Here is a 56847-nt window from a genome sequence, read left to right as displayed (position 1 = left end):
TCATCGAAGAGTACAATCGCGGCGACATGGTCAAGGCGCAGGTGCTCGACGTCGACATCGACAAGGAGCGCATCTCGCTCGGCATCAAGCAGCTGGCCAAGGATACGGTCGGCGAAGCGGCCAACAGCGGCGAACTGCGCAAGAATGCGGTCGTCACCTGCGAAGTCATCGGCGTCAAGGATGGCGGTCTGGAAGTGCGGCTTGTCGAAAGCGGCATCGAGACCTTCATCAAGCGTTCCGACCTCAGCCGCGACCGCGACGAGCAGCGCCCCGAGCGCTTCACCGTCGGCCAGAAGGTCGATGCCCGCGTCATCGCCTTCGACAAGAAGACCCGCAAGCTGCAGGTCTCGATCAAGGCGCTGGAAATCGCCGAAGAGAAGGAAGCCGTCGCTCAGTACGGCTCGACCGACTCCGGCGCTTCGCTGGGCGACATCCTGGGTGCCGCGCTGAAGAAGCAGGGCAACTAAGGCGTCAGCTATCGACGGCACGCCTCGCGTGCGACCTTACAAAAAGACCCGCCGGAGCGATCCGGCGGGTCTTTTCTTTACGGGAACATAAACTTCGTCGCGTATTTGCCAGTGGTCCAAGGGAATACCTTCCATGAGCAATGGCGCCAACAATGCCGCCGCGCCACCTTCCTGGTTGCTGCGTCTTTACACCAACGCGCCTGTCCTGTTCTGCTTTTGCGCAATGGCGGTCCTGATGACCGCCCTTTGGTGCCTGGGCTTCAGGCTCAACAATGACGCGGACGATCTGCTCAAGCTCCACGAAATCCGTACCTTGCTTGAGACGGGCAATATCTTCGACCGGACGCTGCCCGGTATCGTCCAGCCCGAGCCCTATGTCTCGCACTGGCCATGGATCGTTGACCTGCCCTATGCCGCCTTCGCGCGGCTGTTCGCCCCTTTCGCCGGCTTCGAGCCGGCTCTGATGCTGGCAAGCTTCGCCGTCCCGCTGCTGCTGCTCGCGCCGGCGCTCTATTTCTACAACCGGCTGGTGATCGCCACCGGCTTTGCTTATCCGGCCATTGCATTCCCGTTGGCGTTGATCTTTGCCGCGCGCACCTTTTTCGAATTCGCCCCGGGACGGATCGACTATCACAATCTGCAAATCCTGCTGCTTCTGGCAGCGCTGGTGTTGATGATATCGCGAAATCGCTTTTCCGCCTTCGTCAACGGGCTGCTGACGGCCTTGTCAATCGCCGTCAGCGCCGAGTTCGCGCCGTTCTATGCGCTGGTGATCGCGGTCTACGCCTTCGACTGGATTTTTGACCGCGAGGGCGGTGAAAGCCGGATCGTCGGTTTCGGCCTCGCCTTGGCTGCCGGGGCGATCGGCCTGTTCGCGGCGATCGTGCCGCCCTCCGCCTATACCGCGGTCAGATGCGACAGCTATTCAACGCCGCACGTGACGGCGCTGGTCGCGGCCGGGCTTTCATTTGCCGTCGTGCCCTGGCTTGCCGGCCGGCGTGGAGGATGGCCCATGCGCACGGCAATCCTGCTGGTTTTCGCGGCGGCAAGTGCCGCGGCGCTGGCCGTGTTGTTTCCGCAATGCCTGGCCAGTCCCTATGCTTCGCTCGACGCCTATGTTCGCGACAACATGATCAACAGAATTCTTCAGGAAATGAGCCTGTTCCGGCGCCCTGATGTCGTCCTGTCGACAGGCTTTCCCAGCATGGCGCTGCTGTTTATCGGCGCGCTTGCGCCAGCCGTCATCTGCGCCGGGCGGCACGGTCGAAGCCGGCCTCTCGTGATATTGGCCCTGTTCTCGCTGCTCGCGCTGGTGCTGGCGGTCGGTTATGTCCGCTACTACCGCTACCTTCCGATCTTTGCCGGCATAGGCCTCGTTTTCGTCCTGGCGAGCCTGCTGTCGCCGGATGCGAGGTTGGGACGCTATTTGAAATCTCCGGTGCCGACGGCATCGCGCAAATATACGTTGATCCTGCCGGGTCTCGTTTTGTCCGTCGCAATGGCGCTGTACAACCTGTCGGTAAAACCGTCCGAAGCGGCGGTTCCTGCGGGCGAGCTCGCCGATAACTGCTATTCCAGCCCTTTTGAGCCTGAACAGGGTTGGCCGGCAGGCGCCATTGTCCTTTCCCCACCGCTGGTCGGCTCGCGTTTCGTTGCCCTTGCCGACGGTCCCAAGGTGGTGACGATCGCCAATCACCCGTCGGCCAAGGGAATCGAACGAAGCTACCGTTTTCTTGATCCGGCGACCGCCGACCCACGCGCGATACTCGATGCCACCAGGGCAACGCATGTCGCGATTTGCGCCTGGCGAGGCCCGCCTTTGCCGGCGCTGGAAGCCGCCTATCCATTCGCGGCGGGGCTGATTGAAGGCCGGCCGCCGGCATGGTTGCGCGAGTGCCCCACGGCCGCTTCATCGCCGCTGCGGATCTACAGCTATCGCAATGCCGATGGAACGGATGCCGTGTGCCCGGCTTCGACGCTCGCGATTCAGGCCCGGCCGTAGAGCGGCACCAGAGTTCCGCTCATCGCCTGATTGGCGGGTGAGGCCAGGTAGGCGATGGCCTCGGCCGCGGCTTCGAGGCTGACCCATCTGGTGAAATCGGCGTCCGGCATATCGGCACGGTTCGCCGGCGTGTCGAGCGTCGACGGCGCCACGGCATTGACCAGGATACCCTCGGCCTTGAGTTCCTCCGCCATCGCCACCGTCATCGCCGCGACGGCTGCCTTGCTGGCCGCGTAGGCAACCATGCCGGCACCGCGCCTGAGGTCGAGCCCGGCGCGCGCGGTGACATTGACGATGCGGCCGGCAGTGCCTGACTCCAGCATCGAGCGGATGGCCGCGCGGCTGCACAGGAAGGTGGTGCGGGCATTGGTGTCCATCATCTCGGCAAAGGATGCCGATTCGATCTTTTCCACCGGCGCCGCGGCAAAGCCGCCGGCCAGATGGACGGACCCCCACAAGGCGGGAACCTGAGCATAGAAGGCCTCGACCTTGGCGGAGTCCGACAGGTCGACATTGTGCGCCAGCTTGACGTTCTCGTGCGCGGCGAAAGGAAAATGCTGGGGTGCGGCGGCGTGCGCGTTCGGGACGTGGCAGATCGCGCCCTGCTCCAGCAGCCTGCCGACCACCGCGCCACCGAGCGCTCCGGTTCCGCCGGTCACAACGATATGCCTGCCCTTGAGTGTTTCCGTCATCCTGGACCGCTCCTGTCGTTTTTTATGATTTTGTCGCTTGTTGCCGCCCGACGCGAAGCGTCGCGCCTTTCGGGCGATCACTCAATTGATATCTCGACATGGCAGCCGTCACGTCTTTGCATGCGTCAGGCAGCCGTGCGACAGGCAGAGCCGCGGGCGCGCTGCTCATGCCCGCGCAAAAGCCAAGCCGGCGAAGGATACGATGCTGGATGGAAAATCAACGCTGTCCTGAAGGCCTCAATCGATCGTGATTTCGATGACGCACGGCAGTCCCGTCGCCCGGGCGCGTTTCAGGGCCCGCGGCAAGGCGCCGATATCGGCCAGCCGTTCGGCGCCGATGCCATAGGCCTCGGCCAGCTTGCAGAAATCCGGCGGCGCCGGCGATACGCCGACAGGTTCCACGCCGACATCGAGCATCGAGGTTTCGATCTCGCGATAGCCGCGATTGTTCCAGACGACGAAGATGACGGGAGCCGCGGCATCGAGCGCCGCGCCGAGCTCCGGCAACGTGAACTGGAACCCGCCGTCGCCGGTCAGGCAGACGACCGGGGCGCCGGGCATGGCAAGTGCTGCGCCGATCGCCGCCGGCGGGCCGTAGCCGAGCGCGCCGAAGCCGGTGGAGGCGTTGAACCAGCCGCCTGGCCGGTCGTGATCATAGTAGAGGTTGGCGGCGTAGATCGGCTGTGTCGAATCACCAACGATAATCGCGCCCGGCAAGGTGTCGCGTATCATTTCCACCGCATGCACCTGTGCCACATAGGCCGGGCTCAGCTCGGCAAAGCCGGCCTTGCGTGCAGCGGCGGCGCGTACCTGGCCGTCCGGCGCGGCCGGGTGAGCGGCGCCGATCGCGGCAAGCAGGGCCTCGATCGCCTCGGTGCAATCGGCCTGGATGGCGACTGTCATCGGACGTCGCGCAAGCTGGTCGGCGCCGATGTCGATGCGGATCAGATTGGAAGGCAGGACGAAGCCGCCGTCGCCATAGCCGTCATAGTCGGTCGGCCCGAATTCCGTGCCGGCGGCAATCACCAGATCGGCGTCCGCCATCAGGGCGCGAACCGCCTTCAGGCTCGGACTTGCCGGAACGCAGAGCGGATGGCGGTGCAGCAGGCCGCGCGCATTGGTGGTTTCGACGACCGGTGCGCCCATTGTCTCGGCCAGGCGACGCAGCGCCATGTCGGCACGCTTGGCGCCGCCGCCGGCAAGGATCAACGGACGGCGCGCGGCGGCGATGAGTTTGGCCGCGTCCGCAATTGCCGCGCCGTCGGGCGCCGGCGGTGCGACGTTGCTCAACAAGGCAGCGATGCCGTCGGCCGGCTTGACCATGACATCGGTCGGGATCTCGATATGCACCGGACCGGGGCGGGAAGACGAAAACAGTGCGAAGGCCCGTGCCAGCGCGCCGGGCAATTCATCGGCTTCGGTAATGCGTTGCGAAAACAGGGCCACCGTTTCCATCATGCCGCGCTGATCCGGCAGCTCATGCAGGAAGCCCAGCCCCTTGCCCAGGGTCGGCATGGCGTTGACGCCCGAGATGACCAGCATCGGCACCGAATCGGCGCGCGCCTGGCCCATGGCGGTGATGGTGTTGGTCAGCCCCGGTCCGGTGATGACGAAAGCGACGCCCGGCCTGCCGCTGGCGCGGGCATAACCGTCGGCCATGAAGCCGGCACCCTGCTCATGGCGCGGCGTGACGTGACGGATCTTCGAGCGCGCCAGGCCACGGTAAAGCTCGACCGTGTGGACGCCTGGAATGCCGAAGACGGTATCGACGCCATGCGCTTCAAGCAGCGTGATGAGGGCCTCGCCGAGTGTCGTCATTGGTTTTTCTTCCCTTCCGGCGCGAGGCCTAGTTCGGCCTCGACGGTCTTGATGCCAATCGCCGCCAGTTCGCCGGGCGAGAACATCTCGCCGGCCAGGCAGCCTTCGATCCAGAGTCCGTCGATGATCGCATTGATCGCGATGGCATGGTGGCGCAATTGGCTTGTGTCCGGATTGCGCCGCTCGGCGGCGAGCACCTCGGCCACGACCGCTTCCACCTCATTGCGAAAACCAAGGTAGCCTTCGCGGTGGGCATGGGCCAGGGTCGGATCCGCGCTGGCGCGGCCGATGAAGGTTGCCCAGAGCGAAAACACCCGCGCGTCGATGATCGGCGCATCGAGGTTGGCGGTGATGAAAGCCGCAAGACGCTGACGAGGCGAGGCGTCTTCCATGACCAACGCCGCTTTCGCCTGCTCGGTCATGCGGCCCATCAGCGCCGCGTAGGCTTCCTGCAGCAATTCTTCCTTGCTGGGAAAATAGTGCCGGATCAGCCCGGCGGTGACGCCGGCACGCAATGCGATGGTGCGCAAGGTGGCGCCCTGCAGGCCATGTTCCGCCACGCTGTCCAGGGTGGCTTCGATCAGATCCTGCCGCCGCCGCTCCTCGCCCTCGCGACGGAAGCTGCGGCGGGACGGCGTATTCATTGGCGCAGGATCGGCCGCGTCAGGCATGTCGGCCCGCCCTCGCAGGCAACGCAGAGCGCATCCGCTTCGAAGATTTCGACCGTGCAGCCGGCAGCTTCCATCGCGGCTTTGGTCCTTGGGAAGCCGGCAACGGCAATGACCTTGAGTGGGCTGGTCGGCAACACGTTCAGGCTAAGGCCATTGGAAGCCGCGAACTCTTCGGCGTCGCCTTCGACCAGCCGGATGTTGCGCGCCTTCAGCATCTGATAGAACGGGGCCGGCAAAAGCGGTGAATAGACCAGTGCGAGGTCGTCGGCCAGCGGGCTGATCACCGACATCAGATGCAGGCACGCCTCCTCGCCCTGCCACAGCGGCAGGTCAAAGCCGTAGACGGAAACGCCGAGCGGCGTCAGCAGGTTGGAAACCTGCTGGATGCCTTCCTGGTTGGAGCGGACACCGCGCCCGATCACCAGCGTGCGGGCATCAAGCCATACACAATCACCGCCTTCGACCTGGCCGGGAGCCTCGACCCGGCCGAGGATTGGAATGCCCAGCCTTCGGTAGGTTTCCTCATGCAGCGAAGGTTCCCTGGCGCGCAAGGGCTTGCCCATGGACAGGATCAACGCGCCGCGGTCGGTCATCAGCGACGGGTCGTGCGTGAACACCGAGTCCGAAAGTCCATCCGCGGTGTCCTCGATCCATTCGATCTCGGCACCGGAAGCCGTCACCAGTTCAGCAAGGAGCGCGTGCTGCGATGCCGCTTTCGCCGGATTGAAACCCGGGCCATAGTGCCAGGCATCCCTGTCGGCATTGCGCATGGCGTTGGCCGCCGACCGCATCAGCACGCGTCGCAGCGGCGCCGCCATGGACTGTGATCCGAAAGCGCTCATAGAGGCCCTTTTTCTGCTGAAAAAAATCGAAAAAATTTCATGGAAGGCTATTTATACACTTGCACAACAAGCTCGCAAGTGCCGTAATGAGCAGGATTGACGGGCTCTCGCCGTTGGGTCCATGCTGAAGTCTGGAGTGGGCAGTACAGCGTATATGTTGATTAGCCGGATGGACGTTCGACGAACCGCCGACCCTACAGAGGTCGCCCAGTGACCGTGGTGGAAGCTGCCACAGTCCAATCCGGCAAGGTGCAGGACGGCGCCGCCGAAGCCATCCACGTCGAGAACCTGCACAAGAAATTCGGCGAACTGCACGTGCTGAAGGGCGTGTCGCTGTCGGCGCGCGACGGCGAGGTGATCGCCATTATCGGCGGCTCGGGCTCGGGCAAATCGACACTGCTGCGCTGCATCAACTGCCTGGAAAACCCGACCAGCGGCATCATCCGCGTCAACGGCGAGGAGATCAAGCTCAGGGCCGACAGCTATGGCCACACCGTTCCGGCGGACCGCAAGCAGATCGAGCGCATCCGCTCCAAGCTCGGCATGGTGTTCCAGAATTTCAACCTGTGGAGCCACATGACGCTGATCGAGAACGTCATCGAGGTTCCGGTGCATGTGCTCGGCGTCAAGCGCGACGAGGCTATCGCCCAGGCCGAGAAATTGCTGGCGCGCGTCGGGCTTGCCGAAAAGCGCGATGTCTATCCGGCCTATCTTTCAGGCGGCCAGCAGCAGCGCGCCGCGATCGCTCGCGCGCTTGCCATCAATCCGCGCGTCATGCTGTTCGACGAGCCGACCTCGGCGCTCGACCCAGAACTGGTCGGCGAAGTGCTGAAGGTGATCGGCGACCTGGCGCGCGAAGGCCGCACCATGGTGCTGGTCACCCACGAGATGAAGTTCGCCCGCGAGGTCGCGACCCACGTCGTCTATCTCTACAACGGGCTGGTCGAGGAGGAAGGGCCGCCGGAGCAGATCTTCGGCGCACCGAAATCCGAAAGGCTCAAGCAGTTCATCCGCAACATCGGCTAGGGACAGGCCGGGACGGAAGAAAACCGGGAACCAACAACAAACTGGGAGTTTGAAATGAAGACTGTTCTGAAGACATTCGCCGCGGCGCTGCTGCTCGGCGTCGCCGCCATGGGCGTCGCCAAGGCCGATCCGGTCAAGATCGGCGTCGCCGCCGAGCCCTATCCGCCCTTCACCTCGCCGGACGCCTCGGGCAAATGGGTCGGCTGGGAGATCGAGTTCATCGACGCCGTATGCGCCGAGGAGAAGCTCGACTGCGTCATCACGCCTGTTGCCTGGGACGGCATCATCCCGGCGCTGACCACCAAGAAGATCGACCTCATCGTCTCTTCGATGTCGATCACCGCGGAGCGCGAGAAGACGATCGATTTCTCGGACAAGTATTACAACACGCCGACGGCGATCATCGGACCGAAGGACCAGAAATTCGGCTCCACGCCTGAAGACCTCAAGGGCAAGGTCGTCGGCGTCCAGGTGTCGACCGTACATGCCGTCTACGCCAAGAAGCACTTCGGCGCCACGGCTTCCGAGATCAAGGAGTACCAGACCCAGGACGAAGCCAACAACGATCTCGCCGCCGGCCGGCTGGACGCGGTGCAGGCCGATTCCATCGCGCTCGGCGAATTCCTGAAATCGGACCAGGGCAAGGCCTGCTGCGACCTGAAGGGCATGGTGGCTCCGGACGACGAAGTGCTCGGACCGGGCGTCGGCGCCGGCGTGCGCAAGGAAGACACCGACCTGAAGGAAAAGATCAACGCCGGTATCAAGGCGATCCGCGCCAACGGCAAGTATGACGAGATCTCGAAGAAATACTTCGATTTCGACATTTACGGCGGCGGCGGCGCTCAGTCGAACTGATTGGCAAGCCTGGCTTGTGGCCGCGCGGCGCATCGTGCGCCGTGCGGTTTTTGCCTGAACCTGTCCACGCACGCTTTCGCTGACGAAAATGGCCAGCGGCTGACGCCAGCAATCCGGGGGCAAAGCTGATCGACGCATTTCTTTCGGCCTCGGCGGCCGGCATCATCGAGCTTCTCTCGCCCAACCCACCAGGCTGGGGCGGAACGCTTCTGCTCGGACTTCTGCATTCGATCGAGATCGCGCTCGGGGCCACCTGCCTCGGCCTTTTGATCGGCACTGGCGGCGCCTTCGGCAAGCTTTATGGCGGGCCGGTGGTGCGTGATCTGCTGGCGGTTTACACCACCGTCGTGCGCGCGGTGCCCGAACTGGTGCTGATCCTACTGCTTTATTATGCCGGAACCGACCTGATCAACCAGGCGCTGACGGCAATGGGCTACCAGCGCGTCGACATCAGTGGCCTTGCCGCCGGCATCGCCGTGCTCGGCTTCGTCCAGGGCGCCTATTCGACGGAGGTGATACGCGGAGCGATCCTGGCTATTCCGCAGGGCCAGATCGAAGCCGCCCGTGCCTACGGAATGTCTCCCGGCCTGATGCTGCGGCGCATAACCCTGCCGGCCATGCTGCCGTTTGCCATACCGGGCCTCGCCAACCTCTGGCTGATCGCCACCAAGGACACCGCCCTGCTGGCGGTCGTCGGGTTCTACGAACTGGCGCTGGCAACGCGGCAGGCCGCAGGCGTCACCAAAGCCTATTTCACCTTCTTTTTCGCCGCAGCCGTTCTCTACCTGCTGCTGTCGCTGATTTCCAATTTCCTTATCGGCCGCGTCGAGGCATGGTCGCGGCGCGGCATGCCTTCGCTCAAGGAAGCACGCTGATGGCGAACGAAGCGGCCGTCATCAACGTTGTCGCGCGAACGTCGCTATGGCTGCAGCCGCACCGCATCGTGCTGATCCTGGTCGCGCTGGGGCTGGTTCTGGGTGCCATATTCTTCATGCGCTGGGACTGGCTGCCGCAGTATTACGAGATGGGCCTGCTCGGCATCTGGCGTTCACTATGGATCCTGGCCGTTACCTGCGTGCTCGGCTTCCTGCTCGCCGTGCCGCTCGGGCTGGCGCAGGCCACCGGCTCGTTCTGGTTCGCGGCACCCGCCAAGGCCTTCTGTACGGTGATCCGGGGAACGCCGCTGCTGATCCAGCTGTGGCTGCTCTATTACGGCCTCGGTTCGCTGTTTCCGCAATATCCGTGGATTCGCGAATCCTGGATGTGGCCGTATCTGCGGCAAGCCTGGCCTTATGGCGTGCTGGCACTGACCCTGTCGTTCGCCGGTTACGAGGGCGAGGTGATGCGCGGTGCCTTTGCCGGCGTACCCAAGGGACAATTGGAGGCGGCTCGCGCCTTTGGCATGAGCCGCTGGAAAATCTTTCGGCGCATCTGGCTGCCGCAGGCCTTCTACAGGGCGCTGCCGACACTGACCGGCGAGACCGTGCTGCAATTGAAATCGACGCCGCTGGTGGCGACGATCAGCGTCATCGATATCTTCGCGGTTTCGTCCAAGGTGCGGCAGGACACCTATCTCACCTACGAACCCTTGCTGCTGCTGGCGCTGATCTACATGACGATCACCGGCATCCTGGTGTTCGCCTTCGGCAGGATAGAGGCGCGCATCCCGAACAAGATCGGCTAGAGCATTTCACCGTTTCACGGAAACGGCGAACCGCTCTATCTCTTTGTTTTTACGCAATTCCGGACGGAAAACCGTGTTACACTTTTCCTGGAATTGCTCTCGTGAGGAGTGAGTAGCGAATAGTGAGTGGAAGCGGCTCGCCGCATCCTCTATTCACTACCCACCACTCCCTACCCACTTGAAGGCAGCTACGATGCAACTCAGTCTCGACCAGGCAAGAGGACTGTGCCGGATGGCGGCACTCGGCGCCGGCGCCAATGAAGAAGCGGCGCAATCGCTCACCGCCTCGATCATATCGGCCGAGGCAGAAGGGCTTTCGAGCGTGGGGCTCACGCATTTCATCGATTATCTCGAAGCGCTCGAGGCCGGCCGCATCGACGGCAACGCCGATCCGGTGATCACGAGGCCGGCGCTGGCGGTCTATCTCTCCGACGCGCGCGGCGGGCTGGCGCATACCGGCTTCGACCGCACCATCGACGACCTCGCCAAGGCGGCAAGGCTGTTCGGCGTCGCCATCTTCTCGCAGAAGAATGCCTATACATGCGGCGCGCTCGGCTACTTCACCGGCCGGCTGGCGGCGCAAGGGCTGGTGTCGTTCGCCGCCACCAATGGCCCGGCCGTTCTGGCTGGTTCCGGCTCGGTCAAGCCGGTCTATTGCACCAACCCGATGTCGTTCGCCGCCCCTGCCGCCGACGGCGCGCCGCTGGTCATCGACCAGTCGTCGAGCGCCACCGCTTTCGTCAACATCCGCAAGGCGGCCGAGGACGGCAAGAAAATTCCCGAAGGCTGGGCGCTGGACGAGAGCGGCAACCCGACCACCGATCCGGCGGCCGCCATGAAGGGCGCCATGCTTGCCTTCGGCGGCCAGCGCGGCGCCAACATCGCGCTGATGGTCGAAGTGCTGGCAGCCGGCCTGTCGGGCGCCAACTGGTCGCTCGACGCGCCATGGTTCAGCGGCGGCCCGGACAGCCCCGGAACCGGCCTGTTCGTGCTTGCCGTCGAACCCAAGCTGCTCGATCCGGATTTCGAGCAGCGCATGAAGGACCAGCTCGACCGGCTGCGCCGCCGCTACGGCGTCCATGTGCCGGGGCGCGCCCGGGCAGAGGCAGCCGAGAAGGCGCAGGCACGCGGCATCACCGCGCCGAAGGCGGTCGTGCAGCGCATTTCCGAATTCGCCGAGCGCTATTCAGCCTGAATAGTCCATTATTTCAGACAGTTACCTGAAGACTGCCGGCGCAGGGCGCGGCGCGGTGCGTTTTTTTCTGCGCGCCGCTGAACCTTTTTGCGCTTTGCAAACACCCAGCTTTGTCCAGGGCAAGGCGAGCTTGCCCGATCCACGCCGGGGGAAACAGCAAACCGAAAGCGAAAGCCTGCTTCACGCGGAGGATGTCCCTTTGCGCCTCGGAAAACCCAACCGGAATCAAAAGGAAAATTGCCATGACCAACACCAAGATCACCATGCTCACCGCGGTCCTTCTTCTCGGCTCGTTCATGGGCGCCACCCAGGCAGCCACGTTGAAGGCCGCTCCGGTGAAACCGTCCACGCCCGGCGTCATCACCGCCCCGAGCGGCGGCGCCACCGAGGACCATTACTGCAAGAACGGCCACGCCAAATTCGCCAATTGCAGCGCCGATTTCGTCGCGGCCTGCAAGAAGGTCGGTGGCACCATGTCGGATGTTCAGGGCTGGGGTGGGCGTACTTGCTTCACGCCCTCCTGATACCGTCTCAGGTCAGGCCGCTCCGTCGGCCCCTGGCTTCGCATGGATGTCATCCGGAAAACCCCGCTTCGGCGGGGTTTTCTGCGTCGACGCACGCATCGGCAAGGCGTTCTGAGGTGTTTTTGTCCTGACGCAATTCCCAAGGAAGAACCGCCTTGCACTTTTCCTGGAATTGCGCGGAGACAAGGGGGACAGCGACGTCGCGTCACCCTTTGCCTTTGGCGCAAAACGGACTATGAAACGGCTTCAGCCAAGCCATCTGGAACGTGCGCCGGAGCCCGCCATGACCGAAATCTTGCAGACCCCGAAGCTCGTCGTCGTGTTTGGCGGGTCCGGCTTTGTCGGCCGCCATGTCGTGCGCGCGCTGGCCAAGCGCGGCTATCGCATCCGGGTCGCCTGCCGGCGGCCTGACCTTGCAGGCCATTTGCAGCCGCTCGGCAATGTCGGCCAGATCCAGCCGGTACAGGCCAATGTGCGGGTGCGCTGGTCGGTCGACCGCGCCGTCCAAGGTGCCGATCATGTCATCAACCTAGTCGCCGTCCTGCATGAGAGCGGCCGGCAGAAATTCTCCGCCGTGCACGAGTTCGGCGCCCGCGCGGTCGCCGAGGCGGCGCGCTCTGTCGGCGCCGGCCTCACCCATATTTCAGCGCTCGGCGCCGATCTGGGCTCTGGCTCGGACTACGCACGCACCAAGGCGCTTGGCGAACAGGCCGTCCTGGAGACGATCAAGGATGCCGTGATCTTCCGGCCGTCGATCAATTTCGGGCCTGAGGATTCCTTCTTCAACCGCTTCGCCAACATGGCGCGCTATTCACCGGTGCTGCCGCTGATCGGCGGCGGTCACAACAAGCTCCAGCCGGTCTATGTCGGCGATGTCGCCGAGGCGGTGGCGCGCTCGGTCGAGGGCAAGGTCGATGGCGGCCAGATCTACGAGCTTGGCGGCCCCAAGGTGCTCACCTTCAGGGAATGCATGGAAGAGCTGCTCGAGGTGATCGAGCGCAAGCGCCTGCTGGTGCCGGTGCCGTGGTGGGTGGCCAACATCCAGGCCTCTATCCTCGGACTGTTGCCCAATCCGCTGCTGACCAAGGACCAGGTGATGCAGCTGCGTGAGCACAACATCGTTTCCGACGCGGCAACCAAGGCCAACCGGACACTCACCGGGCTGGGCATCCAGCCGCAATCGATCGCGACGGTCCTGCCCAGCTACCTCTGGCGCTTTCGCGCCGCCGGTCAATTCCAGCAGCGCAAGCCCGCGGCATAAACTGCCGCAACCGTCCAAAGGTCAGGCCGGCATCACCTGACTATCGGCCCGCCTAGAGCATTTCACCGTTTCACGGAAACGGCGAACCGCTCTATCTCTTTGTTTTTACGCAATTCCGGACGGAAAACCGTGTCACACTTTTCCTGGAATTGCTCTAGCGAGGTGTGACCTGCATGGGTAAACCACCATGCGGCTGCGTGGTCAGTTTCTGCACCGGCCAGGGCTTCGTTTCAGCGGTCACATCGAAGCGGAAGCGCGATAGCAGGATGGCGAGCGCGATGATCGCCTCCTGCATGGCGAAGCTGGCGCCGATGCAGACGCGCGGCCCCGCGCCGAACGGCAGATACTGGAAGCGGTCGATCTTTTCGCGGTTTCCCGGGTGAAAGCGCTCCGGCAGGAAGGCATCGGGCCTGTCCCAAAGCTTCCGGTGGCGATGAACGACCCATGGCATGACCAGCACGGCTGCATGCTTGGGGATATAGAGATCCTTCCACATCTCCGGCACGATCGGCTCGCGGTTGATCGACGGCGCCGGCGGGTAGAGCCTGAGCGCCTCCTCGAAGGCGGCGCGCGTCAACGGCATGGCGTCCAGCCACTTCGTCGGATCGGCTTCGCGCGCCAGCACCTGGTCGATCTCCTGTTCGAGCCTGTTGCGCTCCCATGGCGATTCGGCCAGGCAATAAAGCGTCCAGCCGAGTGCGCGCGCCGTGGTCTCATGGCCGGCGCCGATGAAGGTGATGATGTTGTCCTCGACCTCGGCCCGTGTCAGCCCCTCCGGGCCTTCGGCCTTGAGCAGGAGCGTCAGGAAATCCTGCGGCACGGCATCGGGATCGCGCCTGACCTTCTCTTCGCGCATCTTGACCGTGTCGGTGACGATCTTGCGGAAATAGGCCATGGTCTTGCGGCCGCGGATGCGGGTGAGCCGCGGCAGCCAGTCGGGCGCGCGCAACAGGTCGAGCGGATCGACACGGCCCATGGTCTCGAACAGGCGATCGATCTCATTGGCGAAACTGCCCTGCTCGCCAGCGATCTCGCCGGAAAACAGCGTCTCGGCCAGGATGTCGTAGGTGAGCAGCGTCATGTCATGGGCGATATCGGACGTGCCGCCCGCCTCGTAGCGGGCGGCGAACTCGCGCGTGCGCTTCAGCATGGGCTGGGCGAAGCCAAAAATGTGGCGCGGGGTGAACACCGGCGCCATCGCCTTGCGCGACCGCTTCCAGACCTCGCCCTCGGCGGTCAGCAGGCCGTCGCGCAGGATCGGTCGCAGGATCTTCTGGCGCACCGTCGCCATTTTGTAGTTCTTGGCATTGTCGACCAGCACATGGCGGATAAGGCCGGGGTCGTTGGCGATGACCAGCGGCCCGCCCGCGCCGTTGGCCGAAATCCAGGGTTCGTTGTAGGTCGGCTCACCCCACAGTTCGAGCGGGTTACGGTAGACGATGCGGATCATCTCCAGCGTCGAAGGCGGCGATGTGCGCGGCTTCGGCGCGGGCGGAACGAATGGGGCGGGCTGCGTGTCCATGAAGTGCTCCGCTGTTCGCCCTCAATGTAGTGACTGGCGATGCGGGCGTCCATGTGGCCGAACGGCAGGACGAACCAGGCCAGCGCGAGACGCGAAAGCAGACGGGTTCGTTCATCCGATCGTGACCGCCATGCGCAGGCTCCCGCCTTGTCCGTCGTTGCGCTCTGCCGTAGGGACCGTCAGCAACGGATACCGCCAATCGAAGGAGCCCGCCTTGAAGCACCAGTTGAACATCATCATCGGCAGCACGCGGCCCGGCCGCGCCGGCCCGGTTTTTGCCGAGTGGCTGGAGGCGTTCGCGCGCGAGCATGGAAAATTCGAGCCGGTGCTGACCGATATCGCCGCGTTCGACCTGCCGGTGCTGGACGAGCCGCATCATCCGAGACTTGGCAACTACCAGAACGACCACACCAAGGCCTGATCGAAGGCGACCGACGCCGCCGACGCGTTTGTGTTCGTGGCGCCGGAGTACAATTATTTCGTCGCGCCGGCGATCGTCAACGCGGTCGACTACCTCGCGCGGGAATGGAAATACAAACCCGCCGCCATTTTCAGCTATGGCGGCGTTTCCGGTGGCCTGCGCGCGGCGCAGGCGCTGAAGCCGTTGCTGACATCGGTCGGAATCATGCCGATCCCGGAGGGCGTCGCGCTGCCGATGTATCAGAAGCTGCTCGACGAAAACCGCGCTTTCAACGCCAGCGAGCAGGTGGCCGGCGGAGCCAAGATCATGCTGGACGAGCTGTCGCGCTGGAGCGAGGCACTGAAGCCGATGCGCGCGGCCTGAACGAGCCGGTTCGAGCCGGCTTGCCCGCGCGATAAAGAGGTGGAATGGTCGGCAAACGACCGAGCCGGGGGGCGGTTCCACTTGCGTTTGCTGTTTGCCTTGCTGCTGATGCTCGCAACCACCGCCACCGCGGTGGCCGAGCGGCGCGTGGCGCTGGTCATGGCCGACGACGATTACCGGCTGGTCCGGGCGCTCGCCAATCCCGTTCACGACGGCGAGGCGATGGAAGCGTCGCTGAAGAAGCTCGGTTTCGAGGTCGTGCTCGAAACCAACCGGGATCTGCGGCGCATGCGGCGCGCACTCGACGATTTTCGCGAAGACGCCAAGGGTGCCGACGTGGCGCTGGTCTATTTCTCCGGCCATGGCGTCGAGATCTCAGGCGACAACCGGCTGCTGCCGGTCGATGCCGACGCGTCCTCGCTCGACGCGCTGGACAAGACCAGCCTGCCGCTGGAAGAGGTGCGCGACGCGGTCGTCGCCACCGCCAAGGTCGGGTTGATCGTGCTCGATGCCTGCCGCGGCGATCCGTTCTCGGGGAGCAGTGGCGAAGGACGCGGCGCCACCGCCCTGGCAAAGGATGTCGCGGACAAGGTCAAGCCGGGCCTCGGGCGCGTTGGCCGGGCGGAAAACATCCTGTTTGCTTTTTCGGCCGCGCCGGGCGAGACGGCCGCCGACGGAACCGGCCAGAACTCGCCCTTCACGACGGCGCTGACCAAATATCTCGGCACCGACGGGCTCGAAATCCGCTCCGTGCTGACGCTGGTGCAGCAGGAGGTCTATGACCTGTCGCGCGGCAAACAGCTGCCCTATGTCGAGAGCGGCCTGCCGAAGCTGTTCTTCGCCGCCACCGCTAGGGAACAGTTGCCGGAGCGCGAACGCCTGCTGCTGGCCATGGCCGACGTGACGCCGGAAATGCGCGGCCAGGTCGAGCAGATCGCCAGCGATGCCGACATGCCGCTGGCGCCGCTCTATGGCGCGCTGATCAGCGCCGACACCAGCCATCTGTCGGCGGACAGGCTGAATGCCCGGCTGCGCGAGGCGGCCGACGCCTTCGTCAAGGTGCGCGCCGAGATGAAGATGCTGGCTGCCGACGATCCGCGGGTGACTGAACTGCGCCGCCAGGCCGAGGCGCAACTGGCCCTGGGCGCCTTCGGCGCGGCCCAGGCGAAGCTCGCCGAAGCGGTCGCTGTCGACGAGGTGTCGCGCAAGGCGCTGAAGGTGAATTTCGTCGACCGCACGCTGTCACAGGCCGCAACACTGTTCCTGTCGGCGGGCGCGGCACGCGCCGACCTCAGCTATGCGGCGGCCATCAAGGGCTATGAAACGGTGCTGTCGCTGTATGGCGAAGCTGGGCAGACCGCTCTCAACCTGGAACAGGCCGACCGTCAGAGCCGCACGCTGGAGGAACTCGGTCAGCTCTACACGACGGTCGGCAATGTCGAGGCGGCCGGCCGCGCCTTCAACGCCCTGTTGGCCAATCTCGAGCAGCGGTCGCGTCAGGAAGCCGATCCCAGCGTTAAGCGGGATCTCGCCATCAGCCACATCAAGCTCGCCAACATAAAAATGGCGCAAGGCGACCTGCCGACCTCGCTCGAAAACTATGAGGCGGCCAGGGGCATGCTGGAGGCGCTGACCGCAAGCATGCCGGACAAGAAGGACTGGCTCGGTGATCTTGCCATGGCCAATGACAAGATCGGCAACGTGCTGGCGACGCAGGGCGACGTGGGCGCGGCGGCTCAGGCCTATCGAGAGAGCCTGTCGATCAAGCAGAAATTGGCCGATGCCGAGCCGGACAGCGCCTATCGGCTGCGCGACCTGACCATAAGCTATGACGAGATCGGCGACCTTTCCCGTACCGCCGGCCAGTTGGACGATGCCCAGACGGCCTTTGAGGAGAGCCTGAGAATTCGGCTGGTGCTGACGGGGAACAAACCCGATGACCCAGAGCGCCAGCGCGCTGTCGCGGTCAGCCAGGAGCGGATCGGTGACGTGCTGCGCCAGCGCGGCGACGCCGCCGGTGCGCTCGTGGCCTACAGCAGGAGCCAAGCAATCGCCGAAGACCTGGTGCGCCGCGACCCTAACGATACCGACTTGAAGCGCGACCTGTCGATCAGTTACGCCAAGATCGGCAACGCGCTCAACGACCAGGAGAACTGGCCGGCGGCACTGGCTTCCTACCGGCAGGCACTGGCCGTGGCGCGTAACCTTGCCGCTGATGACCCCGCCAACACCGAGTGGCAGCGCGACCTGTCGGTCTGCCTGGAAAAGGTCGCCGGCGTGCTTGACGCCCAGGGCAATACCAGCGACGCGCTGCAGAACTACCAGGACAGCCTTGCCATTGCCGACCGGCTGGCCAAGCTCGACCCAGGCAATTCCGACTGGCAACGCGATCTGTCGATCACCCTGTCGGAAATCGGCATGCTGGAGACCAAGCAGCGCCACTTCGAGGGCTCCAAGAAAGCCTTCGAAGCCAGCCTTGGCATCCGTCAGCAACTGGCCCGGTCCGATCCGAACAACGCGATCTGGCAATTTGACCTGGTGCAGGCCTACATCAACTACGCGTACGTGGCCAAGGATCCGAAGGCGGTGCTGACCGAGGCGCTGAACCTGACGCTGGAGCTCGACCGCACGGGCCGGCTGGCGCCCAGGGACAAACCCACGATCAAATATCTGCGCGGCCTTCTCGCTAAATTCGGCGCCCGAAAAAAATAGCCGGCTGCCGGCTCGGCATTTGGGCCGGAAATGCCTGCAAACCTTGGAAAAACCGCCTTTAGCGCCTATATCTTGTGCATAGCAGAGGCGCGATTCGGGGCCGATTTTTCGCGCTGTACAAGCGGCATCTAGACAACAGGTTTTCATGAGCGACCAGATCGAGAACACCAACGGCGCTGAAGCCGAATACGGCGCCGATTCCATCAAGGTTTTGAAGGGGTTGGACGCCGTCCGCAAACGCCCCGGCATGTATATCGGCGACACCGACGACGGTTCAGGCCTGCATCACATGGTCTATGAGGTGGTCGACAACGCCATCGACGAGGCCTTGGCCGGTCACGCCGACCTGGTCACGGTGACGCTCAACCCCGATGGTTCGGTGACGGTTATCGACAATGGCCGCGGCATTCCGACCGATATCCACACCGGCGAAGGCATTTCGGCGGCCGAAGTGATCATGACCCAGCTGCATGCGGGCGGCAAGTTCGACCAGAATTCCTACAAGGTGTCGGGCGGCCTGCATGGTGTCGGCGTGTCGGTAGTGAACGCCCTTTCGGCGTGGCTGAAGCTCAAAATCCGCCGCAATGGCCAGATCTTCGAGATGAGCTTCACGCATGGCAATGCGGACGCGCCGCTGAAAGTCACCGGCGCCTATGAACAGGACAAGCAGCCGGGCACCTATGAGGGGCGCAGCGGCTCGGAAATCACCTTTTTTCCGTCGGCCGAGACTTTCACCATGGTCGAATTCGACTTCGGCACGCTGGAACACCGGCTTCGCGAACTCGCCTTCCTCAATTCCGGCGTGCGCATCGTCTTGACCGATGCCCGCCATGCCGACGTGTTGCGGCATGAGCTGCATTACGATGGCGGCCTCGAAGAGTTCGTCAAATATCTCGACCGGGTCAAGAAACCGCTGATCGACAAACCGATCGCCATCAAGGCCGAGCGCGACGGCATTACCGTCGAGGTGGCGATGTGGTGGAACGACAGCTACCACGAGAACGTGCTGGCCTTCACCAACAACATCCCGCAGCGCGATGGCGGCACCCATCTGGCCGGTTTCCGCGGTGCGCTGACGCGCCAGATCACCGGCTACGGCGACTCCTCGGGCCTGACCAAAAAGGAAAAGGTCTCGCTGATAGGCGACGATTGCCGCGAAGGCCTGACGGCGGTGCTGTCGGTCAAGGTTCCCGACCCGAAATTCTCCTCGCAGACCAAGGACAAGCTGGTCTCGTCGGAAGTCCGTCCGGTGGTCGAGGGGCTGGTCAACGAGGCGCTCGGCACCTGGCTGGAAGAGCACCCGACCGAGGGCAAGGTGGTCATCGACAAGGTGATCCAGGCCGCGGCGGCGCGCGAAGCCGCGCGCAAGGCGCGCGACATCACCCGCAAGAGCTCGCTCGGCGTCACGTCCCTGCCCGGCAAGCTGGCCGACTGTCAGGAACGCGACCCGGCGAAATCCGAAATCTTCATCGTCGAGGGTGATTCCGCCGGCGGCTCGGCCAAGGGTGGCCGTTCGCGGCAGAACCAGGCGATCCTTCCCTTGCGCGGCAAGATCCTCAATGTCGAGCGGGCACGCTTCGACCGCATGCTCGGCTCCGACATGATCGGCACGCTGATCACCGCGCTCGGCACCTCGATCGGCAAGGACGAGTTCAATGCCGACAAATTGCGCTACCACAAGATCATCCTGATGACCGACGCCGACGTCGACGGTGCCCATATCAGGACCTTGCTGTTGACCTTCTTCTTCCGGCAGATGCCGGAACTGATCGAGCGCGGCCACCTCTACATAGCCCAGCCGCCGCTCTACAAGGTGACGCGTGGCAAGAGCTCGCAATACATCAAGAACGAGAGCGCCTTCGAGGAATTCCTGATCGGCTCCGGGCTCGAGGAAGCCTCGCTTGCGCTGGGCTCCGGCGAGGTTCGGGCCGGGCAGGACCTGCGCAGCGCCATCGACGATGCGCTGGCCGTGCGCCAGCTCATCAACGGCCTGCACACGCGCTACAATAGGGGCGTGGTCGAACAGGCCGCGATCGCCGGCGGGCTCAACCCCGACGTCTTTGCCGACCTCGGCCGCGCCAACGCGATGGCGGAGCGGGTCGCACAACGTCTCGACATCATCGCCGAGGATACCGAGCGCGGCTGGACAGGGCGGATGTCGACGTCGAACGAAGGGATCGGCGGCTATGTGTTCGAGCGCACCGTGCGCAGCGTCAAGGAATACGCCCATCTCGACATGGCACTGATCAATTCGGCCGACGCCCGCCAGCTCGACCGCTACGCACAGCGCCTCAGCGAGGTCTATGGGACGCCGCCCGTGCTGCGCCGCAAGGATGTCTCCGAAACCGTCTCGGGGCCTCTGGCGCTGCTCAATGCGGTCTTTGCGACCGGCCGCAAAGGGCTGACCATGCAGCGCTACAAGGGTCTCGGCGAGATGAACGCCGAGCAGCTCTGGGAAACCACGCTCGATCCGAATGTGCGCTCGCTGCTGCAGGTCAAGGTCAATGACGCCACCGACGCGGACTCGCTGTTCTCGCGGCTGATGGGCGACGAGGTCGAGCCGCGGCGCGAGTTCATCCAGGACAATGCGCTGTCGGTCGCTAATCTCGATATCTGAGGTCTGTGCAAGCTTTTTTGAGACATTGGCGTGCCCCAGGGCCCGCCAATGTCGGCTTGCACAATCAAAATCATTGAGAAGTTGCCGGAACAGAAGGCCTTCAAAGACATTGTGACAGTGTCGATCACAATTTCTTACAGGAGGCTTTCATGGGACGCGGCATTCTATTGTGGCTGCTCGGAGTTCCGATTCCGATCATCATTCTTCTCATGCTTTTCATGCGATAGGAGGCCTCCATGCAGTCCTCCACCCTATCGGCTGTCGGCGTATCGACTGCAACGGAATCATCCTCCACGGCTGTCAGCTGGGGACCGATCATCGCCGGTGCCTTCGCGGCCTCGACGCTGACCTTCATCCTCATGCTGCTCGGCTCCGGGCTTGGGCTAACGATGGTTTCACCCTGGTCGGGCTCTGGCCTCTCGGCGACCAGTTTCGCCGTATCGACTGCGATCTGGCTTGTCGTCGTGCAGTGGTTGTCGTCGGGTGTCGGCGGCTATCTGGCGGGCCGGCTGCGCACCAAATGGGTCGGCATCCACACCGACGAAGTCTATTTCCGTGACACCGCTCACGGCTTCCTCGCTTGGGCATTGGCCACCTTGCTCGTCGTCGGCGTGCTTGGCTCGACACTTTCGGCGGCGATTGGAACGGGCGTGCAGGCAGCATCCAACGTGGCTTCAGGCGCCGCCACGGGAGCGTCGGCGGGCGCCTCCGCCAATGCCAGCAACGCATCGGCATCGGCCGACAATGCGACCTCCTATCTGGTGGATTCGCTGTTCCGGCCGGCCGATCCGGCCAAGCTCGCCACCGGCAACCCCGGCGATCAGGCCGCCGCGGCGGGGCAGGCCTCGCGCATCCTGATCGCCGGCACCGTCGCGGGCGAGGTATCCGCGGAGGACAAGACATACCTGTCGCAACTGGTGGCCGCGCGCACCGGCCTCTCCGAGGCGGATGCCAAAACGCGTGTCGATGCTGTCCTGGCCAAGGCGCAAGATGCCAAGGTCAAGGCACAGCAGGCGGCCGACACAGCCCGAAAAGCAAGCGCGACTTTCGCCCTGCTCGGCGCCCTGTCACTCGTCATCGGCGCCTTCATCGCCAGTGCCGCCGCGGCGCTTGGCGGCAGGCAGCGCGACGACGAGGAAGCGGTATTTCTCGCGAACCCCTGAACGCAATCGTCCATAGAAAATAGAAACGAGAAGAGCCCGGCTTTGAAACCGGGCTCTTTGCGTTTGTATGTCGAGATTTCTGCCGGCCCGGATCAGTGATCCATGGCCTTGACGATTTCCTCGGTCATCTTCTTGGCGTCGCCGAGCAACATCATGGTGCCGTCCTTGTAGAACAGCGTGTTGTCGATGCCGGCGTAGCCCGAGCCGAGCGAGCGCTTGACGAACAGGCAGGTGCGGGCCTTGTCGACGTCGAGGATCGGCATGCCGTAGATCGGGCTCGACTTGTCGTCGCGCGCGGACGGGTTGGTGACGTCGTTGGCGCCGATGACATAGGCGACGTCGGCCTGCGCGAATTCGGAGTTGATGTCCTCGAGTTCGAACACTTCGTCATAGGGCACGTTGGCTTCGGCGAGCAGCACATTCATGTGGCCGGGCATGCGGCCGGCCACCGGATGGATGGCGTATTTGACGTCGACGCCGTTGGCCTTGAGCTTGTCGGCCATTTCGCGCAGCGCGTGCTGCGCCTGCGCGACCGCCATTCCGTAGCCCGGCACGATGATGACTTTTTGGGCGTTCATCATCAGGTAAGCGGCGTCGTCGGCCGAGCCCTGCTTGACCGTGCGCTCTATGCCGTCATCGGCGGCAGCAGTCGTCTCGCCGCCGAAGCCGCCGAGAATGACCGAGATGAAGCTGCGGTTCATGCCCTTACACATGATGTAGGACAGGATCGCACCGGACGAGCCAACCAGCGCGCCGGTGATGATCAGCGCTAGGTTGCCGAGCGTGAAGCCGAGTGCGGCCGCCGCCCAGCCCGAATAGGAATTCAGCATCGAGACGACCACCGGCATGTCGGCGCCGCCGATCGGGATGATCAGCAGGATGCCGAGCACCAGCGAGGCGGCGACGATCAGCCAGAAGACCAGTTTTGACTCGGTGGTGACGAGCAGGATGATCAGCACGATCAGCGCCACGCCGAGCGCCGCGTTGATGAAGTGGCGGCCGCCGATCATGATCGGCTTGCCCGACATGCGACCGTCGAGCTTGAGGAAGGCGATCACCGAGCCGGTGAAGGTGATGGCGCCGATGGCGACACCAAGGCTCATCTCGATCAGCGCCTGGGCATGGATGTCGCCAGCCGTGCCGATGCCGAAGCTTTCCGGCGCGTAGATGGCGGCTGCCGCCACCATGACGGCGGCGAGGCCGACCAGCGAGTGAAAGGCCGCGACCAGCTGTGGCATCGAGGTCATGGCGATGCGGCGCGCGGTGACGGCGCCGACGCCGCCGCCAATGGCGAGGCCAAGCACGATCAGGCCAAAGCGCGGGGCGGACGGGGTTGCCAGCGCCAGCGTGGTGGCGATGGCGATGGCCATGCCGATCATGCCGTAGAGATTGCCCTGGCGGCTGGTGGTCGGATGCGACAGGCCGCGCAGCGCCATGATGAACAGGACGCCGGAAACGAGGTAGAGGAAGGACGCGAAGTTGGCGTTCATGGCGCTCTACTTGTCCTTCTTCTTGTACATGGCCAGCATGCGCTGGGTGACGAGAAAGCCGCCGAAGATGTTGACCGAAACCAGCATCAGCGCGACGAAGCCGAAGCCGGCGGCAACACCGGAAGCGGCGATGCCGACGGCCAACAGCGCGCCGACGACGATGACCGAGGAGATGGCGTTGGTGACGGCCATCAGCGGCGTGTGCAGTGCGGGGGTCACCGACCAGACGACGTAGTAGCCGACGAAGATCGCCAGCACGAAGATGGCGAAACGGAAGACGAAGGGATCGATGGCGCCGCCCGACAGCGCGTGCGCGGCGTCACCCGCCGCCTCGGTGCCACCAGGAGCGTTGGCCAGGTTCTGCACCGCAAGCCGGACGGCGGCACTGGCCTGGTCGAGCTGGTCGAGGGCTTTCTGCAGGGTCTGATCCATCACGCTGTGCCTTTCGACTTGGAAGAGGGCGACTTGGGTGCGGCGGTCTTCCTGGGCGCGGACTTCTTGGGCGAAGCGTCGGCGACCATGGTCTTGGCAGGGATCGCGGCCGGCTCGACATATTGGCCCTTTGGAGGCTGCTGATCGGCCTTGGCGAAGGCCGGATGAACGACCTTGCCGCCGTCGGTCAGCATCGTTGCCTTGACCAGATCGTCATCGCGGTTGATGGCGAGCGTCTTGGTCGTCTTGTCGACCAGCGTCTCGAGGAAGGCGAACAGGTTCCTGGCGTAGAGCAGCGAGGCGGATGCGGCGACGCGGCCGGGCACGTTGAGGTGGCCGACGATTTTTACGCCATTGGCCGTGTTCACCACCTGACCTGGAACCGCGCCGTCGACATTGCCGCCGCGCTCGACCGCGAGGTCGACGAGCACCGAGCCCGGCTTCATCGACGCGACCATCGCCGCCGACACCAGCTTGGGCGCCGGCCGGCCGGGGATCAGTGCCGTGGTGATGACGATGTCCTGCTTGGCGATGTGCTCGGCGGTGAGCGCCGCCTGCTTGGCCTGGTATTCCCTGGACATTTCCTTGGCGTAGCCGCCTGCCGTCTCGGCGGCCTTGAACTCGTCGTCCTCGACGGCCAGGAATTTTGCACCGAGCGAGGCGACCTGTTCCTTGGCGGCGGGGCGCACGTCGGTGGCGGTGACGACCGCGCCGAGCCGGCGCGCCGTGGCGATCGCCTGCAGGCCGGCAACGCCGACGCCCATGATGAACACCTTGGCGGCAGGAACAGTGCCGGCCGCCGTCATCATCATCGGCAGCGCACGGTCATATTCCGAGGCGCCGTCGATCACCGCCTGATAGCCGGCGAGGTTGGCTTGGCTGGACAGGACGTCCATCGATTGCGCGCGGGTGATGCGCGGCATGAATTCCATCGAGAAGGCGGTGACACCGGCCTTGGCCAGCGCCGCGACGGCGGCATCGTTGCCATAGGGGTCCATGATGGCGATGACGGCGGCGCCGGATTTGTAGCCCTTCAGCTCGGCTTCCGACGGCCTGCGCACCTTGAGCACGATATCGGCCTTGCCAACATCCGCGGCCTTGCCGATGGTAGCTCCCGCCTTGGCGAACTCTTCGTCGGGGATGCGCGACCTGGTGCCGGCACCGGTCTCGACGACGACATCGAAGCCAAGTCCGGCCAGCCGCTTCACCGTATCGGGCGACGCCGCGACACGCGGTTCGTTCGCGTCAAGCTCACGAGGGATGAAAACCGTCTGTCCCACCGCATGATCCTTTCGGCTGGAACCTGTCTGCGCAAAGTGTCGGCCGGGGCGTCCGGCGACGTCAAGGCAAGAGGGTTTTGGAAAGTCTACCGCAGAATGAAAGCGCCAACGGCCATGATCAGGATGAACAGGATGGTCGCCGAGAAGAAGCCGCCAGCGAAGAAGCCGAAAGCCATCGCCAGGAGTATGGCGCCGCAGAAAAGCGATCCGTATTTGGCCAGCATGAGAAAGCCCGCATAGGTGCGGTCATGCTCGGCGTAGTCCATCTTCGCGCCCAGTTCTACAGGACCGCTCGGCGTGTGATCAGCCATAGGAATACCCCTTCGAAGACATCTTTGAGGCACATAGCGAAAAGCCGGGCCAAGAGCAATGGCGCTATTGCCGCATCGCAGCCGACAACTGCCTCAAGGGAAAATTGAAACTGCCGGCATCATGTGTCAGCTCCGTTGAAGCTGCTGTGAGAATTTGGCGGTTCTGGACGTTGTCGCGGGGGAGTATCGTCGCCGGATGAACAGCCGGTGGTGAAGCGCCATGACCACGCCCATACAGACATTTGACTGGAACGACACTGCCATTGCGTGGGGGACCGCCGGCTCAGGCCCTCCGATCGTGCTCGTGCATGGCACGCCGTTCTCCTCGCATGTCTGGCATCGCGTCGCACCGGAACTGGCGCGCGAGCATACGCTGTATTTCTACGATCTTCCCGGATACGGGCGATCCACCAAACGGGAACGCCAGGATGTTTCGCTGGGCATCCAGAACGGGGCGCTGGCGGCGATGCTGGCCTTTTGGAAGCTCGATCGACCCAAGATCATCGCCCATGATTTCGGCGGCGCCACGGCGCTACGCGCGCACCTGATCGACGGCCGTGACTATGACAGGTTGCTTTTGATCGACCCGGTGGCGGTGCGGCCATGGGGCTCGCCCTTCGTTCAGCATGTCCGACGACATGAGGCCGCCTTCGCCGGCGTGCCTGACTACATACAGGTGGCGATCCTGAAGGCGTATGTTTCGGGCGCTGCGGCCAGGCCTCTGTCGGACAGCGAACTGGAACCCTACATCGCGCCTTGGACCGGGTCTATTGGTCAGCCGGCTTTCTATCGGCAGATCGCCCAGATGGATCCGCGTTTCACCGACGAGGTCGAACCGCTCTACGGCGAACTCCGCTGCCCCGTCGCTTTGCTGTGGGGAGAGGATGACCGCTGGATATCGCCGCAAAGCGGCCAGAAGCTCGCGGCCATGTTGCCGGATTGCGCCTTGACCCTCGTCCCCGGTTCCGGCCATCTCATGCAGGAGGACAGGCCGGAGGCCATCGTCGCCGCAGCGCTACGCTTCTTCGCTGGCTGAGAGTCAATGCTGACGCAATTCCCAAGGGCAAGCGCTATGCGCTTTTACCGGGAAACCCGCCTTACATTTTCCTGAAATTGCGCCGGCTTCAGCCGGCGAGGTGCGGGAACAATCCAAGCAGGCCGGCGATGATCAGGTAGATCGCGACAATGTAGTTCAACAATCGTGGCATCACGAGGATCAGCACGCCGGCTATCAAGGAGATCAGCGGCGTGAGCGCGAGCGTTGAAACGGTCATATGGGGAACTCCTTTCGACCCTGTCTGGTCGACGATTATATGGCCCACGCGATAACGACGCGACAGCCGCTGGCGCACATTCCCGGCGCGCCCGCCGTCACCCAGAACGCGGACACCGCCTGGAAGCTCCACGGATGTCGGGAAAAATCGCACGGCGTCGGTCGCGAGACCTCAGGCGGCTTCGCGAAAATACTTTGCCGTCGGCAGGATGGTCAGCGGTGCCAGTTCGCCCGCACCAGGCGTCTCGAACAGCATGCGCTGCTCCAGCGGCGTCGAGCGGAAGAAGGGGAACCGGGAGAAGGAGCGCTCGCGGATCGCGTTGACGTTGGCGCGGTAGAGCACGACCTTGTAGTTCAGGCCCGGATAGTCGCGCAATTCGCCGATCTGCTCGGAGCAATAGATGCGGCGATAGAAGCCAGCATGTTCAGGCCGGATGGTGGAAAGGCAGTAGGGCGCATCGAAGTAGAAGCAGGCCATGCCGGCAAGGCGCAGCGTGAGATAAGGGATCTGCGGATAAACCCTCGACCAGTCCGGGTCGGCGGCAAAGCGGCTCGGATCGGCAAAATGCGCGCCGGCGGCAAGCATTGGCCGCAGGATATCACCGTAAACCGTGGTGGAAGGCGACTGCGGCGTCTCGTGGCAGGCATGGTGGATGCGCAACGTGCTGACCAGGTCGCCGTCAATGTAGATGCCGAACTTCGAACAGTTCTCGGCTTCATCCAGCTCGTCGTGGATAATATGGTCCGGATTCTCCGGCACCATGTCGCTCAACCGGTAGGATTTGTAGCGCAACCTGTAGATGTCTTCGAGGTCTTCGCCTTTGTCGCAGCGGCGATATTCAGTGCGCTCCAACATCGCGGAGATGTTTCGGGCAAAGCTCGACATGTTGTCGGGCGAATTTTCTTCGCTCACGCCCGCCACCTGGCGAAGCGCTGTCAAATGCGCGTCCATGGACTTTCCCCGTAAATGCCGCCGCGTTTCAACCCTACGACGAGACCACGGGATGTAAAGATGAAAATGATCCGGGCACTGTTTACCGAACGTTAAGGTTAACAATCGGTAAAATTTTACTAAAATCAAAAGCATCTGTCCCGCAAACTAGCCGCGGGATGCCCTCTTGGCGCTTTTGATCTCCTTGGCAAAGGGCCAGACCGTGGTCGACATGGTCTCGATGCCGGACGCGCTGAGCGCGGAGCCGAACAGGAAGCCCTGCACGAGATCCGGCTTGACCTCGAGCGCCAGGATCTTGAGCTGTTCGAAGGTTTCGACGCCTTCGACCGTTACCGAAAGCCCCAGCGGCCGCGAAAGATTGACGATGCCCTTGAGCAGCTCCAGGGAACGGGAGTTCTGGGTGACGTCCATGAGGAAGGAGCGATCGATCTTGATCTTGTCGAGCGGCAGCTTGTGAAGATAGCTCAGGCTCGAATAGCCGGTGCCGAAGTCGTCGAGCGCGATGCGCACGCCAATCTGCTTCAGCTCCTCGATGTACTGGCGCGTCAGCGACTTGTCGTCGAGCAGCGCCGTTTCGGTGACCTCGATCTCCAGCCGGCCGGCAGCGAGACCGGAGCTCGCCAAGGCATCGCGAACCTTCTGGATGACGTCGCGGCTGCGGAAATCCTTGGCGGAGAGGTTGACCGAGACGCTGGTCTGGTCAGGCCATTTGGCACATTCGGTGCAGGCCGCATGCAGCACGAAGGTGCTGATTTCCGAAATGATGCCCATTTCCTCGGCCAGCGGAATGAAGATGCCGGGTGAGACCGGTCCGAGATCGGGATGGTCCCAGCGGCACAGCGCCTCACAGCTGGCGATGCGCATGGTGCTCATCGCCACGATCGGCTGGTAGACCACCCGCAGGCTCTTGCTTTCCACGGCGCTGCGCAGGTCAGCCTTCATCAGCTGGCGATTGCGGAACGCGGCATCCATCGCCGCCTCGAACAGGCGCCAGCCGTTCTTGCCGAGTTCCTTGGCCTTGTAGAGCGCCAGGTCCGCCTTGACGATCATCGCGTCGACATCGCTGTCCCTGACCCGCGACAGCACCGCGCCGCCACTGGCCTGGATGCGCAGCCCGTGGCCGGCGACGTCCACTTCGCCCTGCAACGCGGCAAAGATCTCATCGATCTGGATGGTCAGGTGGCTCTCATCCTCGATGCGGTCGAAGAAAACCATGAACTCGTCGCCGCCGAAACGGCTGACGGTGATGCCTTGCCCGGCGACGGCGGCAAGACGTTCGGCGACCGCATAGATCAACCCATCGCCGATCGGATGCCCAAGCGTGTCGTTGACGCTCTTGAAATCGTCAAGGTCGAGCACGGCGAGGCCGCAGAGACGATCGCGGTCGCCCGAAGCCATCGCCTCGCCGATCAGTTCATGGAAATAGGCGCGATTGGGCAGGCCGGTGAGATTGTCGTAGCGCGCCATGAAGCGGATCTTGTCTTCCGCCTCGACACGCGCCGTCACGTCCTCGAAGGTGATGACCCCCAGTTCCTGGCTGCCCTCGCGGGCCGAGAATTCATAATGCTGGCCATTGGCGAGGGAAACCAGAACCTTGCGGTCGCGGCCCTCGCGCAGCGCGCGGGTCAGCTGGGCCTCGATGTAGCGGCAGTCTTTCGGCGCCAGCATGCCGCCGGCGACGCCGCGCATCAGGAGACCGTGGATCGATCGTCCGAGGAGCGCGTCGGCCGATTTGAGCGACATCAAATGCGCGGCCTCGGCATTGGCGACCGCCACCCGGCCGTCCGGGCCGAGCATGACAAGGCCGTGCGACATGGTGTTGAGCGCCCGGTTGAAACGCTGGGCGAGGCGGTTTGCCTTCTTTTCCTCCGACAGCGCCGCGAAAAGCACCTCGCGGACCAGATCGGCGAAGCGCTTGATGGCGAACAGGAAGGGCGCCGAAAGCAGGCCAAGGATGAAATGGTAGGGATCGCCGCGCAGGATGAAGCCGAGAGAGATCGGCCAGGTCATGGTCATGATGAAGATCATCACCATCCTGGGCGAACCATAGTTTCGGCCGGCGATGGACGTGGCCGACGCCAGCGTCACGCAGACCGCGGCGATCTCGGCAAACCCGTCATAGGCGAGATAGATGCCGACGAAACAGAAGGTTCCCAGCATGAAACCATGCATGGAGCCGTAGAAAATATAGTCGTTCTCGCGCCGGCGGGCCTCCTCCCAGCTCTTGGGCGTCGGCGCATGCCGGTACTTGCGAATGTTGCGCAAGCGCAGGAAGGCGACGGCCAGGAAACCAAACGTCACCGCAAGGTAGGCCGGGTCCCTGGTCTTCCAATAGACGAGCACCACCAGCAGGGTCTGGGCAAAGAATCCGATCGAAAGCGTCAATCCGTCGCGAAACAGGGTTTCCACGAACGGAATGTAGACGTCGACCGGGATCTCGTTCTTTTTTCTCAGATTCACGCCTGAATCCCAACCCTTGGGAGCCAAGCAGTGCCATATTCGCCTTAAGAAACATTTAGAGGAGCGGCCGCCCGCTCACGGTCAAGGGAGTTGACGCTAGGGAAAGCGGAGAAAATGCGGTTCAGGTAAACAAGCCGTATCCGTCATTCGGCGGCCTGGAGTTCCGGCCGCTTCGAGGCGGCTGACAGGCGTTCGAGGAGCCTTTGGCGCTCTCCAGCGGCCTTTTCGGCGCTGGCCTGCCGGACATGGCCATAACCACGGATGAGTGCAGGAACCGACATGAGGGCGGTCGCTGCCTCGACCTTGCCCGGCGCCAGCGACTTGGCGACAAGCTCAAGATCGCCCTCATACTGTGTCAAAAGCTGTCGCTCCATGCGTCGTTCGGCAGTGTAGCCGAACAAGTCGAAAGCGGTGCCGCGCAGGCCCTTGAGCGCCGCCAGCAGGCGAAACCCCTTCATCATCCAGGGGCCGAAGCTCGATTTCCTCGGTTTGCCGTCATTGCCGCGCCGGCCCATGATCGGCGGCGCGAGATGGAATTCGAGCTTCTCGTAGCTCTGGAACTGCTTGCCAAGCTCGGCGGCGAAGGAACCGTCGGTGTAAAGCCGCGCCACCTCGTACTCATCCTTGATCGCCATCAGCTTGAACAGGTTCCTGGCCGCGGCCTCGGTCACGGCGGTCGAATCCGGCACAGCCTTCGTTTCGGCAGCACGCAGGCGGGCCAGGCTGTCGGCATAACGCTTGCCGTAGGCGGCGTTCTGGTAGGCGGTCAGGAAGGCGACACGGCGGCCAATGATCTCGTCCAGCGTCTGCGCGACCGGGGCGGCCTGTCCGGCCTTGCCCGGCTGGGCGACGAGGCCACGCACGAAATCCGGCTGGTGCGCCGCGCGGCGGCCCCAGCGGAAGGCGGCGATGTTCATCGCCACGGCTTCGCCGTTGAGTTCGATCGCCCTTTCGACCGCCTCGGCCGACAGCGGCAGGCCGCCATGCTGGAAGGCGAAGCCGAGCATGAACATGTTGGCGCCGAGCGAATTGCCGAACAAAGCGGTGGCGGTGCGGGTGGCGTCGAAGAAATGCGCCTTGTCGTCGCCGGCCGCGCTCCGGATCGCCTTCTTCAGCCGCTCGATAGGCAGCGAGAAATCGGCCGAGCGGGCAAACTCGCCGGGCATGATCTCGGCGGTGTTGGCGAGAAAGATCGTATGGCCCTCGCGCACCGCCGTCAGCACCTTCTTGACGCCCGACACGACGAGGTCGCAGCCAAGCACCAGGTCGGCCTTGCCCGCCGAAACGCGGATGGCATGGATGTCGTCCGGCGTGCGGGCGATGCGCACATGGGTAAACACCGAACCGCCCTTCTGGGCGAGGCCGGCCATGTCGATCATGCCGCAGCCCTTGTCCTCGAGATGGGCGGCCATGCCGAGCACCGCACCGACGGTGACCACGCCGGTGCCGCCGACGCCGTCGATGATCGCGGCCCAGCCTTCGGAGCCCAGCGGGAATTCGGCCGGGGTCGGCACGCCGTCGAGCGGATCGGCTTTGCCGGCCAGGCCCTCGGCCTTCCTGATCTTGGCGCCGTGCACGGTGACGAAGGAGGGGCAGAAGCCGTTGACGCAGGAGAAGTCCTTGTTGCAGCTCGACTGGTCGATCTTGCGCTTGCGGCCGAATTCGGTTTCGACCGGCTGGATCGAGACGCAGTTCGACTGCACGCCGCAGTCGCCGCAGCCCTCGCAGACCAGCTCGTTGATGAAGACGCGCTTGTCGGGATCGGGAAAGGTGCCGCGCTTGCGGCGTCGGCGCTTTTCGGCCGCGCAGGTCTGGTCGTAGATCAGGATCGAGACACCCTTGACGTCGCGCAGCTCGCGCTGGACGAGATCGAGGTCGTCGCGGTGATGGATGGATGCGCCGGCGGGGAATTCGACCTTGCCCGCATATTTGTCGGGCTCGTCGGTGACGATGGCGATGCGGTCGACACCCTCTGCCCGCACCTGCCTGGCGATCATGTCGACGGTCAGGCCACCCTCATGCGGCTGGCCGCCGGTCATGGCGACGGCGTCGTTGTAGAGGATCTTGTAGGTGATGTTGGCTTCGCTCGACAGGGCGAAGCGGATCGCCAGCGTGCCGGAATGGTTGTAGGTGCCGTCGCCGAGATTCTGGAAGATGTGGTCGCGCTTGGAGAACGGCGCCTGGCCGACCCATTGCGCGCCCTCGCCGCCCATGGCCGTGAAGCCGAGCGTGTTGCGGTCCATCCACAGCGCCATGAAATGGCAGCCGATGCCGGCGGCGGCGATCGAGCCGTCCGGCACCTTGGTCGAGGAATTGTGCGGACAACCCGAACAGAAGAAAGGCGTGCGCGAGCCGATGTCGGTGGCGTCCGCAAGCATCGCCTGGAACTGGCGCAGCTTGCCCACCCGCGCCGAAATCTGTTCCGACGGACCAATGGTCTTCACGATCCGCTCGCCGAGCGCAATCGCGATCTCGTTGGGATCGAGCGCACCCTTGGCGGGAAACAGCCAGTCACCGCGCTCGTCCTTCTTGCCGACGATGACCGGCTGCGAGGCTGTGCCGTAGAGGCTTTCGCGCAGTTGCACCTCGATCAGCGAGCGTTTTTCCTCGACCACGACGATGGTATCGAGGCCGCGGGCAAAGTCAGCGATGTGATGCAGATCGAGCGGCCAGGGGCAGCCGACCTTGAACAGCCGCACGCCGATGCGGTTGGCGGCCGCCTCGTCGATGCCGATGTCCTCCAGCGCCTGGCGCACATCCAGATAGCTCTTGCCCAGGGTGATGATGCCGATCTTCGGGCTGCGGCCGCCCGAATAGACGATGCGGTTCAATCCGTTGGCATGGATGAAGGCGGAAGCCGCGGCGCGCTTGTGTTCATGCAGGCGCTCCTCCTGGCCCAGCATGTCGATCTCGTGGCGGATGTTGAGGCCGCCGGGCGGCATGTCGAACTCCGGCACGACGATGTTCAGCCGCTCAAGCGATGCATCGACCGAGGCCGTCGATTCGATATTGTCCTTGACGCATTTGATCGCCGCCCAGGTGCCGGCAAAGCGCGACATGGCAAAGCCGTAGAGGCCGTAGTCGATGATCTCCTGGACACCCGCCGGGTTGAGGATCGGCACCATGGTGTCGACGAACAGGAATTCGGTGGCATGCGCATTGGTCGAGGATTCGGCCATGTGGTCGTCGCCCATCAGCGCGAGCACCCCGCCATGCTTCGACGAGCCGGCGAGATTGGCGTGGCGGAACACGTCGCCGGAACGGTCGACGCCAGGCCCCTTGCCGTACCAGACGGAAAACACGCCATCGTGGGTGCCCTCGCCCAGCAGTTCCGTCTGCTGCGATCCCCAGCAGGCGGTCGCGGCAAGCTCCTCGTTGAGGCCCGGCTGGAAGACGATGTCGGCCCCGGCGAGCTGCTTCTTGGCCTTCCACAGCTGCATGTCGAGGCCGCCTAGCGGCGAACCGCGATAGCCGGAGACGAAGCCGGCCGTGTTCAAGCCCGCGCGACGGTCGCGCTCGCGCTGCATCAGAAGCATGCGGATGACCGCCTGCGCGCCGGACAGGAAGATGCGCTCCTTCCCGAGATCGAACTTGTCGTCGAGCGCGACATCATGCAGCGTCATCAGGCATTTCCTCTGCGAAGGCCGCGTGGGGCAGCAGCCAACGTCGGGATCGGATGACGCATCCTTTCTCCCCTTGCAAGTCAGGTCAAACAAAATCGAAGGGACCGGGTGCCGCGCAACAAACAGTCCGGCAGGTGCCGGATCGCGCACGAACCAGCGCGCCGATCGTGCGACGACGCACGAAAATTCCAGCCAAATCGATGCCGGTCGGAAAGTGTCAGCCGGCTTTCGAACAATCCGGCTTCGGCTCGCCCGGCAGCTTGCCGTCGGGATGGCCGGCGAGGTCGGGATTGGCCGTATAGAGCTGGTCGATGACCAGCGGCCGGTCGGGCAGGATCGACTGGTCTTCCGTCGACATCAGCGTGGTGTCGATCTTCTGCAGGACCGCACCGTCGGCGCCCTTGATGCTGATGGCGATGGCATAGGGCTTGTTCTTGACGATGCAGGTCAGCGCCGGGCTCTCAAGACTCACCTTGCCGAGCTTCGGCCAGACCTTCTGCTCGACCACGATAGGCGCACCGCCGGCCGGATTCTGGAAACTGGCAACCGCCACCTGGCCCTCGCCCATCGGCTGCAAGGGCCGCAGCGTGACGACATAGGTCGCCCGGGCGAGACGGTAGTTGAAGACAAATATCTTGCCCGAAACCTCGAACAGCTTGCCTTCGCCATCCTTGCCCGTATCCCGGCAGGCGCCGAGCGCAACGGCGGCGATCAGCATGGCGCCGACAACGACCGAGCGGGAAATCTTTCTAAGCATCCTTGACCTCATGGGCCGCCATGCGGCGGCGGCGATAGTGACGGCTTGCCTTCTGCCGGTTGCCGCACACCGCCATGTCGCACCAAAGGCGACTGGAATTGCGGCTCCTGTCGACGAACAGCCAGGTGCAGTTGGGACAGATCCTCAATCTCGCGACCGTATCGTCCCGCAGCAGCGACAGCGCCGAAACCGCCAACGCCGCCTCGAAGGCGATCGGCGTCACAGGGTCGCCGAACGGCCTTCCCGGCGCGCCGATCTCGGTCCGGCTGCCAGCCAGGCCCTCGGCACAGGCCGTCAGGAACCCGGGCATATCCGCGGTCGCGAGCACCCCTTTCGACACCGCACCGCGAAACAGCCGGTCGGTCGCCTCGCGGATCGACAGCACGACGGGGGCGATCGCCGCCGGCGAGGAAACCGCAAGCCGCCTGTCGCCAAGCTCGTCGGCGCGAAAACCGCTGGCCGCCTCGGCAAAGCGGGCGATTTCGGCGGGATCGTCGAAGCGGTCGAAGGTGCGCTGGGGATCGCCGCGCAGCACGACGGTGTTCGCCGTATCGAGCGCGAGCAGGCCGCCGGTGAAGCGATGCGGGGTCCAGGCAACTGTCATGCCCAAAATCTAACCGATAAATCGCATTTGACAAGTTAGATTCGCCGATGCAAACCTCTTATGGGTAAGCTATCGTCGCCTTTGTCTTGAGCATTCCGTCTGTCCAACCGCTGTGCGCTTTGGGCGACATGCTTTGCAGGTTTTGCATGCTCTATTTCTTCCAGCAGGTGCTGAACGGGCTGCATTCGGGTGCGCTCTATGCGCTGCTTGCCTTCGGCTACGTGCTGACCAACGGCATCCTGCACCGCACCAACCTTGCCTATGGCGCGCTGTTCGCCTTCTGCGGCCAGGCAATGATCCTGACCGTCGCCTTCGGCTACCAGGTGCTGTGGCTGACGCTGCTGGCTTCGGTGCTGCTCGGCGTCGTGGCGGCCTTGCTCTATGCCGCGCTCATCAGCCATGTCCTGTCGCGCAGCGTCTTCGAGCCGCTGGCCGACCGCACGCCCAATGCCATCGTGGTGACGACGCTCGGCATCCTGCTGGTGCTGTCGGAAGCGAGCCGCATCGCGGCCGACACGCATGATCTGTGGCTGCCGCCAATGCTGGCCCAGCCGATCGTTTTTGCCGAGGGCGCCGGCTTCAAGGCGACGCTGACGCTGATCCAGGTGCTCGACTGCGCGGCTGTCCTGGCAGCGGTTCTACTCGCCACCTGGGTGTTTGCCCGCTCAAGCTTCGGCCGGTCCTGGCGCGCGGTCTCCGACGACCCCGGGGCCGCTGCCCTGTGCGGCGTCGACGTGCGCACTGTGTTCCGGCGCGCCGTGTTGTACGGCGGCTTGTGCGCGGCGCTGGCCGGCGTCATGGCCAGCCTCTACTATGGCAATGTCAGCTTCGGTTCCGGCCTCGTCTACGGGTTGAAGATCCTGTTCGTGACGGCGGTCGGCGGCTATCTCTCGCCGCCACGGGCAGCGCTGGGCGCGGCAGCTTTCGGCATGGCCGAATCGCTGTGGGCCGGCTATTTCCCGATCGAATGGCGCGATGCGTGGATGTATCTGTTCCTGGTGACCATGCTGGTGCTGATCGGCGCCGGCCGCGACACCAGCAAAGTCGTCTGAACCGATCAGACTTTGGTTGCATGACGCGGGGGCAGGCCGCCAGTCTTTGGCCTTCGCTTTAATCGATGCTGTTTTGTTGCCTCCATCCTTGTTGACCCGTCCGGCCACGCGCGGCATACCGTTGGGCCACGCGGCGTGACGGAACAAGGGGAGCCGGCACGCCTCCGATAAAAGGGAGGAATGCATGGCAGGGCTTCTCGCTCTCTCCAGGGCGATCGACCGCCTCAACGAATTCATCGGCAAGTCGGTGTCGTGGCTGATCCTGCTGGCGATCCTCGTGAGCGCGGTCAACGCCGTCATCCGCAAGGTCTTCGACATTTCGTCGAATGCGTGGCTGGAGCTGCAATGGTATCTGTTCGGCGCCGCCTTCATGCTGGCTGCCGCCTATACGCTGAAGCAGAACGAGCATATCCGCATCGACATCGTCTACGGCCTGTTCTCACGCCGCGTGCAGCACTGGATCGACCTTCTCGGCCATCTCCTGTTCCTGATGCCGTTCGTGACGCTGATGGTGTTCTATTTCGTGCCCTACGTGCGGCTGTCGTTTCACAGCGGCGAAATGTCCAACAATTCCGGAGGCCTGATCGTTTGGCCAGCCAAGGCCATCCTGCTGGTCGGCTTTTTCCTGCTGGCGCTGCAGGGCATTTCCGAGATCATCAAGAAGATCGCCATCATACGCGGCGACATGGACGATCCCACCCCCTTCATTTCCGTGCACGAACAGGCTGAGCTCGAAGCCAAGGCGCTCGCCGACGAGGTGCGCTCGTGATGGAGTTCATTGCCCAGAACATGGCGCCGATCATGTTCGCCTCGCTGATCCTGTTCATGCTGATCGGCTATCCCGTGGCCTTTTCGCTCGCCGCTAACGGATTGATGTTCTTCTTCATCGGCGTGCTCCTGACGCCCTATTCGGGCGGTGCGATCAACCTCGCCTGGCCGCTGCTCTATGCGCTTCCGGACAATTTCTACGGCAGCCGGGTGATGTCGAACGACACGCTGCTGGCGATCCCGTTCTTCACCTTCATGGGCATCGTGCTCGAGCGATCGGGCATGGCCGAGGACCTGCTCGACACGATCGGCCAGCTGTTCGGACCGATCCGCGGCGGTCTAGCCTACGCGGTGATCTTCGTCGGCGCGCTGCTGGCGGCGACCACCGGTGTGGTGGCGGCATCGGTCATTGCCATGGGACTGATCTCGCTGCCGATCATGCTGCGCTATGGCTATGACCGCCGGCTGGCGTCCGGCGTCATCGCCGCCTCCGGTACGCTCGCGCAGATCATCCCGCCGTCGCTGGTGCTGATCGTGCTTGCCGACCAGCTCGGCCGCTCGGTCGGCGACATGTATGCCGGCGCGCTGATCCCCGGCCTGGTGCTGACGGGGCTCTACGCGTTTTACATTCTCATCGTGTCGATCTTCCGGCCGAAGATGATGCCGGCGCTGCCGCTCGAAGCACGCACGCTTGGTCATGGCGTGATGTCGCTGCTGGTGGCGCTGGTGGCAACGGTGGCCATATCCTACGCGGCGTACCGCTATCTGGCGCCGGCGCATGGCGACAATGCCGATATTCTGGGCGCCACGGCCGGCGTGATCGTGATCTATATCGTCGCCATTGCCGACCGGCGGCTGAACATCCACATGATGTCCAGGCTGGCGCAGCAGGTGGTCATCGTGCTGATCCCGCCGCTGGCGCTGATCTTCCTGGTGCTGGGCACCATCTTCCTCGGCATCGCCACGCCGACGGAAGGCGGCGCCATGGGCGCGGTCGGCGCGTTGGCGATGGCCGCGGCAAAGGGCCGGCTGTCGCTGGATGTGATCAAGCAAGCGCTCGCCTCGACGACGCGGCTTTCGTCCTTCGTGCTGTTCATCCTGATCGGCGCGCGCGTGTTCTCACTGACCTTCTACGGCGTCAACGGCCAGATATGGGTCGAGCACCTTTTGACTTCGCTGCCGGGCGGCGAAGTCGGCTTCCTGATCGGCGTCAATATCCTCGTCTTCTTCCTGGCCTTCTTCCTCGATTTCTTCGAGTTGGCCTTCATCATCGTGCCGCTGCTGGCGCCGGCGGCCGACAAGCTCGGCATCGACCTGATCTGGTTCGGCGTGCTGCTCGGCGTCAACATGCAAACCAGCTTCATGCACCCGCCCTTCGGCTTCGCGCTGTTCTACCTGCGCTCGGTCGCCGCGCGGGTACCCTATCTCGACCGCCTCACCGGCAAGCAGGTCGCGCCGGTGACGACAGGCCAGATCTATTGGGGCGCGGTGCCGTTCGTCCTGATCCAGGTGATCATGATCGGGCTGACCATCTCCTTCCCGCAAATGGTGATGCGCTACAAGGGCACGGCGACCGATGCGGGCACGATCGACTACAAGGTGCCGGAAATGCCCTCTCTATCGCCGCTCAGCGCCCCGCAGGGCGGCAGCGCGCCCGCCAATGGCGGCAATGGACCGGCTGCGCCCGGCACACCGGACCTGTCGCAACCGCCGAGTTTCGGCGATTCGCCGCCGGCCAAGCCGGCGACACCGACGCCGGACCTTTCGCAGCCGCCGAGCTTCAACTGATGGGAACGACGCCATGAGAGCGGTGCGGCTGGAAGCGGTGGGCAGCATTTCGCTGCGCGAGGTCGATAAACCCGTCCCCGGACTGGACGATCTTCTGGTGCGGGTCGAAGCCTGTGGCGTCTGCGGCACCGACCGGCATCTTTTCCACGGCGAGTTTCCTTGCAGGCCGCCGGTGACGCCCGGCCACGAATTCTCGGGCATCATCGAGGCTGTTGGGGCCGAAGTCTCCGGCTTTGCCGTCGCAGACCGCGTCACCGGCGACCCCAACATCGCCTGCGGGCGGTGCCCGCATTGCCATGCCGGCCGGGTCAATCTCTGCCGCAATCTCAATGCCATCGGCATCCACCGCGACGGCGGCTTTGCCGATTATGTCGTGCTGCCGCAGAAACAGGCTTTCATCCTGCCCGCCGGTTTGAAGCCGACACATGGCGCGTTCTGCGAGCCGCTCGGCTGCTGCCTGCATGGCGTGGACCTGGCCGAGATCAAGCCCGGCAGTTCGGTGGTCGTGCTCGGCGGCGGCGTGATCGGCCTGCTTACCGTGCAACTGGCGCGGCTGGCCGGCGCCACGACCATCATCCTGTCGACAAGGCAGGCTTCACGGCGCGCACTCGCCGAGGAGTTGGGCGCGACAGCGACGGTGGACCCGACCGCCGGCGACGTGATCGATGCCATCGCTGCGCCAACCGGTCTTGTGCCCGGCGGCGTTGACGTGGTGTTCGAATGCGCCGGGGTGCGCGAGACCGTCGAGCAGTCGATGCGGCTGGCACGGGCCGGCGGCACGGTCGTCATCGTCGGCGTGACGCCGCAAGGCATGAAGGTGGAATTCGAACCCTTCGACCTGTTGTTCCGGGAACTCAAGGTGCTGGGCTCTTTCCTCAATCCCTACACGCATCGCCGCGCCGCCGAGCTGATCGCGTCGGGCGCGATCGAGATCGACCGGCTGATCTCCAGGCAAGTGCCGCTCGAAGAGGCGGCTGACGTCATCGCCAGCCCGCCGGCTCCAGGCGAGGTCAAGGTGCTGGTGGTGCCGGGTTTGGGCTGAAGGGCGAGCTTTCGGGAGTTGGCGCCGCCCCTAATCGCCCTGCCGGGCGGATAAGGGGCGGCGCAGACTTCGACAGTCCTACAGTTTGCCGTTGCGCTGCTGGACCATCATGAAGGTGTCGTAATTGTATTCGGCCACCTGCGCCCAGAGATAGTGCTCCTTGCGGAAGCCCTTGATCGAATCCCAGATCTTCTTGAACTGCGCGTTGGAGGCTTCCATTTCGGCATAGACTTCGTTGGCCTTCTCGAAGCAGGCGGCCATGATGTCCTGGCTGAACGGACGCAGCTTGGCGCCCCCGGCCACCAGCCGCTTCACCGCCGGAGGGTTCAAATAGTCGTATTTCTGCAGCATGTTGGCATCGGCGGCCTGGGCGCATGTGCGCAACAGCGATTTGTAAGTCGGCGAAAGCTCTTCGTATTTCGCCTTGTTGAACATCAGGTGGACCGTCGGGCCGCCCTCCCACCAGCCGGGATAGTAGTAGTAGGGCGCGACCTTGTAGAAGCCGAGCTTCTCGTCGTCATAGGGGCCGACCCATTCGGCGGCGTCGATGGTGCCTTTTTCCAGCGCCGGATAGATGTCGCCGCCGGCGATCTGCTGCGGCACGACGCCGAGCTTCTGCACCACCTTGCCGGCGAAGCCGCCGATGCGCATCTTGAGGCCGGAGAGGTCGGCGACCGTGTTGATCTCCTTGCGGAACCAGCCGCCCATCTGCACGCCGGTGTTGCCGCCGGGCAGGCCGAACAACCCTTGCGTGGCGAGAAACTCGTTGAACAGGTCGATGCCGCCGCCATGATAGTGCCAGGCGTTCATGCCGCGCGCGTTGAGCGAGAAGGGAACGGCCGCACCCAGCGCCCATGTCGGATCCTTGCCCCAGTAATAATATGCCACCGTGTGGCAGGCTTCGACCGTGCCGGCCGTGGTGGCGTCAGCGGCCTGCAGGCCGGGCACGAGTTCACCGGCGGCAAAGACCTGGATCTGGAAATTGCCGTCGGTGGCTTCCGACAGCATCTTGGAGAACACCTCGGCGCCGCCATAGATGGTGTCGAGCGACTTCGGGAAGGACGACGCAAGCCGCCATGTCACCTTGGGATTTGACTGGGCAATTGCGGGTGCCGCAAGCGTGGCGGCCGCGGCGGCGGCACCGACGCCGGTCACGCCGGCCTTGCGGATGAATGAACGACGATCCATGAAGTTCCTCCCTATTGGATCAACAGACCGACGTTCGGGAATCCTCGGCTCCCGCATCGGTTGGCCGAAACAATACACAGGCGAGAAGCCTAGTCCAGCACGGCGGCCGGATTTGGTGACCAAGCCGTGCAGCCCTGCAACTATAGTCTAACAGGGATTTCGTGGCACATGCGACACGCTGAAACTTGGCATGGAAAAATGCCCGGAGATCGCCTATTTTGAAGGCAGGACATTCCTTGCCCAGATGGAAAACAGAGCCAAAATGCAGCAGCCGCTCGTCGCCATATCGACCGACGTCCGTCAGTTCGACAACTACACCTGGCATGCCGCCCCACAGCAGTACCTGGAAGCCGCGATCACCGGCGCCGGCGTGTTCCCGCTGCTGGTGCCGTCATTCGGCGACAGGCTCGACTTCGACGAACTCCTGTCGTCGGTCGACGGCGTCATGGTCACCGGCTCGAAGTCCAACGTGCATCCCTCGCTTTACGGCGGCGACGCCAGCGAGGCCAACGGCCCTTATGATCCGGCGCGTGACGCCACCACGCTGCCGCTGATCCGCAAGGCGATCGAGCGTGGCGTGCCACTGCTTGCCATCTGCCGCGGCATCCAGGAGCTGAACGTCGCGCTCGGCGGCACGCTGGGCACCGAGATCCAGGAACGCGAGGGTTCGCTCGACCACCGCGCGCCGGTGAGCGACAAGCAGGACGAACGCTTCGCCATCCACCAGACCATTTCGATCAAGCCAGGCAGCTGCCTAGCCGGCGTGTTCGGTGCCGGCGACATGAAGGTCAATTCGTTGCACCGCCAGGCGATCGACCGGCTGGGATCGAAGCTCGAGGTCGAGGCTGTCGCCACCGACGGCACGGTCGAAGCGGTTTCGGTCAGGGGGGCCCGCGCCTTTGCCGTCGGGGTCCAGTGGCATCCGGAATACTGGGTCAAATCGGACAGCAACTCGGTCAAGATTTTCCGCGCCTTCGGCGACGCGGTACGCCTGCATGCGGCTGCGAAAGCCGGTGCGCGGGCCGCTGCGGAATAATCAATCTTCCGACTTTAAACCACCGGTGGCCGCCAGCGACAGCAAGGGCGTGGCTGGGGCATAGGATTCGTAACCGTTGCCGTCGGCAATGCTGAAAGTGACGATCGGATCGATGCCGTTGGCGCTGAAGGCGACCGAGCCGTCGGTTTGTTCACGCCAGAATTTTGCTTGCTCGATACCTGGTAGGAGCCGGCGGCAGGCCGGCGCGACAGAAAGCAGCGACAAGCCATCGGAAACTTCGGCGCCGCGGCTGACCGCGCAAGCCGCCTCGTCGCCATTGGCGACAAGCCTGTAGGTGTTGGACGGGGCGGGCTCGTTGGCCGCGCTGTCCCCAGTGCCGCCATGGAACAGCTGGATACCGCCAAGAAGCACAGCGGCGGCGATCAATGCGGAGAGCGTCTTCATCCTTGTCTTCATCCCTGTACACGGACAGGATAAACAATGATTTCCAAGGGTTAAGCCGACGTTAATGAATGTGGCGAACTGCCACTCAGCCGCGAGCCCTCACATTCGCAGTCTCCGGCACCGGCGTCAGCGGGCGGCGCTCGCCGAACCAGGACACAAGATTGTCGACGCACAAATCCGCCATGGCGCGGCGCGTGTGCTGCGAGGCCGAACCGACATGCGGCAACAAGGAGGCGTTGGGTGCGTCGAGCAACGCCTTGGGCACATTCGGCTCGGCGGCGAAGACATCGAGCCCGGCGGCGGCGATGGTGCCGTTGGCCAGGGCTGCCGCAAGGGCGGCCTCATCAACTGTGCTGCCACGGCCGATATTGACGAAGACGCCGTTGACGCCGAGCGCCGACAGGATCTCGGCGTTGACCGCCTTCTGTGTCGAAGCGCCGCCGGGCGCCACCGAAATCAGCGTGTCGACCGCTTCGGCCAGACCCTTCAGCGTCGGGTGATACTGGTAGGCAAGACCTTCGACGCGACGCCGGTTGTGGTAGGCGACCGGCAGCCCGAACGCTTCCAGCCGCCGGGCGATGGCTCGTCCGATGCGGCCCATGCCGAAAATGCCGACGCGGCGTGCACGCAAGGTCAGCCGGCTCAGCGGATAGTCGCCCTTCTTCGCCCAGCTACCGTCGCGCAGCCAGGTTTCGGCGCGCGGCAGGTCGCGGATGGTGTTGATGAGCAGTCCGATCGCGGTGTCGGCGACCTCCTCGGTCAAGACGTCGGGCGTGTTGGTGACCATGATGTTGTTCGCCGCCGCATGGCCGACATCGACCGAATCATAGCCGACGCCGAAGGAGGCGATCAGTTCGAGATTGGGAAGCGCATCCATCATGGCCGCGTTGATGCCGGCAAATGAAGCAATGCCCCGCACCGTGCTGCGCATCTCGTCGGTGACCAGCGCCGCATCGGCGCGCTCGATGCCGATGCGCCTGAATGTCCGCTCGATGCGCCCCACCGCGTGGTCGCTGAAACCCGCCGGCACCAGAATGGCGACGGCTTGCAACTCTTCGGCCTTCGTCATGCACGCTCCACCGGTTTGCCGGTCGACTGGCGCACATGCAGTTCCGGCTTGATCAATTCCTGCGAGGGCCGTACCGTCTGCCCGTTGAGCTTGTCGAGCAGCGCGCTGGCGGCGCGGCGGCCAACCTCGCGCTGGCCGTTCCAGACGGTGGTCAGCGCCGGCGTGGCGATCGCCGCCTCTTCGAGATCGTCATAGCCGGTGACGGAGATGTCGACGCCGGGCACCAGGCCGGCGCGCGCGATACCATTCATCAATCCGATGGCGACAAGGTCGTTCCAGCAGCAGGCCGCGGTCGGCCTGTCCTTCAGTGCCAGGAACTGCCCGGCGGCCTCGAAGCCGGCCTGCTTGGTGCGCGGGCCGGCAATGCGCCAGGACGGCCTGACTTCCAGTCCCGCCGCTTCCATGGCGTTGACATAGCCCTGATAGCGGTCGCGTCCGGTCGAGGTCTGGTCGGTGCCGCCGATCATGGCGATGCGCTTGTGGCCGAGCGAGATCAGGTGATTGGTGGCGAGCCCCGTTCCATAGGCATCGTCGCCGCGAAACACCGGCACGTCGGCGCCCTCGACAGTGCGCGCGATCAGCACCGCCGGCAGGCCGTTCTCCTCGGCCATCAGGATGTCGGAAGCCGGGGTGCCGATTGCCGGCGACATGATGACGCCATCGGCGCCGAGCTGCAGCAGCGTGTCGATGAAGGTGCGCTGTTTCTCGAGCTGGTCGTAGTGGTTGGACAGGATGAAGGTTTGCCGGCTGCGGTCGAGCTCGCTTTCGATCGAGCGCAGGATCTCGGCGAAGAAGGGGTTCATGATGTCGTGCACGACGACGCCGACAATGCCCGAGCGCGAGGTGCGCAGGCTGGCGGCGCGACGGTTGTAGATATAGCCGATGGCGCGGGCATGTTCCTTGATGCGGTCGCGTGTCGAGCCGGCGACCAGGGGACTGTCGCGCAGCGCCAGCGAAACCGTGGCCGTGGACACGCCGAGCGCATCCGCGATCGTCGAAAGCTTGATTTTTTGTGCCAGCGCCTTGCGCTCCCCGAACGACCTGAATTCTGACCTAAACTGTTTAAAGGCGGCGTTATGCCACCGATCGGGGGCAAATCAAAGTTTTTTTGCCAGCGCTTCCGCCTCGACATCGGAAGCCGCGCGGCTCTGCAGCCGAAGCCGATGCTCGCGGTGGACGATGTAGAGGCCGCTGGCGACGATGATGGCCGCGCCGAGCAGCGTCCAGCGGTCGGGGAACTGCTTGAAGACGATCCAGCCGGAAATGATCATCCACACCATCTGCGAATAGGGATAGGGAGCGAGCGCCGTTGTCGTCGCCAGCCGGTAGGCCTGGACCAGCAGCCAGTGCCCGACGCCGCCGAACACGCCAAGCATGAGCAGGATGAACCAGTGCCAGCCATCATGCGGCAGCGAGAACGAGAACGGCAGCAGGGGCAACAGCAGCACCGCCGGCGCGAGCGCCGAAAACAGTATGAGGCTTTCCGAGGTTTCGGTCGCCGACATGCGGCGGGTCATGATGACGTAGAAGCAGTTCGACAGCATCGAGCCGAGTGCGAAGAGATGCCCGATGCCAAAAACGCCGACACCCGGCCTGGTGATGATCAGAACCCCGGCGAAGGCAGCCACGATAGCCAGCCAACGCCGCCAGCCGGCCCATTCGCCGAGCAGCGGGCCGGCAAGTGCGGTGATCACCATCGGTCCAAAGAAATAGATCGATGTCGTCTCGGCCAATTGCAGGGACCGCAGCGCCAGGACGTTGAAGATGGTGGAGCCGAACAGGAACAGCCCGCGCAGCACATGCGCCGGCAGGTTGACTGGGCGAAACCGCACCGGCTGGCGCCAGCCGCGCAGGAGAGCGCCGACCAGCACGACATGCACTGCAAAGCGCACCCAGGCGACGATCAGCACCGAGACCCCGGCCAGGACGAGATATTTGCTTGAGGTGTCGAGGAAGGTGAAGAAGACATAGGTGGAAAGCATGCACAGGATCGCCACCGGCGGCGTCGCGCTTTCTGGGTGTCTTTGGGGAGCATTCACTTGCAGGCCGGGGAAAAGCTGGGCTGAAGCCCTCCTTTGCGGGAATTGTGGCTTGCCGGCAAGCCAATTGTCGCCCGCTGCCGCGCCTGGGCGTGCTGGCCTAACAACAGGTGCCGCCAGGCTTAGTCCATGCCTATGTCGCTAGGCGTGCATGCGGTCGCCCTTGGTGATCTTGTCGACCACCTTCTTGTCGGCGCGCAGCGCGATGCCGACCACCTTGGCGTCTTCGGGCGCAAACTCGGCGAAGACGGCGCGATTGGCGGCGTCGAAGCCGGTCGAAAACATCTCCTCGACATAGAGCGAGGTCGTCACGCCACGCTCGAGCGTGCGCCGGTGGATCGCGGCGAGCGTCGCCTGATCGGCCGACAGCACGATGACCGGCTGGATCGACAGCGGATTGTATAGATTGCCTGACCGGTCACGGTAGGGTTCGCCGATGATGCCAGGAAACTGGGCGACGATGCCGCTGGTCAGGAAGGCCGTGACGTTGAGTTTCTGCCAGACCGGCAGGTCCTCCCTGAGCACGATTGCAAATTTCGTATCGAACATGAGACATTACCCATTCGAACTGTCCCCATTCGAGGCTGAAGGAGACGATGTCGCACGATCTAGGCAGCCAGGCCTTCGAGGGTCTTGGACGTTTGTGCGCCGATGCGGCTGAGAACTGCATCATCTCGGCTCCCGACCCTGCGGGCATGGAGCGGATCGAGGCGCGATTCCATGGCAGCGCCTTCGACCTGCACCGCCATGACACCTATGCGATCGGGGTGACGCTGCAGGGCGTGCAGACCTTTCGCTATCGCGGCGAGACCCGGGTAAGCCTGCCCGGCCAGATCATCGTGCTGCATCCCGACGAGTTGCATGACGGCGGCGCCGGCACCGAGGACGGGTTGCGCTACAGGATGCTCTATCTCGAACCGTCGCTGATGCTCGACTGCCTTGGCGGCGCATCGTTGCCCTTCGTCAGGGACGCCGTGGTGACTGACGATGCCTTTTGCGCAACGCTGCTTTCGGCACTGGGGCCGCTGGAGCAGGAACTCGACGAGCTGTTCGTCGACGACTTCCTGGCGCAGCTGATGCAGAGGCTCTCGCGGCATGCCGGCCAGCCGGGCAAGCCGATAGCCAGGACGGCGTGGCAAGCGGCCGCGGCGGCGCGTGACTATCTCACGGAAAACCTGAACCGTCCGGTGGGGTCGGGCGAATTGGAGGCGATCACCGGGCTCGACCGCTATGCATTGTCACGGCATTTCCGCGCCGCCTTCTCAACCAGCCCACATCGTTTCCTGGTGATGCGCCGGCTTCAGCACGCGCGGCGGATGATCATCGCCGGCGAACCATTGGCGCAGATTGCCGTCGAGGCCGGCTTCAGCGACCAGAGCCATTTCAACAGGCAATTCAAGAAGGCGTTCGGCATGACACCTGGACGCTGGTCTTCGCTGATCCGTGGACCGGCCGCGATGGCGGCGGCCTGATCGTCGTACCGGACTATCAGTCGTCCGACTCGGCGTCGTCGTCCATCAACACCAGCTCCTCGTTGGAGAGGTTGGCCTCGATGCGGGCAAGCAGCCTGAACAGCGCCTTCTGGTCCTTCTTGTCGAGGCCTTTCAGCGCCTGCTTCTCGGTCTTCTTCACCGACTTTTCGATGGCGCGGATGGTTTCGCGGCCGGTGTCGGTCAAGAAGATGTGCGCCTGGCGGGCATCGGCCTCGGAGGCGCGCTTTTCCAGGAAACCCTGCGCCTGCAGCCTGTTGATGGTCTTGGTGATGGTGGGCGGGCGCACGCCGAGGCGACCGGCAAGATTGCCCGGCGTCTGGCCGTCCTCGCGGTCGAGCGCCAGCATGATCTGGTCCTGGCCGGCATAGAAGCCGTGCGCCAGAAGCCGAGCCGCCAGTGCGGTCCTTGCCAGCCTTGCCGCGGAATGCAGCCGGCTCATCGTTGCAGTCTTGTCCGCCTTGGCCATGGTCATCCCTCTTCGGCCGTACCGGTGCGTGCAGCATAGACGCAGCCGGCCGGTTGGCAATCGACGATCGAAAAAGATTCCGGCGCTCCAAACAGCTTTGCCGGCAAGCATTGCGGTGTCCGCCGTGGCTAATGCCAGATGTTTATTTCAGTTAGATGACAAACGAGTTTCGGCAACGGTGGATTCACAGCCACCGCGACGCGGGCCCGGTGTGACGGTCCGCAGACCTGGACCGGACGCCCTGTTTGTCGTCACGTCGCGGAGGCAGCGAAGCTTTTCGCAGCCAGGATCATGGGACAATCCGGCCGGCCGCCTTGGCCCATTGGTTTGCCCCGTGCAAAAGCCCGGCACACATCCTATATGGAGCCGACAATCCCTTTCGCGGCCCCAGATTTTGGCCCAGTCAGTTCGAGGCAAGCCATGAGCGACGCACAGACGCAGATCCCCGTAACCGTTCTCACCGGCTATCTCGGTGCCGGCAAGACGACGCTGCTCAACCGCATCCTGTCGGAGAGCCACGGCAAGCGTTACGCCGTCATCGTCAATGAATTCGGCGAAATCGGCATCGACAACGACCTGATCGTGGAATCCGACGAGGAAATCTACGAGATGAACAATGGCTGCGTCTGCTGCACGGTGCGCGGCGACCTGATCCGCGTCGTCGAAGGCCTGATGCGCCGCCCCGGCCGCTTCGACGCCATCGTGGTCGAGACCACCGGTCTCGCCGATCCGGTGCCTGTGGCGCAGACCTTCTTCATGGACGACGACGTGCGCTCCAAGACCAAGCTCGATGCGGTGGTAGCGCTGGTCGATGCCAAGCATCTGCCGCTCCGGCTCAAGGATTCCAGGGAAGCCGAGGACCAGATCGCCTTCGCCGACGTCGTCGTGCTCAACAAGACCGACCTCGTCACCCCCGAAGAGCTTGCCAAGGTCGAGGCGACGATCCGCGCCATCAATCCGGCGGCAAGGATCCATCGCACCACCCGCGCCGGCGTCGCCCTGTCGGAGGTGCTCGACCGTGGCGCCTTTGACCTCTCCAAGGCGCTGGAAAACGATCCGCATTTCCTCGAGGCGCATGACGACCACGATCACCATCATCACGACCATGATGGTCACGATCACCATGACCATGATCGGCATGACCATCACCATCACGCGCATCCTTCCGACATCCATGACGTGACGGTGCAGTCGGTGTCGCTGCGCGGCGGCGAGATGGACCCGAAGAAATTCTTCCCGTGGATCGAGAAGATCACCCAGATGGAAGGCCCAAACATCCTGCGGCTGAAGGGCATCATCGCGCTCAAGAGCGACGACGAGCGCTACGTCATTCAGGGTGTGCACATGATCATCGAGGGCGACCACCAGCGCGCCTGGAAAGACGGCGAGAAACACGAGAGCCGGCTGGTGTTCATCGGCCGCGAACTCGACGCCGAGCGGCTGAAGAAGAGCTTTGACGCCTGCCAGGCATAAAGGATTGACCTTGATTTCGCGTACACATATTATGTGTACGTGAAATCAAGGAGGCACCCATGCCGCGGACCGCCGACAATAAGACCGAGCGTTATCAAATCCGCATTGCGCCGGCGCAAAAGGCGATGATCGCGCGGGCGGCTGCCCTGTCGCATCAGGACGTGGCTGACTTCATCCTCAACAAGGTGGTGCCCGAAGCTCAGGCCGTGATCGAAGCGGCCGAGGTCACGAAAGTATCCGACCGCGATTTCACGCGCATACTCGACCTTTTGGAGCACCCGCCGAAACCCAACGCCAAGCTGCGGGCAGCGATTGCGGCCTTGCCAGATACGCTGTGACGCTTCCGTCCTGGCACGAAGAGGCGATTGCGAAACGGCACAATCGAACTTCCTTCGATTGCGGCGATGCGCAAATGAATGATTTTATGCGGCGTTTCGCACGGCAAAGTCACGAGCAGAATGCCGCCAAGACCTTCTGTGCGATTGATGACGCGGCGCCGGAACGAATTCTCGGCTTCTACACAATCGCGCCCTCTGCCGTCGTTCATGGAAACGTGCCGGCAGCCATGACGAAGGGCTTGGCACGGCACGAGGTTTCCGGCTTCAAGCTCGCCCGCCTCGCAACCGACCGCACCGCCGCAGGACAAGGACTTGGAGGCCAATTGCTCGCCGCGGCGGCATTGCGCTGCCTGCGGCTTGCCAGCGAGGGTGGGGGCATCCTGCTCATTATCGACGCCAAGAGCGAGCGCGCTGCGAAATGGTACGCCAGCTACGGTGCCGAGCGCCTTCAAGGATCGGATTTGACCCTGGCGATGCCCCTGGCGACATTCGCAACCGATCTACGACTTAAGGGGTTGCTTTGACAAGCCTCGCGCCACTTTGCCTGTCCTCCCGGTTGCCGGAACTGCAAACGTCGAGTAAGCCGCCCGAACACGCCTCTCCAATTTCGTCCGGTTGAACAAAGATAGCCATGCCCACCGTCGCCCCGCTTGATCTCGAAGGCCACTGCCTTGCCGCCGTCTTCCTCGGCGATGTGCCGCATTTCGTGCTGGCCGATGGCGCCGTCCACCGGCTCGACAATGGCCACAAGACGGTTCAGGCCAATGACGGGCTGCTCGCGGCCTTCCACGACGCAGCCAACGACCGGCTGATCACCGGCGGTGAGGACGGCAAGGTGTTTGCCGTGAAGGCGGGCGGCGAGGCACAGGAATTGGCAAGCGCCGGCAAGAAATGGATCACCAGCGTCGCGGCCGGACCGCAGGGCGCCATTGCCTATGCGACGGGGAAAACCGCCTTCGTGCGTTTCGCCGACGGCAAGACCCGGGAATTCGTCCATCCGCGCTCGGTCGAGGGGCTGGCGTTTTCGCCCAAGGGCATGCGCTTCGGCGTTGCCCGCTACAATGGCGCGACGCTGCATTTCCCGGCTGCCGAGGGCAAGCCGGTGGAACTCGAATGGGCTGGCGCCCACACCGGCATCACCTTTTCGCCCGACGGCGCCTTCCTCGTCACCACCATGCAGGAAAACGCCTTGCACGGCTGGAAGCTGGCGGACGGCAAGCACATGCGCATGACCGGCTATCCCGGCAAGGTCAAAAGCCTGTCATGGAGCGTCAAAGGCAAATGGCTGGCGAGTTCCGGCGCGCCGGCGGCGATCGTCTGGCCGTTTTCAGGCAAGGACGGCCCGATGGGCAAGGCGCCTCTGGAACTCGGCACGCGCGGCAACGCCATGGTGACGGCTGTTGCCTGCCACCCGAGCCAGGATGTCGTCGCCGTCGGTTATGATGACGGCATGGTGATGGCGGTGCGCTTCTCGGATGCCAAGGAAGTGCTGTTGCGGCGGCCCGGCAAGGGCGCGATCACCTCGATGATGTGGGACAAGGAAGAACGCCGCATCGCCTTCGGCAGTGCCGCCGGCGACTGCGGCGTCATCGACATCACGGCGTAGCTTCGAAATAGCGGATCATTCGGCGCTGCAGGAAACCTTGCCTGTCAGATCGACCGGCTTGCCGTCGCTGTCCTTGTCGGCCGTGCTGTCATAGACGGCAAGCTTGTAGTCCCCATCATAGACGCCTTCGTCGCTGGCCCTGGTCAGGATCGTCAGCTCGACGGAACTGAAGGTCTTGGCCATCTCCTGCTCGTGGTAGATGTTGAGCCGCAGTTCCTTGTTGTCGAGCCAGTACTGGGTGAGGTTGGAATCCTCGAACGTGGTCTTTCGCGATTGGTCGCCGACAGGCCTTGCCTTGATTTCAAGATCACCGCGAAAGTTGAAGATCGGGCCGCCCATACCGGTGGTGACGCCGGCATCGACCTGGAATTTCACCGCCGTGTCATCGACCGAGCACCAGATGCCGCCGGTGGCGAACGCCGTGCCGACCGACAGCAACAGCGCCGTCACGCAGATGATCGTCCGCATTTTTGCCCCCCGTGTTGCCATTGCCGGCAGCATTGACGCTGAGTTCTCGGGCACGGTCAAGCACCGCCATTGACGGCTGAGCCAATGCAGGACAGACGCGCGGCCAATTGCGGTCGCCGACCCGAATTGGCTAAGAGGAACCTGTCAAAGGGGTTTCCATGCACAGCGACATGTCAAAGACGGCCATCGGTGGCATCAGCCGCGACCGCATCGCCAATCTGCGCGAGACCGAAGGAGAAGTGTTCCGCAAGGCACGGCCGAAATCGCAAGCGAAGGTCGGCAACGGCCTGCCCGGCTTCTTCGGCGGCGTGCCGATGCACTGGATGAATGACTGGCCAACGCCATTTCCGATCCTGGTCGACAGCGCCAGGGGCGCCACGATCACCGATATAGACGGCAACAGGCTCGACGATTTCTGCCTCGGCGACACCGGCTCGATGTTCGGCCATTCGCCGCCAGCGGTGGCGCGCGCCATCCGCCGCCAGGCCGGCCGCGGGCTGACCTATATGCTGCCTTCGGAAGACGCGCTCGCCATCGGGCCGCTGCTGCAGCAGCGTTTCGGCCTGCCGTTCTGGCAGATCGCGACGACGGCGACCGACGCCAACCGCTTTGCGCTGCGTGTCGCCCGCGCCGTCACCGGCAGGGAAAAGATCCTGGTCTTCAACGGCTGCTATCACGGCTCGGTGGACGAGACGATGGTGCGGCTGATCGACGGCAAGCCAATCAACCGGCCGGGACTGGCTGGCGAGTTCCGCGACCTGACCCGTACGGCCAAGGTCATCGAGTTCAACGACATTCCAGCGCTTGAGGCAGCGCTCAAGGACAAGGATGTCGCCTGCGTCATCGCGGAACCGGTGCTGACCAATTCCTGCATGGTTCTGGCCGATCCCGGCTTCCACGATGCGTTGCGGCGTCTCACCCGCGCGACTGGCACGCTGCTTCTGATCGACGAGACGCATACGATCTCGACCGGTCCGGGCGGCTACACAAGGAAATATGGACTCGATCCGGACTTGTTCGTGCTGGGCAAGCCGATCGCCGGCGGTGTGCCGGCGAGCGTGTGGGGCATGAGCGACGAGGTCGCCTCGCGCTATGCCGACTACAACAGGACCAAGGAGCCCGGCTATTCCGGCATGGGCACGACGCTCTCGGCCAATCCGCTGCAATTCGCCACCATGCGCGCGACGCTCGAAGAGGTGATGACCGAGGACAATTACGACCGCATGGACCATCTGGCGCGGCGGCTCGATGCCGGCCTGACCGGCGTGATCGACCGCTACAATCTGCCCTGGCATGTCGCCCGTGTCGGCGCCCGCGTCGAGTTCATCTGCGCGCCCGGCCCGCTGCGCAATGGCGCCGAGGCGGAAGGCGCGCATGCGCCGGAGTTGGAAGCCGCCATCCATGTCGCGCTGGTCAATCGCGGCGTGTTGATCGCGCCCTTCCACAACATGATGCTGATCTCGCCAGCGACCTCAGGCGCCCAGGTCAACCGGCTGATCGCCGCCTTCGGCGCGGTTGCGGCAAAGCTTGCGGCATGAGACAAGCGGCCATGGACAATGCCATCGTGACCTCACCTTCGGGCTCCTCGCCCACCGAGGCGCAAGCCTTTCTCGACGCCCATCCCGAGATCGAAGCCTTCGATATCGTGCTGACAGACGCCAATGGCGTCGGCCGCGGCAAGATCGTGCGCCGGCATGAGCTGAAAAGCATCTTCGAGGGCGGCCGCCACATGCCGATCTCGATTCTCGGCCTCGACATCACCGGCGAGGATGTGCATGAAACCGGACTGATCTGGACGACCGGCGACGGCGATCTCCGGGCATGGCCGATCCCCGGCACGCTTGTGCCGCTCCATGGCACCAACCCGCCGCGCGGCCAGGTGCTGATGGCGATGTACCATCTCGAAGGCCAGCCAATGTCTTCGGACCCGAGGCTGGCACTGGCCCGGCAAGTCGACATACTGGCGGCCAAGGGGCTCTATCCGGCCGGTGCCTTCGAACTCGAATTTTTCCTGCTGGCCAACGAACGCGATGCCGACGGCAAGGTGCAGCCGGCGCGCGCGGTGCTTGACGGCCGTGTCTCGGGCAAGACGGAAGTCTATTCCGTCGACCATCTGCACGGCATGGAGCCGCTGTTCTCCGACATCTATGCGGCCGCCAAGGTGCAGGGAATTCCGGCCGAGACGGTGATTTCCGAATATGCGCCGGGCCAGTACGAATTGACGCTGAACTACCGCAAGGACGTGATGCGGGCGGCCGACGACCTCGTCATGCTGAAGCGGCTGGTGCGGGCACAGGCGCGCCGTCACGGCGTCACCGCCTGTTTCATGGCCAAGCCGATCGAGAAATACGCCGGTTCGGGCATGCATTTCCACGTCTCGCTGCAGGACAAGGTGGGCCGAAACGTATTTTCGGAAGCCGGCGGCGAAAACTGGTCGCTGCCGCTGCTGCGCGGTCTCGGCGGCTTGATCCAGACGATGGCGGAATCGATGCTGGTGTTTGCGCCGCACGCCAATTCCTGGCGGCGTTTCGTCTCGCAATCCTACGCCCCGGTGGCACCGACCTGGGGCGTCAACAACCGTTCCGTGGCGTTGCGCGTGCCGGCGGGCGACGCCAAGAACCGGCGCATCGAGCACCGGCCGTCCGGTGTCGACGCCAACCCCTACCTGATCGCCGCGACAGTGCTCGCCGGTATCATCAAGGGCCTCGACGAGGGGCTCGATCCCGGCCCCGAAACGACGGGCAATGGCTATGAGGCTGCCGTCACCCGCACGACGATGCCGGCCGACTGGCGCGCCGCCATCGAGGCCGCGAGGACATCCAGCTTCCTGAAGGGTGCGCTCGGCGAGGATTTGCACCGCACCTTCGTGGCGATCAAGCAGTCCGAATATTTGCGTGTCGCGCGCACGGTGAGCGAGCTGGATTATCATCTCTACCTGCACGAGGTCTGAGCAGGGAACTATCGCCCGCTTCGGCCATTTCAATATTGGAATGGACGAGGCAGGATGATGGCGACCACAGGCCTTCCGCGCAATGCGAAGATGCCAGCCCGGCGCGTTTCCGTGCCGCGCGCCGAGTTGATATCGGACGAGACTGATGCCAACTCGATCCCGGAACTGCGCGACGCGGCAGAAGGTTGCCGTCGCTGTCCGCTGTGGCGCAATGCGACACAGACCGTCTTCGGTGAGGGTCCTGACAACGCCAAGGTGATTTTCGTCGGCGAACAGCCGGGTGACCAGGAAGATCTCGCCGGCAAACCATTTGTCGGCCCGGCGGGCAGGGTGTTCGATGCTATCCTCGTTGACGCGGACGTTGACCGCCAAAAAGTCTATGTCACCAACGCGGTCAAGCACTTCAAATTCGAGCCACGCGGCAAGCGTCGCATCCACTCCAAACCCAATGCCGGCGAGGTTCAGGCCTGCCGCTGGTGGCTCGACCAGGAGTTCGACCTGATCAAGCCGAACCTTGCCGTGGCGCTCGGCGCAACGGCGGCGTTGTCGCTGCTTGGCAAGGCGACACCGGTGATGAAGATGCGCGGCCAGGTGATCGAGCGCGAGGACGGCCTGCGTGTGTTCATCACCATCCACCCTTCCTTCATCCTACGCATCCGCGAGCCTGCGGACAAGGAAGCCGAGCGCGAGCGCTTCCTGAAGGATATGAGAGAGGTGAAGCGGTTGATGGCTGCTTGAGTTGTTGCCCTAACGTATAAGGATCGCCCTGAGATCGTTGACGTTCGTGCCCGTGGGCCCTGGCACGAACAGGTCGCCGACCGCATTGAACGCCGTCCAGGCGTTGTTGCCCGCCAGCATGGCCTTGGCATCCACACCCGCCGCCCGCATGCGCGAAACGGTCGAACCATCGGCGAAGGCGCCGGCATTGTCTTCCGACCCGTCGATGCCGTCCGTGTCGGCGGCCAAGGCGTGGATACCCTCAACGCCGTTGATGCCGATGGCGAAGGCAAGCAGGAATTCCGAGTTGCGGCCACCCTTGCCCTTGGCGCGCAAAGTCACGGTTGTCTCGCCACCAGACAGGATCAGCGCTGGCTTTTGGAATGGCCGGTTGCGCGTCGCGACCTCACGCGCAATCGCCGCATGGACGCCACCGACCTCACGCGCTTCGCCCTCGATGGCATCCGACAGGATGACCGCCTCGATGCCCTGTCGACTGGCTTCCGCGGCTGCCGCTTCCAGAGAGACGCCGGCCGAGGCGATGAGATGCACCTCGTTGCGCGAAAAGCGCTGGTCATCGGGATCTGGCGCATCGGCAGCCGGCGAATTGATGTGCGCCATCACCGCAGCGGGCACCTTCATGCCATAGGCCGATATCGATGCCAGCGCATCTTCTCGGCTGCCAACGTCCGGCACGGTCGGCCCGGAAGCGACGAGTGCCGGATTGTCGCCGGGAATGTCGGAGACAACCAGCGACACCACCTTGGCCGGCCATGCGGCGGCCGCCAGCCGGCCACCCTTGATGGTGGAAAGGTGCTTGCGGATGGTGTTCATCGCAGCGATCGGCGCGCCGGAAGCAAGCAGCGCCTCGTTGACGGCAATCTCGTCGGCGAGCGTCAGGCCGGCGGCCGGCGACGGCAGCAGCGCCGAGCCGCCGCCGGAAATCAACGCTACGACCAGGTCGTCCGCGGTCAGCCCCCGGACCTTTTCCAGCAATCGCCGCGAAGCTTCGAGGCCAGCGGCGTCCGGCACAGGATGCGCCGCCTCGATGATCTCGATGCGCTCGCATTTGGCACCATAGCCGTAGCGAGTGACGACCAGCCCTTCGATCGGCCCGTCCCATACCTTCTCGAACGCCGCCGCCATCTGCGCCGAGCCTTTTCCCGCGCCAATGACGATGGTGCGGCCCTTGGGTCTGGCCGGCAGATGATCCCTGATGGTGCGCTCCGGATCGGCGGCGGCGACGGCGGCGTCGAAGATCGAGATGAGGAAAGCCTTGGGGTCGAGTTCTGTCATTTGGCTTCCGGCGGCAAGGCAAGCTCTTGGCGGTCGATGCCCAGGTGGGCGCACAGCGCATCGACGACCACGCCGTGATCCTCGCGCTCCGGCAGGCCGGACACAGCGATCACGCCAATGACGCCGGAGCCCTTGACCGTGACCGGAAAACCACCGCCGGCCAACACATAGTCCGAGATGTCGAGGCCTTCGCCGACCTTGAAGGTGCGGTCCGGGCGCTGCTGTTCCAGGACCAGCCGATAGGTGCTCCTGAGATACCGCCTGACGACGTTGATCTTGCGCCGCGCCCAGTCGGGGTTTGAAGCGTTCGAACCCGGCATGGCGGCATAGAACAGCGGCCGGTCGAAAGTCCTGATGTCGACGATGACAGGCATGTTCTCGGCAAGCGCGCGGTCGCGGATGGCCGAACCGATCTTGAAAGCGACAGCCTCGTCGAAGGCGGGAAAGACAAGGGCTTCTTCCTGTCTCTTGATCAGAGCGATGTCTTCGGCAACGGCCATTTTCTTCCTCCGAAAATCGTCACACGTCGTTTGTACGACAAGCTCTGCCTGGTCAAGCACATGTCGCAGCGGTCGTCTTGCCCCGCCAGCGTCGACCCCCACTCCGTCGAGCTTCCTCTACCCCGTCGATCGGGAG

General features: G+C 63.9%; 52 protein-coding genes and 1 pseudogene (1 of these 53 only partly in view). 27 read left to right on the top strand and 26 right to left on the bottom strand.

The window, feature by feature from the left end:
• On the top strand, positions 1-467 hold the final stretch of the coding sequence (rpsA, locus tag LB568_RS28710; protein WP_013891536.1) for a 30S ribosomal protein S1. Its footprint begins 1231 nt before the window's first position; the window shows 467 of its 1698 coding nt (coding positions 1232-1698); the start codon falls outside the window, past its left edge; its stop codon occupies positions 465-467.
• Positions 468-600: 133 nt separating this feature from the next.
• On the top strand, positions 601-2469 hold the full coding sequence (locus tag LB568_RS28705; protein WP_224731880.1) for a hypothetical protein: 1869 nt from the start codon (positions 601-603) through the stop codon (positions 2467-2469).
• Here LB568_RS28705 and LB568_RS28700 read toward each other — a convergent pair.
• From LB568_RS28700 to LB568_RS28685, 4 genes are all read right to left on the bottom strand, one after another.
• Positions 2454-3161, bottom strand: coding sequence for an SDR family NAD(P)-dependent oxidoreductase (locus LB568_RS28700; RefSeq protein WP_013891538.1), 708 nt, complete (start codon positions 3159-3161; stop codon positions 2454-2456). The genes LB568_RS28705 and LB568_RS28700 overlap by 16 nt on opposite strands.
• Before the next feature lie 237 nt (positions 3162-3398).
• Complete coding sequence (locus LB568_RS28695; protein WP_224731879.1) at positions 3399-4979, bottom strand: 5-guanidino-2-oxopentanoate decarboxylase; 1581 nt, start codon at positions 4977-4979, stop codon at positions 3399-3401.
• Positions 4976-5650, bottom strand: coding sequence for a TetR family transcriptional regulator C-terminal domain-containing protein (locus tag LB568_RS28690; protein ID WP_224731878.1), 675 nt, complete (start codon positions 5648-5650; stop codon positions 4976-4978). Before LB568_RS28690 ends, LB568_RS28695 begins: the two co-directional genes overlap by 4 nt.
• Positions 5620-6492, bottom strand: coding sequence for a dimethylarginine dimethylaminohydrolase family protein (locus tag LB568_RS28685; RefSeq protein ID WP_224731877.1), 873 nt, complete (start codon positions 6490-6492; stop codon positions 5620-5622). Before LB568_RS28685 ends, LB568_RS28690 begins: the two co-directional genes overlap by 31 nt.
• A gap of 210 nt (positions 6493-6702) precedes the next feature.
• On the opposite strand from LB568_RS28685, the gene LB568_RS28680 reads away from it, so the two are divergent.
• From LB568_RS28680 to LB568_RS28660, 5 genes are all read left to right on the top strand, one after another.
• Positions 6703-7518 carry an ABC transporter ATP-binding protein gene (locus LB568_RS28680; RefSeq protein ID WP_013891542.1) on the top strand — a complete coding sequence of 272 codons (816 nt, stop codon included), beginning with the start codon at positions 6703-6705 and terminating at the stop codon, positions 7516-7518.
• Between the two features lie 54 nt (positions 7519-7572).
• Positions 7573-8373, top strand: coding sequence for a transporter substrate-binding domain-containing protein (locus LB568_RS28675; RefSeq protein ID WP_013891543.1), 801 nt, complete (start codon positions 7573-7575; stop codon positions 8371-8373).
• A gap of 161 nt (positions 8374-8534) precedes the next feature.
• Positions 8535-9248: an ABC transporter permease gene (locus tag LB568_RS28670; protein WP_210160835.1), complete on the top strand. Its 714-nt coding sequence runs from the start codon at positions 8535-8537 to the stop codon at positions 9246-9248.
• Positions 9248-10057, top strand: a complete 810-nt coding sequence (locus tag LB568_RS28665) for an ABC transporter permease (protein WP_140570565.1) — start codon at positions 9248-9250, stop codon at positions 10055-10057. The genes LB568_RS28670 and LB568_RS28665 overlap by 1 nt, the downstream gene beginning before the upstream one ends.
• 193 nt (positions 10058-10250) lie before the next feature.
• Positions 10251-11252 (top strand): Ldh family oxidoreductase, encoded by a 1002-nt coding sequence (locus LB568_RS28660; protein ID WP_140570568.1) that lies wholly within the window; start codon positions 10251-10253, stop codon positions 11250-11252.
• A gap of 13 nt (positions 11253-11265) precedes the next feature.
• On the opposite strand, the gene LB568_RS28655 is transcribed toward LB568_RS28660, so the two are convergent.
• Entirely contained in the window at positions 11266-11496 is a 231-nt protein-coding gene (locus LB568_RS28655) for a hypothetical protein (protein WP_041163963.1), read from the bottom strand.
• Here LB568_RS28655 and LB568_RS28650 point away from each other — a divergent pair.
• Both LB568_RS28650 and LB568_RS28645 read left to right on the top strand, forming a co-directional pair.
• On the top strand, positions 11495-11776 hold the full coding sequence (locus LB568_RS28650) for a hypothetical protein (protein ID WP_013891547.1): 282 nt from the start codon (positions 11495-11497) through the stop codon (positions 11774-11776). The genes LB568_RS28655 and LB568_RS28650 overlap by 2 nt on opposite strands.
• A gap of 283 nt (positions 11777-12059) precedes the next feature.
• On the top strand, positions 12060-13037 hold the full coding sequence (locus LB568_RS28645; RefSeq protein ID WP_013891548.1) for a complex I NDUFA9 subunit family protein: 978 nt from the start codon (positions 12060-12062) through the stop codon (positions 13035-13037).
• A 154-nt stretch (positions 13038-13191) separates the two neighbouring features.
• Here the strand turns inward: LB568_RS28645 and LB568_RS28640 are convergent, their stop codons facing one another.
• On the bottom strand, positions 13192-14559 hold the full coding sequence (locus tag LB568_RS28640; RefSeq protein WP_224731876.1) for a cytochrome P450: 1368 nt from the start codon (positions 14557-14559) through the stop codon (positions 13192-13194).
• Between the two features lie 214 nt (positions 14560-14773).
• Here LB568_RS28640 and LB568_RS28635 point away from each other — a divergent pair.
• The 4 genes and pseudogenes from LB568_RS28635 (at position 14774) to LB568_RS28620 (ending at position 21835) form a co-directional block, all read left to right on the top strand.
• Positions 14774-15343, top strand: a pseudogene (locus LB568_RS28635) (NADPH-dependent FMN reductase).
• Positions 15344-15424: 81 nt separating this feature from the next.
• Positions 15425-18055 carry a caspase family protein gene (locus tag LB568_RS28630; protein WP_224731875.1) on the top strand — a complete coding sequence of 877 codons (2631 nt, stop codon included), beginning with the start codon at positions 15425-15427 and terminating at the stop codon, positions 18053-18055.
• A gap of 145 nt (positions 18056-18200) precedes the next feature.
• Positions 18201-20672 carry a DNA topoisomerase (ATP-hydrolyzing) subunit B gene (gyrB, locus tag LB568_RS28625; RefSeq protein WP_140570578.1) on the top strand — a complete coding sequence of 824 codons (2472 nt, stop codon included), beginning with the start codon at positions 18201-18203 and terminating at the stop codon, positions 20670-20672.
• A gap of 236 nt (positions 20673-20908) precedes the next feature.
• Positions 20909-21835, top strand: coding sequence for a hypothetical protein (locus LB568_RS28620; RefSeq protein WP_224731874.1), 927 nt, complete (start codon positions 20909-20911; stop codon positions 21833-21835).
• Positions 21836-21927: 92 nt separating this feature from the next.
• Here LB568_RS28620 and LB568_RS28615 read toward each other — a convergent pair whose 3' ends face one another.
• The 4 genes from LB568_RS28615 to LB568_RS28600 form a co-directional block, all read right to left on the bottom strand.
• Positions 21928-23325: an NAD(P)(+) transhydrogenase (Re/Si-specific) subunit beta gene (locus tag LB568_RS28615; RefSeq protein WP_140570582.1), complete on the bottom strand. Its 1398-nt coding sequence runs from the start codon at positions 23323-23325 to the stop codon at positions 21928-21930.
• A 6-nt stretch (positions 23326-23331) separates the two neighbouring features.
• Positions 23332-23757: an NAD(P) transhydrogenase subunit alpha gene (locus LB568_RS28610; protein WP_135882976.1), complete on the bottom strand. Its 426-nt coding sequence runs from the start codon at positions 23755-23757 to the stop codon at positions 23332-23334.
• On the bottom strand, positions 23757-25037 hold the full coding sequence (locus LB568_RS28605; RefSeq protein ID WP_224731873.1) for a Re/Si-specific NAD(P)(+) transhydrogenase subunit alpha: 1281 nt from the start codon (positions 25035-25037) through the stop codon (positions 23757-23759). Before LB568_RS28605 ends, LB568_RS28610 begins: the two co-directional genes overlap by 1 nt.
• 86 nt (positions 25038-25123) lie before the next feature.
• Positions 25124-25348: an aa3-type cytochrome c oxidase subunit IV gene (locus LB568_RS28600; protein WP_013891558.1), complete on the bottom strand. Its 225-nt coding sequence runs from the start codon at positions 25346-25348 to the stop codon at positions 25124-25126.
• Between the two features lie 220 nt (positions 25349-25568).
• On the opposite strand from LB568_RS28600, the gene LB568_RS28595 reads away from it, so the two are divergent.
• Complete coding sequence (locus tag LB568_RS28595; RefSeq protein ID WP_224731872.1) at positions 25569-26384, top strand: alpha/beta fold hydrolase; 816 nt, start codon at positions 25569-25571, stop codon at positions 26382-26384.
• Between the two features lie 88 nt (positions 26385-26472).
• Here the strand turns inward: LB568_RS28595 and LB568_RS28590 are convergent, their stop codons facing one another.
• From LB568_RS28590 to LB568_RS28565, 6 genes are all read right to left on the bottom strand, one after another.
• Positions 26473-26622 carry a DUF3096 domain-containing protein gene (locus LB568_RS28590; RefSeq protein ID WP_013891560.1) on the bottom strand — a complete coding sequence of 50 codons (150 nt, stop codon included), beginning with the start codon at positions 26620-26622 and terminating at the stop codon, positions 26473-26475.
• 171 nt (positions 26623-26793) lie between these two features.
• On the bottom strand, positions 26794-27573 hold the full coding sequence (locus LB568_RS28585; RefSeq protein WP_013891561.1) for an N-acyl amino acid synthase FeeM domain-containing protein: 780 nt from the start codon (positions 27571-27573) through the stop codon (positions 26794-26796).
• Between the two features lie 147 nt (positions 27574-27720).
• On the bottom strand, positions 27721-30033 hold the full coding sequence (locus tag LB568_RS28580) for a putative bifunctional diguanylate cyclase/phosphodiesterase (RefSeq protein WP_224731871.1): 2313 nt from the start codon (positions 30031-30033) through the stop codon (positions 27721-27723).
• A gap of 143 nt (positions 30034-30176) precedes the next feature.
• A complete protein-coding gene (locus LB568_RS28575; protein WP_224731870.1) occupies positions 30177-33656 on the bottom strand; it encodes an indolepyruvate ferredoxin oxidoreductase family protein in 3480 nt (1159 codons plus the stop codon).
• Positions 33657-33873: 217 nt separating this feature from the next.
• Positions 33874-34413 (bottom strand): hypothetical protein, encoded by a 540-nt coding sequence (locus LB568_RS28570; RefSeq protein WP_224731869.1) that lies wholly within the window; start codon positions 34411-34413, stop codon positions 33874-33876.
• A complete protein-coding gene (locus LB568_RS28565) occupies positions 34406-35017 on the bottom strand; it encodes a CGNR zinc finger domain-containing protein (protein WP_013891565.1) in 612 nt (203 codons plus the stop codon). Before LB568_RS28565 ends, LB568_RS28570 begins: the two co-directional genes overlap by 8 nt.
• Before the next feature lie 146 nt (positions 35018-35163).
• Between LB568_RS28565 and LB568_RS28560 the strand changes: the two genes are divergently transcribed.
• The 4 genes from LB568_RS28560 (at position 35164) to LB568_RS28545 (ending at position 39667) form a co-directional block, all read left to right on the top strand.
• Positions 35164-36069 carry a branched-chain amino acid ABC transporter permease gene (locus tag LB568_RS28560; RefSeq protein ID WP_224731868.1) on the top strand — a complete coding sequence of 302 codons (906 nt, stop codon included), beginning with the start codon at positions 35164-35166 and terminating at the stop codon, positions 36067-36069.
• Positions 36070-36253: 184 nt separating this feature from the next.
• Complete coding sequence (locus tag LB568_RS28555; protein WP_013891567.1) at positions 36254-36838, top strand: TRAP transporter small permease subunit; 585 nt, start codon at positions 36254-36256, stop codon at positions 36836-36838.
• On the top strand, positions 36838-38625 hold the full coding sequence (locus LB568_RS28550) for a TRAP transporter large permease (protein ID WP_140570659.1): 1788 nt from the start codon (positions 36838-36840) through the stop codon (positions 38623-38625). The genes LB568_RS28555 and LB568_RS28550 overlap by 1 nt, the downstream gene beginning before the upstream one ends.
• Positions 38626-38638: 13 nt before the next feature.
• Positions 38639-39667, top strand: a complete 1029-nt coding sequence (locus tag LB568_RS28545) for a zinc-dependent alcohol dehydrogenase family protein (RefSeq protein ID WP_224731867.1) — start codon at positions 38639-38641, stop codon at positions 39665-39667.
• A gap of 78 nt (positions 39668-39745) precedes the next feature.
• Here LB568_RS28545 and LB568_RS28540 read toward each other — a convergent pair whose 3' ends face one another.
• On the bottom strand, positions 39746-40855 hold the full coding sequence (locus LB568_RS28540) for a TRAP transporter substrate-binding protein (RefSeq protein WP_140570594.1): 1110 nt from the start codon (positions 40853-40855) through the stop codon (positions 39746-39748).
• A gap of 262 nt (positions 40856-41117) precedes the next feature.
• Between LB568_RS28540 and LB568_RS28535 the strand changes: the two genes are divergently transcribed.
• Positions 41118-41891, top strand: coding sequence for a gamma-glutamyl-gamma-aminobutyrate hydrolase family protein (locus LB568_RS28535; RefSeq protein ID WP_140570661.1), 774 nt, complete (start codon positions 41118-41120; stop codon positions 41889-41891).
• On the opposite strand, the gene LB568_RS28530 is transcribed toward LB568_RS28535, so the two are convergent.
• The 5 genes from LB568_RS28530 to LB568_RS28510 form a co-directional block, all read right to left on the bottom strand.
• The gene (locus tag LB568_RS28530) at positions 41892-42296 is read right to left on the bottom strand and encodes a hypothetical protein (RefSeq protein WP_140570596.1); all 405 of its coding nucleotides are present in this window, start codon (positions 42294-42296) and stop codon (positions 41892-41894) included.
• Between the two features lie 85 nt (positions 42297-42381).
• Positions 42382-43365, bottom strand: a complete 984-nt coding sequence (locus LB568_RS28525; RefSeq protein ID WP_140570598.1) for a 2-hydroxyacid dehydrogenase — start codon at positions 43363-43365, stop codon at positions 42382-42384.
• Positions 43362-44384, bottom strand: coding sequence for a LacI family DNA-binding transcriptional regulator (locus LB568_RS28520; protein ID WP_083833194.1), 1023 nt, complete (start codon positions 44382-44384; stop codon positions 43362-43364). Before LB568_RS28520 ends, LB568_RS28525 begins: the two co-directional genes overlap by 4 nt.
• 78 nt (positions 44385-44462) lie before the next feature.
• Entirely contained in the window at positions 44463-45347 is an 885-nt protein-coding gene (locus LB568_RS28515; RefSeq protein ID WP_041163965.1) for a DMT family transporter, read from the bottom strand.
• A 198-nt stretch (positions 45348-45545) separates the two neighbouring features.
• Positions 45546-45953: a DUF2000 family protein gene (locus tag LB568_RS28510; RefSeq protein WP_224731866.1), complete on the bottom strand. Its 408-nt coding sequence runs from the start codon at positions 45951-45953 to the stop codon at positions 45546-45548.
• A 47-nt stretch (positions 45954-46000) separates the two neighbouring features.
• On the opposite strand from LB568_RS28510, the gene LB568_RS28505 reads away from it, so the two are divergent.
• Positions 46001-46876, top strand: coding sequence for an AraC family transcriptional regulator (locus LB568_RS28505; protein ID WP_013891577.1), 876 nt, complete (start codon positions 46001-46003; stop codon positions 46874-46876).
• Between the two features lie 16 nt (positions 46877-46892).
• Here LB568_RS28505 and LB568_RS28500 read toward each other — a convergent pair whose 3' ends face one another.
• The gene (locus LB568_RS28500; protein ID WP_224731865.1) at positions 46893-47363 is read right to left on the bottom strand and encodes a MarR family winged helix-turn-helix transcriptional regulator; all 471 of its coding nucleotides are present in this window, start codon (positions 47361-47363) and stop codon (positions 46893-46895) included.
• A 420-nt stretch (positions 47364-47783) separates the two neighbouring features.
• Between LB568_RS28500 and LB568_RS28495 the strand changes: the two genes are divergently transcribed.
• The 4 genes from LB568_RS28495 (at position 47784) to LB568_RS28480 (ending at position 50780) form a co-directional block, all read left to right on the top strand.
• Positions 47784-48836 (top strand): CobW family GTP-binding protein, encoded by a 1053-nt coding sequence (locus tag LB568_RS28495; protein WP_013891579.1) that lies wholly within the window; start codon positions 47784-47786, stop codon positions 48834-48836.
• Between the two features lie 59 nt (positions 48837-48895).
• Positions 48896-49174: a DUF1778 domain-containing protein gene (locus tag LB568_RS28490; RefSeq protein WP_013891580.1), complete on the top strand. Its 279-nt coding sequence runs from the start codon at positions 48896-48898 to the stop codon at positions 49172-49174.
• Entirely contained in the window at positions 49171-49698 is a 528-nt protein-coding gene (locus tag LB568_RS28485; RefSeq protein ID WP_013891581.1) for an acetyltransferase, read from the top strand. Before LB568_RS28490 ends, LB568_RS28485 begins: the two co-directional genes overlap by 4 nt.
• 107 nt (positions 49699-49805) lie before the next feature.
• The gene (locus LB568_RS28480) at positions 49806-50780 is read left to right on the top strand and encodes a WD40 repeat domain-containing protein (protein ID WP_013891582.1); all 975 of its coding nucleotides are present in this window, start codon (positions 49806-49808) and stop codon (positions 50778-50780) included.
• 15 nt (positions 50781-50795) lie between these two features.
• On the opposite strand, the gene LB568_RS28475 is transcribed toward LB568_RS28480, so the two are convergent.
• Entirely contained in the window at positions 50796-51248 is a 453-nt protein-coding gene (locus LB568_RS28475) for a hypothetical protein (protein WP_013891583.1), read from the bottom strand.
• A 158-nt stretch (positions 51249-51406) separates the two neighbouring features.
• On the opposite strand from LB568_RS28475, the gene LB568_RS28470 reads away from it, so the two are divergent.
• The 3 genes from LB568_RS28470 to LB568_RS28460 are packed head-to-tail and all read left to right on the top strand — an operon-like array spanning position 51407 to position 54936.
• Entirely contained in the window at positions 51407-52786 is a 1380-nt protein-coding gene (locus LB568_RS28470) for an aspartate aminotransferase family protein (RefSeq protein WP_013891584.1), read from the top strand.
• An 11-nt stretch (positions 52787-52797) separates the two neighbouring features.
• Positions 52798-54198, top strand: a complete 1401-nt coding sequence (locus tag LB568_RS28465; RefSeq protein WP_013891585.1) for a glutamine synthetase family protein — start codon at positions 52798-52800, stop codon at positions 54196-54198.
• Positions 54199-54255: 57 nt separating this feature from the next.
• Positions 54256-54936: a UdgX family uracil-DNA binding protein gene (locus LB568_RS28460; protein ID WP_013891586.1), complete on the top strand. Its 681-nt coding sequence runs from the start codon at positions 54256-54258 to the stop codon at positions 54934-54936.
• 9 nt (positions 54937-54945) lie between these two features.
• Here LB568_RS28460 and LB568_RS28455 read toward each other — a convergent pair whose 3' ends face one another.
• Entirely contained in the window at positions 54946-56211 is a 1266-nt protein-coding gene (locus LB568_RS28455) for a glycerate kinase (protein ID WP_013891587.1), read from the bottom strand.
• Positions 56208-56711 (bottom strand): heme-degrading domain-containing protein, encoded by a 504-nt coding sequence (locus tag LB568_RS28450; RefSeq protein WP_013891588.1) that lies wholly within the window; start codon positions 56709-56711, stop codon positions 56208-56210. Before LB568_RS28450 ends, LB568_RS28455 begins: the two co-directional genes overlap by 4 nt.
• Between the last annotated feature and the right edge of the window lie 136 nt (positions 56712-56847).

This window comes from Mesorhizobium sp. B263B2A (assembly GCF_020165775.1).
In the GTDB taxonomy this organism is placed as follows: domain Bacteria; phylum Pseudomonadota; class Alphaproteobacteria; order Rhizobiales; family Rhizobiaceae; genus Mesorhizobium; species Mesorhizobium opportunistum.
Note: the sequence above shows the minus strand (reverse complement) of the source record. Positions and strands in the feature narration are given on the sequence as shown.

Excerpts from the sequence above, each read along its gene's own strand:
- LB568_RS28705 (WP_224731880.1), top strand. The coding sequence starts at position 601 with ATGAGCAATGGCGCCAACAATGCCGCCGCGCCACCTTCCTGGTTGCTG.
- LB568_RS28700 (WP_013891538.1), bottom strand. The coding sequence starts at position 3,161 with ATGACGGAAACACTCAAGGGCAGGCATATCGTTGTGACCGGCGGAACC.
- LB568_RS28695 (WP_224731879.1), bottom strand. The coding sequence starts at position 4,979 with ATGACGACACTCGGCGAGGCCCTCATCACGCTGCTTGAAGCGCATGGC.
- LB568_RS28690 (WP_224731878.1), bottom strand. The coding sequence starts at position 5,650 with ATGCCTGACGCGGCCGATCCTGCGCCAATGAATACGCCGTCCCGCCGC.
- LB568_RS28685 (WP_224731877.1), bottom strand. The coding sequence starts at position 6,492 with ATGAGCGCTTTCGGATCACAGTCCATGGCGGCGCCGCTGCGACGCGTG.
- LB568_RS28675 (WP_013891543.1), top strand. The coding sequence starts at position 7,573 with ATGAAGACTGTTCTGAAGACATTCGCCGCGGCGCTGCTGCTCGGCGTC.
- LB568_RS28665 (WP_140570565.1), top strand. The coding sequence starts at position 9,248 with ATGGCGAACGAAGCGGCCGTCATCAACGTTGTCGCGCGAACGTCGCTA.
- LB568_RS28660 (WP_140570568.1), top strand. The coding sequence starts at position 10,251 with ATGCAACTCAGTCTCGACCAGGCAAGAGGACTGTGCCGGATGGCGGCA.
- LB568_RS28650 (WP_013891547.1), top strand. The coding sequence starts at position 11,495 with ATGACCAACACCAAGATCACCATGCTCACCGCGGTCCTTCTTCTCGGC.
- LB568_RS28655 (WP_041163963.1), bottom strand. The coding sequence starts at position 11,496 with ATGGCAATTTTCCTTTTGATTCCGGTTGGGTTTTCCGAGGCGCAAAGG.
- LB568_RS28645 (WP_013891548.1), top strand. The coding sequence starts at position 12,060 with ATGACCGAAATCTTGCAGACCCCGAAGCTCGTCGTCGTGTTTGGCGGG.
- LB568_RS28640 (WP_224731876.1), bottom strand. The coding sequence starts at position 14,559 with ATGGACACGCAGCCCGCCCCATTCGTTCCGCCCGCGCCGAAGCCGCGC.
- gyrB (WP_140570578.1), top strand. The coding sequence starts at position 18,201 with ATGAGCGACCAGATCGAGAACACCAACGGCGCTGAAGCCGAATACGGC.
- LB568_RS28620 (WP_224731874.1), top strand. The coding sequence starts at position 20,909 with ATGCAGTCCTCCACCCTATCGGCTGTCGGCGTATCGACTGCAACGGAA.
- LB568_RS28615 (WP_140570582.1), bottom strand. The coding sequence starts at position 23,325 with ATGAACGCCAACTTCGCGTCCTTCCTCTACCTCGTTTCCGGCGTCCTG.
- LB568_RS28610 (WP_135882976.1), bottom strand. The coding sequence starts at position 23,757 with ATGGATCAGACCCTGCAGAAAGCCCTCGACCAGCTCGACCAGGCCAGT.
- LB568_RS28600 (WP_013891558.1), bottom strand. The coding sequence starts at position 25,348 with ATGGCTGATCACACGCCGAGCGGTCCTGTAGAACTGGGCGCGAAGATG.
- LB568_RS28595 (WP_224731872.1), top strand. The coding sequence starts at position 25,569 with ATGACCACGCCCATACAGACATTTGACTGGAACGACACTGCCATTGCG.
- LB568_RS28590 (WP_013891560.1), bottom strand. The coding sequence starts at position 26,622 with ATGACCGTTTCAACGCTCGCGCTCACGCCGCTGATCTCCTTGATAGCC.
- LB568_RS28585 (WP_013891561.1), bottom strand. The coding sequence starts at position 27,573 with ATGGACGCGCATTTGACAGCGCTTCGCCAGGTGGCGGGCGTGAGCGAA.
- LB568_RS28575 (WP_224731870.1), bottom strand. The coding sequence starts at position 33,656 with ATGACGCTGCATGATGTCGCGCTCGACGACAAGTTCGATCTCGGGAAG.
- LB568_RS28570 (WP_224731869.1), bottom strand. The coding sequence starts at position 34,413 with ATGCTTAGAAAGATTTCCCGCTCGGTCGTTGTCGGCGCCATGCTGATC.
- LB568_RS28565 (WP_013891565.1), bottom strand. The coding sequence starts at position 35,017 with ATGACAGTTGCCTGGACCCCGCATCGCTTCACCGGCGGCCTGCTCGCG.
- LB568_RS28560 (WP_224731868.1), top strand. The coding sequence starts at position 35,164 with ATGCTCTATTTCTTCCAGCAGGTGCTGAACGGGCTGCATTCGGGTGCG.
- LB568_RS28555 (WP_013891567.1), top strand. The coding sequence starts at position 36,254 with ATGGCAGGGCTTCTCGCTCTCTCCAGGGCGATCGACCGCCTCAACGAA.
- LB568_RS28550 (WP_140570659.1), top strand. The coding sequence starts at position 36,838 with ATGGAGTTCATTGCCCAGAACATGGCGCCGATCATGTTCGCCTCGCTG.
- LB568_RS28545 (WP_224731867.1), top strand. The coding sequence starts at position 38,639 with ATGAGAGCGGTGCGGCTGGAAGCGGTGGGCAGCATTTCGCTGCGCGAG.
- LB568_RS28540 (WP_140570594.1), bottom strand. The coding sequence starts at position 40,855 with ATGGATCGTCGTTCATTCATCCGCAAGGCCGGCGTGACCGGCGTCGGT.
- LB568_RS28535 (WP_140570661.1), top strand. The coding sequence starts at position 41,118 with ATGCAGCAGCCGCTCGTCGCCATATCGACCGACGTCCGTCAGTTCGAC.
- LB568_RS28530 (WP_140570596.1), bottom strand. The coding sequence starts at position 42,296 with ATGAAGACGCTCTCCGCATTGATCGCCGCCGCTGTGCTTCTTGGCGGT.
- LB568_RS28525 (WP_140570598.1), bottom strand. The coding sequence starts at position 43,365 with ATGACGAAGGCCGAAGAGTTGCAAGCCGTCGCCATTCTGGTGCCGGCG.
- LB568_RS28515 (WP_041163965.1), bottom strand. The coding sequence starts at position 45,347 with ATGCTTTCCACCTATGTCTTCTTCACCTTCCTCGACACCTCAAGCAAA.
- LB568_RS28510 (WP_224731866.1), bottom strand. The coding sequence starts at position 45,953 with ATGTTCGATACGAAATTTGCAATCGTGCTCAGGGAGGACCTGCCGGTC.
- LB568_RS28505 (WP_013891577.1), top strand. The coding sequence starts at position 46,001 with ATGTCGCACGATCTAGGCAGCCAGGCCTTCGAGGGTCTTGGACGTTTG.
- LB568_RS28500 (WP_224731865.1), bottom strand. The coding sequence starts at position 47,363 with ATGGCCAAGGCGGACAAGACTGCAACGATGAGCCGGCTGCATTCCGCG.
- LB568_RS28495 (WP_013891579.1), top strand. The coding sequence starts at position 47,784 with ATGAGCGACGCACAGACGCAGATCCCCGTAACCGTTCTCACCGGCTAT.
- LB568_RS28490 (WP_013891580.1), top strand. The coding sequence starts at position 48,896 with ATGCCGCGGACCGCCGACAATAAGACCGAGCGTTATCAAATCCGCATT.
- LB568_RS28480 (WP_013891582.1), top strand. The coding sequence starts at position 49,806 with ATGCCCACCGTCGCCCCGCTTGATCTCGAAGGCCACTGCCTTGCCGCC.
- LB568_RS28475 (WP_013891583.1), bottom strand. The coding sequence starts at position 51,248 with ATGCGGACGATCATCTGCGTGACGGCGCTGTTGCTGTCGGTCGGCACG.
- LB568_RS28470 (WP_013891584.1), top strand. The coding sequence starts at position 51,407 with ATGCACAGCGACATGTCAAAGACGGCCATCGGTGGCATCAGCCGCGAC.
- LB568_RS28465 (WP_013891585.1), top strand. The coding sequence starts at position 52,798 with ATGGACAATGCCATCGTGACCTCACCTTCGGGCTCCTCGCCCACCGAG.
- LB568_RS28460 (WP_013891586.1), top strand. The coding sequence starts at position 54,256 with ATGGCGACCACAGGCCTTCCGCGCAATGCGAAGATGCCAGCCCGGCGC.
- LB568_RS28455 (WP_013891587.1), bottom strand. The coding sequence starts at position 56,211 with ATGACAGAACTCGACCCCAAGGCTTTCCTCATCTCGATCTTCGACGCC.
- LB568_RS28450 (WP_013891588.1), bottom strand. The coding sequence starts at position 56,711 with ATGGCCGTTGCCGAAGACATCGCTCTGATCAAGAGACAGGAAGAAGCC.